This window comes from Streptomyces sp. NPDC052114, from assembly GCF_040680155.1.
In the GTDB taxonomy this organism is placed as follows: domain Bacteria; phylum Actinomycetota; class Actinomycetes; order Streptomycetales; family Streptomycetaceae; genus Streptomyces.
In genome coordinates this window covers 1-43,975 of record NZ_JBFAWC010000033.1, presented here as the reverse complement: position 1 = coordinate 43,975, position 43,975 = coordinate 1, and the positions used below count along the sequence as shown (strand labels likewise).

Annotated in this window: 37 protein-coding genes, 1 tRNA gene and 2 pseudogenes; 20 read left to right on the top strand and 20 right to left on the bottom strand. The window is 70.9% G+C overall.

Annotated features, from left to right (window positions below; all coding sequences use genetic code 11):
• Both AB0L89_RS39945 and AB0L89_RS39940 read right to left on the bottom strand, forming a co-directional pair.
• The coding region (locus AB0L89_RS39945) for an ATP-binding cassette domain-containing protein (protein ID WP_365152700.1) at positions 1-310 on the bottom strand (310 nt) is incomplete at its 3' end.
• A 59-nt stretch (positions 311-369) separates the two neighbouring features.
• Complete coding sequence (locus AB0L89_RS39940) at positions 370-1,038, bottom strand: DUF4097 family beta strand repeat-containing protein (protein WP_365152698.1); 669 nt, start codon at positions 1,036-1,038, stop codon at positions 370-372.
• A gap of 323 nt (positions 1,039-1,361) precedes the next feature.
• On the opposite strand from AB0L89_RS39940, the gene AB0L89_RS39935 reads away from it, so the two are divergent.
• A complete protein-coding gene (locus AB0L89_RS39935) occupies positions 1,362-2,117 on the top strand; it encodes a helix-turn-helix domain-containing protein (protein ID WP_365152696.1) in 756 nt (251 codons plus the stop codon).
• Positions 2,118-2,142: 25 nt separating this feature from the next.
• Here the strand turns inward: AB0L89_RS39935 and AB0L89_RS39930 are convergent, their stop codons facing one another.
• The gene (locus AB0L89_RS39930) at positions 2,143-2,715 is read right to left on the bottom strand and encodes a TetR family transcriptional regulator (protein WP_365152694.1); all 573 of its coding nucleotides are present in this window, start codon (positions 2,713-2,715) and stop codon (positions 2,143-2,145) included.
• A 96-nt stretch (positions 2,716-2,811) separates the two neighbouring features.
• On the opposite strand from AB0L89_RS39930, the gene AB0L89_RS39925 reads away from it, so the two are divergent.
• Positions 2,812-4,482 carry a carboxylesterase family protein gene (locus AB0L89_RS39925; protein ID WP_365152692.1) on the top strand — a complete coding sequence of 557 codons (1,671 nt, stop codon included), beginning with the start codon at positions 2,812-2,814 and terminating at the stop codon, positions 4,480-4,482.
• A gap of 150 nt (positions 4,483-4,632) precedes the next feature.
• Here AB0L89_RS39925 and AB0L89_RS39920 read toward each other — a convergent pair whose 3' ends face one another.
• Entirely contained in the window at positions 4,633-5,379 is a 747-nt protein-coding gene (locus tag AB0L89_RS39920; RefSeq protein ID WP_365152690.1) for a VCBS repeat-containing protein, read from the bottom strand.
• Between the two features lie 379 nt (positions 5,380-5,758).
• Between AB0L89_RS39920 and AB0L89_RS39915 the strand changes: the two genes are divergently transcribed.
• From AB0L89_RS39915 to AB0L89_RS39900, 4 genes are all read left to right on the top strand, one after another.
• A complete protein-coding gene (locus AB0L89_RS39915; protein WP_365152688.1) occupies positions 5,759-6,703 on the top strand; it encodes an RNA polymerase sigma-70 factor in 945 nt (314 codons plus the stop codon).
• A gap of 152 nt (positions 6,704-6,855) precedes the next feature.
• A complete protein-coding gene (locus AB0L89_RS39910) occupies positions 6,856-8,079 on the top strand; it encodes an FAD-dependent oxidoreductase (protein ID WP_365152686.1) in 1,224 nt (407 codons plus the stop codon).
• Between the two features lie 237 nt (positions 8,080-8,316).
• The gene (locus AB0L89_RS39905; RefSeq protein WP_365152684.1) at positions 8,317-8,757 is read left to right on the top strand and encodes a hypothetical protein; all 441 of its coding nucleotides are present in this window, start codon (positions 8,317-8,319) and stop codon (positions 8,755-8,757) included.
• Positions 8,758-8,832: 75 nt separating this feature from the next.
• Positions 8,833-9,528, top strand: a complete 696-nt coding sequence (locus tag AB0L89_RS39900; protein WP_365152682.1) for a hypothetical protein — start codon at positions 8,833-8,835, stop codon at positions 9,526-9,528.
• On the opposite strand, the gene AB0L89_RS39895 is transcribed toward AB0L89_RS39900, so the two are convergent.
• The gene (locus AB0L89_RS39895; protein ID WP_365152680.1) at positions 9,506-10,090 is read right to left on the bottom strand and encodes a hypothetical protein; all 585 of its coding nucleotides are present in this window, start codon (positions 10,088-10,090) and stop codon (positions 9,506-9,508) included. The two genes, AB0L89_RS39900 and AB0L89_RS39895, sit on opposite strands and share 23 nt — an antisense overlap.
• Positions 10,091-10,687: 597 nt before the next feature.
• Between AB0L89_RS39895 and AB0L89_RS39890 the strand changes: the two genes are divergently transcribed.
• Positions 10,688-11,065: a nuclear transport factor 2 family protein gene (locus AB0L89_RS39890; protein WP_007459852.1), complete on the top strand. Its 378-nt coding sequence runs from the start codon at positions 10,688-10,690 to the stop codon at positions 11,063-11,065.
• A 63-nt stretch (positions 11,066-11,128) separates the two neighbouring features.
• Here the strand turns inward: AB0L89_RS39890 and AB0L89_RS39885 are convergent, their stop codons facing one another.
• On the bottom strand, positions 11,129-11,470 hold the full coding sequence (locus AB0L89_RS39885; RefSeq protein WP_365152678.1) for a hypothetical protein: 342 nt from the start codon (positions 11,468-11,470) through the stop codon (positions 11,129-11,131).
• Positions 11,471-12,091: 621 nt separating this feature from the next.
• Positions 12,092-12,818: pseudogene (locus AB0L89_RS39880) on the bottom strand (IS5 family transposase).
• A gap of 400 nt (positions 12,819-13,218) precedes the next feature.
• On the opposite strand from AB0L89_RS39880, the pseudogene AB0L89_RS39875 reads away from it, so the two are divergent.
• The 3 genes and pseudogenes from AB0L89_RS39875 to AB0L89_RS39865 all read left to right on the top strand — a co-directional run.
• A pseudogene (locus AB0L89_RS39875) lies at positions 13,219-13,532 on the top strand (transposase); the annotation flags it as partial.
• Between the two features lie 436 nt (positions 13,533-13,968).
• Positions 13,969-14,565 carry a pentapeptide repeat-containing protein gene (locus tag AB0L89_RS39870; protein WP_365152676.1) on the top strand — a complete coding sequence of 199 codons (597 nt, stop codon included), beginning with the start codon at positions 13,969-13,971 and terminating at the stop codon, positions 14,563-14,565.
• Positions 14,566-15,082: 517 nt separating this feature from the next.
• Positions 15,083-15,685 carry a hypothetical protein gene (locus AB0L89_RS39865; protein ID WP_365152674.1) on the top strand — a complete coding sequence of 201 codons (603 nt, stop codon included), beginning with the start codon at positions 15,083-15,085 and terminating at the stop codon, positions 15,683-15,685.
• Positions 15,686-16,195: 510 nt separating this feature from the next.
• Here the strand turns inward: AB0L89_RS39865 and AB0L89_RS39860 are convergent.
• Positions 16,196-16,269: transfer RNA gene (locus AB0L89_RS39860), tRNA-Gly, on the bottom strand.
• 506 nt (positions 16,270-16,775) lie between these two features.
• On the opposite strand from AB0L89_RS39860, the gene dcd reads away from it, so the two are divergent.
• A complete protein-coding gene (gene dcd, locus AB0L89_RS39855; RefSeq protein WP_055701649.1) occupies positions 16,776-17,351 on the top strand; it encodes a dCTP deaminase in 576 nt (191 codons plus the stop codon).
• Positions 17,352-17,359: 8 nt separating this feature from the next.
• Positions 17,360-17,857, top strand: coding sequence for a phosphoribosyltransferase (locus AB0L89_RS39850; protein ID WP_365152672.1), 498 nt, complete (start codon positions 17,360-17,362; stop codon positions 17,855-17,857).
• Between the two features lie 121 nt (positions 17,858-17,978).
• Here AB0L89_RS39850 and AB0L89_RS39845 read toward each other — a convergent pair whose 3' ends face one another.
• The 8 genes from AB0L89_RS39845 to AB0L89_RS39810 all read right to left on the bottom strand — a co-directional run bounded on the left by AB0L89_RS39845 (position 17,979) and on the right by AB0L89_RS39810 (position 31,309).
• Complete coding sequence (locus AB0L89_RS39845; protein ID WP_365152670.1) at positions 17,979-18,992, bottom strand: Yip1 family protein; 1,014 nt, start codon at positions 18,990-18,992, stop codon at positions 17,979-17,981.
• A 133-nt stretch (positions 18,993-19,125) separates the two neighbouring features.
• Positions 19,126-20,640, bottom strand: a complete 1,515-nt coding sequence (locus tag AB0L89_RS39840) for an FG-GAP-like repeat-containing protein (protein WP_365152668.1) — start codon at positions 20,638-20,640, stop codon at positions 19,126-19,128.
• Between the two features lie 86 nt (positions 20,641-20,726).
• Positions 20,727-22,154: an FG-GAP repeat protein gene (locus AB0L89_RS39835; protein WP_365152666.1), complete on the bottom strand. Its 1,428-nt coding sequence runs from the start codon at positions 22,152-22,154 to the stop codon at positions 20,727-20,729.
• A gap of 79 nt (positions 22,155-22,233) precedes the next feature.
• A complete protein-coding gene (locus AB0L89_RS39830) occupies positions 22,234-23,718 on the bottom strand; it encodes an FG-GAP repeat protein (protein WP_365152664.1) in 1,485 nt (494 codons plus the stop codon).
• A 434-nt stretch (positions 23,719-24,152) separates the two neighbouring features.
• Complete coding sequence (locus AB0L89_RS39825) at positions 24,153-25,661, bottom strand: FG-GAP repeat protein (protein ID WP_365152662.1); 1,509 nt, start codon at positions 25,659-25,661, stop codon at positions 24,153-24,155.
• Between the two features lie 153 nt (positions 25,662-25,814).
• Complete coding sequence (locus AB0L89_RS39820) at positions 25,815-27,209, bottom strand: FG-GAP-like repeat-containing protein (protein ID WP_365152660.1); 1,395 nt, start codon at positions 27,207-27,209, stop codon at positions 25,815-25,817.
• A gap of 242 nt (positions 27,210-27,451) precedes the next feature.
• The gene (locus AB0L89_RS39815; protein ID WP_365152658.1) at positions 27,452-28,795 is read right to left on the bottom strand and encodes a VCBS repeat-containing protein; all 1,344 of its coding nucleotides are present in this window, start codon (positions 28,793-28,795) and stop codon (positions 27,452-27,454) included.
• 231 nt (positions 28,796-29,026) lie between these two features.
• Positions 29,027-31,309 carry a (Fe-S)-binding protein gene (locus tag AB0L89_RS39810; protein ID WP_365152656.1) on the bottom strand — a complete coding sequence of 761 codons (2,283 nt, stop codon included), beginning with the start codon at positions 31,307-31,309 and terminating at the stop codon, positions 29,027-29,029.
• Positions 31,310-31,671: 362 nt separating this feature from the next.
• On the opposite strand from AB0L89_RS39810, the gene dnaK reads away from it, so the two are divergent.
• The 5 genes from dnaK to AB0L89_RS39785 all read left to right on the top strand — a co-directional run bounded on the left by dnaK (position 31,672) and on the right by AB0L89_RS39785 (position 36,519).
• Entirely contained in the window at positions 31,672-33,543 is a 1,872-nt protein-coding gene (gene dnaK / locus AB0L89_RS39805) for a molecular chaperone DnaK (RefSeq protein WP_365152654.1), read from the top strand.
• Positions 33,543-34,223 (top strand): nucleotide exchange factor GrpE, encoded by a 681-nt coding sequence (grpE, locus tag AB0L89_RS39800; RefSeq protein ID WP_365152652.1) that lies wholly within the window; start codon positions 33,543-33,545, stop codon positions 34,221-34,223. Before dnaK ends, grpE begins: the two co-directional genes overlap by 1 nt.
• Positions 34,224-34,256: 33 nt before the next feature.
• On the top strand, positions 34,257-35,450 hold the full coding sequence (dnaJ, locus tag AB0L89_RS39795) for a molecular chaperone DnaJ (RefSeq protein WP_055698616.1): 1,194 nt from the start codon (positions 34,257-34,259) through the stop codon (positions 35,448-35,450).
• A 1-nt stretch (position 35,451) separates the two neighbouring features.
• On the top strand, positions 35,452-35,901 hold the full coding sequence (locus AB0L89_RS39790; protein ID WP_055698615.1) for a helix-turn-helix domain-containing protein: 450 nt from the start codon (positions 35,452-35,454) through the stop codon (positions 35,899-35,901).
• A 99-nt stretch (positions 35,902-36,000) separates the two neighbouring features.
• Positions 36,001-36,519: a hypothetical protein gene (locus AB0L89_RS39785; RefSeq protein WP_365152649.1), complete on the top strand. Its 519-nt coding sequence runs from the start codon at positions 36,001-36,003 to the stop codon at positions 36,517-36,519.
• A 22-nt stretch (positions 36,520-36,541) separates the two neighbouring features.
• Here AB0L89_RS39785 and AB0L89_RS39780 read toward each other — a convergent pair whose 3' ends face one another.
• The 3 genes from AB0L89_RS39780 to AB0L89_RS39770 form a co-directional block, all read right to left on the bottom strand.
• Positions 36,542-37,516 carry a helix-turn-helix transcriptional regulator gene (locus AB0L89_RS39780; protein ID WP_365152647.1) on the bottom strand — a complete coding sequence of 325 codons (975 nt, stop codon included), beginning with the start codon at positions 37,514-37,516 and terminating at the stop codon, positions 36,542-36,544.
• 271 nt (positions 37,517-37,787) lie between these two features.
• Positions 37,788-38,810, bottom strand: a complete 1,023-nt coding sequence (locus AB0L89_RS39775; protein ID WP_365152645.1) for a helix-turn-helix transcriptional regulator — start codon at positions 38,808-38,810, stop codon at positions 37,788-37,790.
• Entirely contained in the window at positions 38,807-39,796 is a 990-nt protein-coding gene (locus AB0L89_RS39770; protein ID WP_365152643.1) for a helix-turn-helix transcriptional regulator, read from the bottom strand. Before AB0L89_RS39770 ends, AB0L89_RS39775 begins: the two co-directional genes overlap by 4 nt.
• A gap of 131 nt (positions 39,797-39,927) precedes the next feature.
• On the opposite strand from AB0L89_RS39770, the gene AB0L89_RS39765 reads away from it, so the two are divergent.
• Both AB0L89_RS39765 and AB0L89_RS39760 read left to right on the top strand, forming a co-directional pair.
• On the top strand, positions 39,928-40,104 hold the full coding sequence (locus tag AB0L89_RS39765; RefSeq protein WP_365152641.1) for a hypothetical protein: 177 nt from the start codon (positions 39,928-39,930) through the stop codon (positions 40,102-40,104).
• Complete coding sequence (locus AB0L89_RS39760; RefSeq protein ID WP_365152639.1) at positions 40,101-40,457, top strand: hypothetical protein; 357 nt, start codon at positions 40,101-40,103, stop codon at positions 40,455-40,457. Before AB0L89_RS39765 ends, AB0L89_RS39760 begins: the two co-directional genes overlap by 4 nt.
• Before the next feature lie 129 nt (positions 40,458-40,586).
• On the opposite strand, the gene AB0L89_RS39755 is transcribed toward AB0L89_RS39760, so the two are convergent.
• Positions 40,587-41,024: a TIGR03618 family F420-dependent PPOX class oxidoreductase gene (locus tag AB0L89_RS39755; protein ID WP_365152637.1), complete on the bottom strand. Its 438-nt coding sequence runs from the start codon at positions 41,022-41,024 to the stop codon at positions 40,587-40,589.
• Between the two features lie 138 nt (positions 41,025-41,162).
• Here AB0L89_RS39755 and clpB point away from each other — a divergent pair, with 138 nt between their 5' ends.
• A complete protein-coding gene (gene clpB, locus AB0L89_RS39750) occupies positions 41,163-43,778 on the top strand; it encodes an ATP-dependent chaperone ClpB (RefSeq protein ID WP_365152635.1) in 2,616 nt (871 codons plus the stop codon).
• The last annotated feature ends 197 nt before the right edge of the window (positions 43,779-43,975 follow it).

Here is a 43,975-nt window from a genome sequence, read left to right as displayed (position 1 = left end):
CGGCCATCAGGAGCATGTTCTCCTCGCCGGTGATCAGACCGTCGACGGCGGAGAACTGCCCGGTGACGCCGATCGCGCGGCGGACCGCCTGCGGGTCGGCGGCCAGGTCGTGGCCGCCGACGCGCAGGTCACCGGCGTCGGCGGTGACGAGCGTGGAGAGGATCTTGACGGCGGTGGTCTTGCCGGCGCCGTTCGGGCCGAGCAGGGAGAAGATCGTTCCCCGCGGTACGGCCAGGTCCACGCCGTCGAGGACGGTCTTGTCGCCGTAGGACTTGCGCAGTCCGTGGGCGGCGATGGCCAGGTCGGTCATGAGGAGGGCTCCTTCGGAGGGGGAGAGGGGCGCCGAACGGGCCCGTCCGGCGCGGGACTTCAGAGGCTGCGGGCGGTGATGTCGCCCTGGGCGGTGGTCGCCTTGACGGTCAGACCGGGCGTGCCGCCGGTGTTCTTCAGGGCGTTGCTGATCCGGCCGTGGGAGGTGCCGGCGTCCAGGGCGGCGGAGACGCCGCGGGCGGCGACGACGGCGATGTCGCCCTGCTGGACGGTGAGCGTGAGCTGTCCGCCGACGGCCTCGGTGATGTTCACGTTGCCGCGCTGGGTGCTGATCTCGCCGCCGTCGTGCAGCCGGCCGACGGTGATGTGCGCGTCGTGGCCGGTGAGGCGGGCGCTGTCGGCCTCGTCGACCTTGACCGTGCCGTGGCCGCCGTCGAGGACGATGTCGCCGAGGCGTCCCACGCCCCGGAACTCCGCGGCGGCGGAGCTGGCCTCGACGCGGGAGCCGGTGGGCAGCTGGACGGTGACCTCGACGGAACCGGAGTTTCCGAGGAGCCGGTTCTTCGCCTCCGGGGCCTGGATCCGCAGGACGCCGTCGGCGCAGGTGACCTCGGTCGCCTCGGCGGCCTGCGCGTCACGGCTCTTGGCGGGGTCGGCGGGGCGGACCTCGACGGTGGTGTCGGTGCGGTCGGCGGCGATGAGGTGGATCCGGCCGGCGGGGATGTCGAGGACGGCGGTGACGGCGGCGGGGGTGGCGAACTTCTGCATCGTGGTCTCCTTCGTCGGTGGCGGGCCTTCCTGTCGGCCCGTCGTTTCTGACATTGGAAAAGCTACGTTGCGTTCGCAGGTGTGGCAACAACTTTGTTGCGTACGAAACTCATATGCGCAGGTGAGAGTGGCTATTTCATTGCAACGGTCTCGAAGGTAACGCAACGCCGAAGGTACGTTGCGTTGCAATGGAATGAAAGTGAACGCTATGCTGACGTCGTCACGCGCCCCGTGGACGACGGAACGCGACGACCGAACGACGTCTGGACGACGACCGCACGACGACTGGACACGGCCGAAGACCGTGGACGAAGGAGGCCGCGATGCCGGGAGGCAGGCTCACACAGCCCGAACGCCAGCAGATCGCGCTGGGACTGGCCGACGGCCTCGCCTACGCGGAGATCGCCAGGCGCCTCGACCGCCCGACCTCGACCATCACGCGCGAGGTCATGCGCAACGGCGGCCCCACCGGCTACCGCTCCGACCTCGCCCACCGCGCCACCGAGCAGCGCGCCCAGCGGCGCAAGCAGGCCGCGCCCCGGGACGCGCGGGCGCCCGCGCAGGAGCACGGGCGCGACGCGGCCGCGGTGCGCGCGTACGAGGAGACGCTCACGACCGTCTTCATGCAGTCGGGCATGCCGAAGATGATGGCCCGCGTGATGGCCTGCCTCTGCATCAGCGACTCGGGCAGCCTCACCGCCGCCGACCTCGTCCAGCGCCTGGAGGTCAGCCCGGCGTCCGTCTCCAAGGCGGTCGCGTTCCTGGAGAGCCAGGACCTGGTCCGCCGGGAGCGCGACGAGCGCCGCGAGCGCTACACCGTCGGCGAGGACGTCTGGTACCAGTCGATGATGGCCAGCGCCCGCTCCACCGCCGTGGTCGCCGAGACCGCGCGGCAGGGCGTCGACGTCCTCGTCCAGGGCACGCCGGCCGCCGCCCGCCTGGAGAACATCGCCCGCTTCCTCGACTACGTCTCCGAGAGCACGGCCCGCGCCGCGGACCAGGCCCGCGAGGTCCTCCACGTGAAGCCCGAGGGGCTGGGCGGGGACGGGGGCGAAAGCCGGGGCGGGCGCGGCGACTGAGGAGTCCCCGGCGGAGGGCGCCCCCTTACCGCGCCAGCTCCGCCAGCCTCCGTACCCCCTCCAGCACCTCCGCGGCCGACGGCGCGTTGGCCGGGTCGCCGAGGTGCTGGATCATCACGCCCGACATCAGGGCGAGTTGGACGCTGCCGAGCGTGCGTACGGAGGAGTCCCGCACCTCGTCCTCCGGCACCCCCTCCAGGAGCGCCGCCATCCCCCGCCGCCCCTGCGCCGTCCCGTCGGCGAGCACCGGGCGCAGCTCCGGCCGGCGCTGGGCCTGCATGAACAGCTCCATCGACGCCAGCCACAGGTCGGGATGGGCGGTGAACTCCGCGATGAGGCCCGCCCACAGCTCCTCGAAGTGCCGCAGGGCGGAGCCGTCCGCGTCCGGGGCGAGCGCCCGCCCCATGGAGTCGCCCCACTCGTCGAGGATCTCGAACAGCGCCTGGCTGAGCAGGCTTTCCCTGGATCCGTAGTGGTAGCCGATGGCGGCCATGCTGACGCCCGCCGCGGTGGCGATGTCGCGCACGCTCGTGCGGTCGTACCCCTTCTCCCGCAGGCACTCCTTCGCGCCCGCGAGCAGGGCTTCGCGATTCCCCATGGCAGGAGCCTAACAGCCGCCTTGCGCGATCGCCCAAGACGGCCGTTCTATACAAACGTATTGCGCGAACGCCCAACTCCTTCTACGGTCCTGGCCATGAGACACACCAGGAGCGTTTCCCAGTGGTTCGTCGCCGCGCTGACGCTGGGGGGCCTGGCACTGGGGCCGGTCGCGCGGGCCGGGGCGGAACCGGCCGATTCGCCGCGTGAGCGGGCCGGTTCCGGTGCGAGCGCGCGTGACGTGGGCGAGGTGGTCGTCACCGGGTCGGGCGCGGTGCGCGGCAGGACCGTCACCCCCACAGGCGGCCGCGGGACCGGCCCCCTGCGCAGCTTCCAGGGCATCCCCTACGCCGCCCCGCCCACCGGCGACCGCCGCTGGACCGCGCCCCGGCCGCCCGCGCCCTGGACCGGCGTACGCGAGGCGACGACCCCGGGCGCACCCTGCGCGCAGCCCGTCGGCCTGCCGGTCGGCAGGCCGAGCACGGCCGAGGACTGCCTCTACCTCAACGTCACCGCGCCCGCCGCGACCGACGGGAAGCGTCCCGTGATCGTGTGGATCCACGGCGGCAGCCTGATGTACGGCACCGGTGACCTGTACGGACCCGAGCGCCTCGCCGCGGGCGGCGCGGTCGTGGTGTCGATGAACTACCGCCTCGGCGTGCTCGGTTTCCTCGGCGACCCCGCCCTGCCGGGCGCCGACGGCCTCGGGCTGCAGGACCAGCAGGCGGCGCTGCGCTGGGTCCGTGCCAACGCCGCGGCCTTCGGCGGCGACGCCCGCAACGTCACGGTCATGGGCCAGTCGGGCGGCGGCTACAGCGTCTGCGACCACCTGGTCTCCCCCGCGTCGGCGGGCCTCTTCGACCGCGCCGTCGTGCAGAGCGCCCCGTGCGCCACCGGCGGCACGCGCTCCAGGGCGGAGGCGGCGGCCGACGCCCGCCGGGTCGTCAAGGCGGTGGGCTGCGAGCGCGACACGGCGGCCTGTCTGCGCCGCAGGCCCGTGGCCGAACTCCTGGACGCCTACGGCCCGTTCAACGAACCGCGGCCCGTGGCCGGCACGAAGCTGCTGCCGCGCACGCCCGAACAGGCCCTGCGCACCGGCCGGTTCCACCGGGTCCCGGTCCTGATCGGCGTCGGCCGCGACGAGGAGCGCGGCATGGTCCTCGGCGCGGAACTGGCGCCGGGCGGCGCCCCGATGAAGCCGGCGGAGTACGAGCCCGCCGTGCGCGAGCAGTTCGGCGCCCGGGCCGAGGAGGTGCTGCGGCGCTACCCGCTCTCCGCGTACCCCTCCGCGGGCGAGGCGCTGGCCGCGGCCGGCACGGACGCCCGGTGGGCGGTGCCGACCCTGGACACCGCGCGGCTGCTGGCGAAATGGACGCCCACGTCGATGTACGAGTTCGCCGAGCGGGACACCCCGTGGTTCACGGGCTACCCGGCGCCGAGCTTCGCGCCGCGCGCCCAGCACATGTCGGAGCTGGCCTACCTGTTCGACCTGGACCTCTTCCAGGACGTACGCCCCGGGCAGGAGCCCTTCCGCGCCCGGATGATCTCCACGTGGGTCGGCTTCGCGAGGAGCGGCCGCACGGACTGGCCGGCCTTCCGGAGCGGCGACGGTCACGTCCAGGCGCTCGCGTCGGACGGGAGCGGCCGCACGGACTTCGGGGCGGAGCACGCGTACGGGTTCTGGAAGCGGAACGGGACGGACCCGGGTGCGGGCACGTCCCGTCGAGCGGAAGCGGGGTTGGTGACGGGGACGGTCACGGGCGCCTGAGCCGCGTCACCGTCCCCGCCACGGGGGAACGGGGAACGGGACGGGCACCTGGGACCCGTCCCGTCCCCGTCACCGGGAACGGACGGCGGGGCGCCACCGGAAGTCAGCGTCGACCGGCGGTGCTCCGCGTCCGGGCAGGGGCAGGACCGCTCAGGAGCAGGCCTTGAAGAAGTGCTTCCACCCGTCGGTCGGCATCGACGGCGGCTCGGCCGGAGTGCCCCAGGCGCCGTACTTCTCGTACAGGTCCTGGTCGTACTTGCCCGGACCGGTGCCCGGCTTGGACGCGCGCACGTCCCGCTCCCACACGCCGTCACCGGCGTTGCTCAGCATCGCGAGGTCCGGCGACGCGTCGTCGCCGTAGTTGGCGACCCGGATCTGCTTGACCTCGCGGGAGTCGCCGATGTCGAGGCGCTTGGCCTGGGCGGAGCCGAGGTTCGCGCGCTTGAGCGGGCCGGGACGGAACTCCGCGATGCGGGCCGTCGCCGGGTCGTCGACGCCGGACGGCTTCACGACGTTGACGACGACGTCCAGCTTGCCGTCGTTCTGGAAGTCGGCGACCGCGGCGGTGGCGACCTCGCCGGTCCGCGCGCCCAGCAGCTTGCCCACGGACTGCGCGGTGCCGAACGTCCCGTCGGCCTTGCCCCACTGGACCGTCATCTTGGTGCCGGTGTGACCCGGGTTGGAGATCTTGTCCCGGATGCCGTCACCGTCGAGATCGCCGAGCAGCGTCGTGGCGCCGGACAGGCACGCGCCCGCCGCCCGCACGGCGCCACCGGCGCGCTGCGCGTCACCGGACGCCGACGTTCCGGCCGCGCTGGCCTGGTAACCGGCGACGGTCAGGGACAGGGCGACGGCCGCGGTCGACGCGGCGATCAGACGTGAGCGCTTGCGAAGCATCTACGTACTCCAATGTCGTTGCGGTGGAAACGTGCCGCTGGTCCGGGCTCCTCGCCACGCCGCGTGCAGTCGTTCGCGATGTGGGACGTGGGGAACTCTCGGACGAACACGGCCCAAGCCTGCGGTCGGACCCGCCAAGCCGCCAGGAAAATCCGGCATTTGGGGACGCTGGAACGGCAAAAAGGTCTCTGAACAGGGGAAACGCGGGGTGCCTGGAACGCGGAAGTGGGACGGGGGCGGTGCGGGAGCGGTACGAGGGCGCTGCGGGAGCGGTACGGGGGCGGTACGGGGAGCGAGTGAGCGGGCGGGTGGAGCGCCGACGGAATCCGGGTGGGGGCACTCGAACCGCCGTCCGAGCCCGGCGGCTAAAATCCACCCCATGGCACTGACCATGGACGAGGTGGACCTGTTCGAGGCCGCAAGGCCCCGGCTGGAGGCCATCGCGTACCGCCTGCTCGGCTCCTCCGCCGAGGCGGAGGACGCGGTACAGGAGACGTACCTGCGCTGGCAGGCCGCCGACGTCGACCGCGTCGAGGTCCCCCAGGCCTGGCTGACGAAGGTCCTCACGAACCTCTGCCTCAACCAGCTCACCTCGGCCCGCGTGCGCCGCGAGACGTACGTCGGCCAGTGGCTGCCCGAGCCGCTGCTCGACGGCGACCCCATGCTCGGCCCCGCCGACACCGCCGAACAGCGCGAGTCCGTCTCGTACGCGGTCCTCGTGGTCCTGGAACGCCTCTCGCCCAACGAGCGCGCGGTGTACGTGCTGCGGGAGGCCTTCGACTACCCGCACCGCGAGATCGCCGGGATCCTCGACATCACCGAGGCCGCCAGCCAGCAGATCTTCCACCGCGCGAAGAAGCACGTCGCGGACGGCCGGGCCCGCACCGAGATCGACGAGGCGGCGGCGCGGCGGATCATCGACGAGTTCCTCGCGGCCGCGACCAGCGGCCGGACCGAGCCGCTCGTGCGGCTGCTCACCCAGGACGCCGTCGCGATCGGCGACGGCGGCGGCAAGGTCCCGGCGCGTGCCAAGGCCTTCGAGGGCGCGGTGGCGGTCGCGAAGTTCATGCGGGGCCTGTTCAAGCCCAGTCAGGCCAAGCGCGCGCTGACGGGCGGTTCGCCCGAGGTGTACGTCGAGACGGCCAACGGCCGCCCCGCCGTCGTGGCGGTCGTCGACGGCCAGGTCGTCGGCGTCATGTGCCTGGAGATCACCGACGAGGGGATCGTCGCGTTCCGCAGCCAGGTCAACCCCGACAAGCTGGCACGCGCGACGCGCCACTGGGCGACGAGGGACCACGGGGAGCCCCTGCTGCACGCCTTCTGACGCCTGCGTACCGCACTTCTTCCGACGCCTGCGTACCGTGCTTCCACCGATGTGACTGGCGTCACATCGAACTCCTGTCAGGAAACGACGGGCCACCCGGTTCAAGGGGTGAATCCGATCCGCTGGAGAGCGTGGAAGACAGGAGCAGGGACATGCAGCAGCACCGCATCGTGGTCCTCGGAGCCGGCTACACCGGAGCGAGCGCGGCAGGCCGGCTGGCCAGGCGCCTGCGCAGGGAGGACGTCGCGATCACCCTCGTCAACGCCGAGCCCGACTTCGTCGAGCGCGTCCGGATGCACCAGCTGGCGGCGGGACAGGACCTCAAGCCCCGCCCGTTCGACGAGATGTTCGCGGGCACGGGGGTCGAGCTGAAGCTGGCGAGGGTCGTGGCCGTGGACGTGGAGGGCAGGACGGTCAGGGTGACGGGCACGGAACGGGCCGAGCCCGCCGGAGCGACCGAGGAGACCCTCCCGTACGACACCCTCGTCTATGCCCTCGGCAGCGGCTGGAACGACCACGGGGTGCCGGGCGCGGCCGAGCACGCGCACGACATCGCGAGCCGTCCGGGCGCGCTGCGGCTGCGCGAGCGCCTGGCCGGTCTGCGCGCCGGGGAGCCCGTCGTCGTGGTCGGCGGCGGCCTGACCGGCCTGGAGGCGGCGACGGAGATCGCCGAGACGCACCCGGAACTGCGCGTGGCGCTCGCGGTCCGCGGCGAACTGGGCGACTGGCTGTCGCCGAAGGGCCGCGGTCACCTGCGCAAGGTCGTGGACCGGCTGGGCATCACGGTCCACGAGAACGCGGACGTGACCGAGGTCGGGGCGGACCGCGTCACCACGGCGGACGGCACGGAGCTCCCGGCCGCGGCCACCGTGTGGACGACGGGCTTCGCGGTCCACCCGATCGCGCGGGCGACGGCGCTGGAGGTCACGGACACCGGCCAGATCGTGGTCGACGGGACGATGCGGTCGACGTCGCACCCGGACGTGTACGCGGTCGGCGACGCGGCGATGGCGATGGGCCCCGGCGACAAGCCGCTGCGCATGTCCTGCGCGACGGGCACGCCGATGGCGTGGCAGGCGGCGGACGCCGTCGCGGCCCGCCTGACCGGCGGCAAGCTGCCGAAGACGCCGATGCGGTACTTCAACCAGTGCATCTCGCTGGGCCGCAAGGACGGCCTGATCCAGTACGTCACGGCGGACGACCGCGCGGTCAACGCGGCCCTGACGGGCCGTCTGGCGGCCCGCTACAAGGAAGTGATCTGCAAGGCGGCGGCCTGGGCCGTGGCCAACCCCCTCCTGTCCCTCCCCACGCGCCCGCGTCCGCTGGTCGTACGCGAGGCAACGGAGGGGGACGTGGCGCTGAAGGCGGTGGCGTGAGCGGCCGGCAGCGGCGATGAGGACGAAGGGAAATGTCGGCGGCACCGGCTAACGTGCCGCCGACGCCACCCGCCCACCTCCGCGAGGAGCCCCGATGCAGCCCCCGTCCCCGTCTCCGTCCCCGAATCCGATACCGCCGCCCGCGCAGGACCTGCGCACCCTGATACCGGAGTACGAGGGCCTGGCCCGGCGCACCACTGGACGTTCGGCCCCGACCCGCGCAACCGCACCGAGATCGTGCCGGACGCGGTCCCGGTGGTGCCGAGGCTGTACTGGCGCAACGAGGCGGAGCTGCTGGCGGGAGACCTGCTGACGGATCCCCCGGTAGCGGGCGAAGGGGAGTACGACGAGGACAACGTCCCCACCCCCTCCACGCTGTCCCCCTCGCCGGCGGAGGACTACCCGAGGTGGCAGGACCTCCCCGAACCCCTCCGGACCACCTGGGAACCCCGCTTCGGCGTGCGGCCCCCCGACGCCAACGTCATCGCGACGAAGGCCGGCGGCTGGCCCTCCTGGATCCAGCCCGCGGACTGGCCGACCTGCGCCCGGTCCCACCGCATGGACCACCTCCTGACCATCACGGGCGACATCCAACTGGGCGACTGCGGCGGCATCTACGTCTTCCACTGCGTACGGTGCCCGGAGCGGCCCTGGGGCTGGCGCGGGGACGGGCACTGACCTGACGTCGGCCGGTGCTCCCGGCAGGTGGGCAACTCCCCTCTGCGCTGCCCGAAGGCGGGGCATACTTCCGGTATGGGCACGGATCCGCTGGACGGAGAGTCCGAGGACTTACACGGTCGAACCACCGATGCACGCGGACGGACGGCCGACGAGCGGGAGGCCCTCGCCGACAAGCGGGACGCGGCCGCCGACAGACGGGATGCCGCCGCCGACAAGCGGGAAGCCATCGCCGATGAGCGGGAGGCCCTCGCGGGTGCGTGGCAGGACCAGCTCGCCGCGTGGGAGAGGCGTCTGGACATACGGAGCCGTGGGGCAGGGGAGCCGACGCCGAGCGTGCGGGAGCGCTCGTACGAACAGGTCGTCCGGTCCCAGGGGCTGCTGGCGGCCAGTCAGGAGCGGCTGGAGCGCAGCGAAGCGGCACTGCGTCGCGCGAACGAGATGGACCTACGGGAGCAGGACGCGGTCAACCGGGACATCCGCGCCGCCCTGGCCCGGATGGCCGTGCGGGGCCCGGTGCCACTCCGGTCCCTGCACACGCGGGCCGACCGGCTTCGTGAGCAGGCCACGGCGGCGGTCGAGGCACTGGCGGATGCCGAGGACGTGGTGGCCCGCGAGCACGAACTCCGGGACCACGCCCGACAAGCCGCCGAACACCGCCGCCGTGCGGAACGGGCCCGCGCGGCGGCCGACGCACTACGCGCCGTCCCCGCACCCCACGAGGATGACGGGCACGGACGGTGCCGCCCTAGCCGATCGTCAGGCCCGTGAACTGGATCGTGACGCTCTGGGCGTTGCCGGTCTGGGGGTTGTCGACCCTGATGACCCTGGGCTCTTGCAGGTTGTACTGCTTCGTCGGGTTGCCCATGGCGTCCAACAGGCTGAGGGACGCCGTCGCGGGCCGGCTGCTGCCGTTGATCAGGTCGGTGAACTGTTGGGACTGCTCCGCGCCGCGGACCACGGTCACCGTGCCCGGCCTCGGCTCGCCCGGGATGAGCTTGTTGGAGGGGGTCTGCTCCGTGGGCTGGTCCACCGTCAGGTCGGAGACCTCGGCGAGGGACTCGGTGCCGCCGTCGACGTTCAACTGGATGCTGTGGGAGGCGAGGGCGTCGCCCCCCTGGAGGCCTTCGGCCCGGGTGGACAGCTCCGAGTGACCCTTCGCGCCGCTGTCGGACGGCTTGGCACGCGACTCGGCCTTCGGCGACGAACCGGCGCTGGACGCGTCGCTGCCCGAGGACTCGGAGCCGCACGCGGTCAACAGCCCCAGGGACAGTAAGGCGGCGGTCGCCACCCCGGCCATGCGGCGGCGCGAGCTGATGGTGGAACGGATCATGGAGAGACTCCCAGAACTGTCGGCGCGTGACCGCCGACGGCGGAACGGCGGCGTGTGTAGGACGACTTGAGTCTGCGAGCCGCCCGGCCCCAGCCACCACAAAAACCGGCCAGAACGGGAAGCCGGAACGCCCTGCCCCCCGCTGACCAGCCGAAACGAAGCACGCATGGAACGCTGGAACGGGATGCCCGCGGGACGACAGTGCCGCGGTCGTGATCCGTCGTGCCCCGTTCGCCCGTCCAGCGCGCCCGGGCAACAAAGAACCCCCGGTCGATGACCTGGGGGTTTCACATGGAGCGGGTGACGAGAATCGAACTCGCACTCTCAGCTTGGGTAGCTGCGATCATTTGGGGAGCCTCGCCTAGCTTGCCTGGGCGGGGGTCGTGCACGCTTTCCAACTATGCGTATGGCCGTACGGGACAGTTCACGACCGTTCGCACGGCAGCGGACATCATCGTCCCCGACTCGCGGTGGGAAGTCGCCTACGAGGTTCCACTCCCGCTGGGGCTCTAGTGCTGTGGCTGGGATGGTTCACCGTGGTCGGGCGTCGGCTCACGGGACGAGCACGGTCCGCGAGGCGGCTGGTATTACTGGTGCATGCAGGAAGAGACCGCGCGGTCCGCGATCGACACGTTCATCTCCGCGTTCAACGCCTCGGACGACAGCTATGTGACTGCGCTGCTCTCCCAGGCCCTGACCTCGGACGTGGTCTTCTGGGGGCCGTTGGGCCGAAGTGAGGGGATTGAGGCGGTCGAGCGGTTCGTGCTGGACATCCGGCGCCATCCCGCGGGTGCCGGCACGATGGTGCGCTGTTCGGCGGTGGACATGCCGGACGAATGGGCCCGGTACCAGTGGGTCTTCACGACGCCGGATGGAGGCCCCCGCCTGGCGGGAACGGACGTCGTCCATCTGCGGCGGAGCCTCATCGACCAGGTCATCGTCTTCGCGGGGGAGATCGAGCCGTCCGCCTCCTAAATCATTCTCCTCTGGCGCCGTCTGACTGAGCGTTTCGCCCTGTGAGGTGTGTTTGATCCCGGGTCAGGTTCCACGCCAGTTCAGGGTGGCTTCGCCCGTGAAGCCGTCGGCTTCCTCCAGCGCGGCACTCGGCATCGGATCGTCGGCGGCGTAACCGAGCGCACAGCGTCCGGCGAGGTGGAGGCACAAGGCGTCCAGGTGGTCGAGGAGCGCCGCCTGGCGCTCCTGCTCGGGGTCCAGTTCTCTCAGCCATACCCACCGGTCGTGCGCGGCCTGCGGGCGGGGAGGGAGCGTGCGGCGTAGCGCGTCGGCCCGCTCGCGGAGGGCGCTCCACACCGGCACCCGCAGCCTCTCGGTCAGAACAGTGATGTCCTGGGCGGGAAGGGCGGGGGGCGGTGCGCTCATGCCGTCACCATGGCATCCGCCACTGACATTCCTCGGGGAGCGGCGCGCGGCACGTCACTGGAATGGCGACCGGCGCGATTCCGGCAGGGATTCACAGGCCGGGCACCTTTTCGACGATCCTCGAAATGATGGAAGTTGTGAATCTGTGATGCCTACGATGCGGCAGCAAACAGTCAACCGCCGCAACAGCGTGAGCCAGCGACGGTTAAATCTCAGGGGGAAGAATGCGCAAAATCGGTCTTGTCTTCGCGACCGGCATCGCCGGTGCCGCTGTCTTCATAGGATCTGGCTCGGCCCAAGCCGTCATCTTCAACCCGGACCCCTGTCTCGACTTGTCGGAGGTACAGAGCTGCGAAAACCACACGCTCTATGGGTTCCGACAGCCTGCGGGCCCGACGACGAATCCCTGCGGCCTGCCGTGGCGGCCCGTGGTGATCGGCTCCTGCTGAGCCACGCCATCGGTTGCCGTTGACCTCACCGTTTCACTCAGGGTGAGACCGGTTGCTGGCTGCGAACGCGAAAGTGCCTTCTGATCTGGGGCGATGAACCTTGTCGAGGGGTTCTGCCGGTCCAGATGGAAGGCGCTTTCTGCGTTCCGCGAGCTCGGGTCGCTGCCCCGGGTCAGGTTCCGCGCCAGTTCGGGGTGGCTTCGCGGGTGAGGCGGCGGGCCATGAGGTCGATCATCGCGAGGTGGATCACGGCTTCGGACCGGTGCGGGTGTCGCTCGTAGTCACGGGCGAGGCGGCGCGCCGTGCTTGATGGCGGTGGTCCGGTAGCCGGCGTCCACCCAGGCTTTGGTCACCCGGGGGTAGGCGGCGGAGATGCGGGACAGCAGCGTGACGCCGGCCGCGGTGTCGGACACGCTCGCGGCGGTGACCAGCACGGTCAGCAGCAGGCCCAGGGTGTCGCAGCCGAGGTGGCGCTTGCGTCCGATGATCCGCTTGCCCGCGTCGGTGCCCTGGTCGGCCAGGTGCACGTTGGCGGAGGTCTTGATGGTCTGGGAGTCCGGCACGCAGGCGGACGGTTCGCCGTCGCGTCCTTCGGCCGCGCGGACCAGGTGCCGCAGCAGGCCGGTGAGCTGGGTGAAGATGCCGTCCTCCTGCCAGCAGGCGAAGTAGTGGTAGGTCGTGGGCCAGGGTGGGAAGTCGTGCGGCAGGTAGCGCCAGGGGACGCCGGTGCGGTCCACGTACAGGATCGCGTTCATCAGCGAGCGCAGGTCGTGTTCGGGTGGGCGGCCGATGTCCGGGCCGCGGCCGCGGCGCTCGGCGCGCCAGGCGGTGAGCACCGGCTCGATCAGCTGCCAGCGTTCGTCGGACAGGTCGCTGGGGTAGCCGCTGAGGGCGGTCATGTTTCAGATGTACTGCGAGGTGGCTGCCCCGACCAGCGGCCAAAGGCCACCGGGCGGGCCCGGGTTGGAATCAAACAGGAGGGGTTGGGATCAAACAGCCCTCTGGCGCCTCACAGTGACCTGGGGGCCCGCCTTTCACGTCAGTGCCGCCCCGCCAGCCTCCTCAAACCATCACGCAACGGCATCAGACCGGGCGAAACACTCAGTGACTAGGCGTTTCATGCTGTTTCATGGCATTGCATTGCGTCTTGGTGATCTAGCCGCGTTGGGGCTGATGGGCGCAGTGACGCGGCGGTAGAGGACTGTTTCGCTCCGGCATCTCCTTTTTCCTCCCAACTCGTCCCAGCCCGCTGGTCTTTGTCTGCTGGCCAGACCGCTCGCCGTGCGGTACATCCAGAACTTGACCCCGCACGACCGGTATCCCAGGGGCCTGTCCGACGAACGCTGGGAGCTGGTCGAATCGGTCCTCGCCGCCGGGACACCCTGGGTATCGGCCGGCCGGGCACGACCTGCGGCAGATCATGAACGCCATCCTGCCCGTGGATGGCACCGGGCTTCCCTGGCGTTGCCTGCCGCACGATTTCGCTCCTTGGGCCACGATGTGCGGCTACGTCGCCAAGTGGCAACAGGGCGGCGTATCGAACAGCTCACCGGCCTGCTTCGGCGCCTGGTCCGGGAGGCCGCGAGCCCGAGCTGTCGGCGTGCGTGCTGGACTACCTGCAGATGCTCTAGAGCCCGCCCCGCGGCAGCGGGCGGCTCCCTTCGGGGCCCTATTCCGTGTCCCGGCAGTGTGCTGGTGGACCCGGCAGGCGGTGGAGTCGACGTTGATGGCCCAGGTGATCAGGTCCTTCGCGTCTGCCTGGGCTTGCAACTCGGCGCAGACCGCTGGCGGGTACCGTTCCGCTGCCAGTGCCCGTTCACGGGGTTGAGCCCGGCGGCTGACTCATGACCGAAATTGCATCAGCGGTAAGGAAGTTCAGTGTCGAATGCAGGGATGCCCCCTACGCCTGCGCGTCGTTCACGGTTACGCCGTACCACCCGTCTCGCTGCCCGGGCCTCGGCCAGTTCGGGCAGGAATTCAGCCCGGCCGCCGCGGACTTCTCGTACTCCTGATGAACGTCCGGGTCTGGACTGGGCGCGCCGGATCGAGTTGTTCACCGTCGTCGTCGCCTCTGTCGTGGCGATGGTGGGTCTGTGGTATTCGAGCGTCCAGACCAGGCAGGCCAACGACCAGGCGCGGGAAGACCGAGCGCTGACCAAAGAGGGACAGATCACCGACCGGTACACCGCGGCGGTGGGCAACCTGGGCGAGGACAAAATCGACGTCCGGCTGGGCGGCATTTACGCCTTGCAGCGGATCATGCAGGACTCCCGCCGTGACCACCCCACGATCACCAACGTTCTGGCCACCTATGTCCGCACCCATACCGACAAACTCCCGGCGAAGAAGGGGGGCGTCCCGGCCGACGTTCAGGCCGCCGTCAGCGTGCTCGCCAGCGATACAGCCCGGGACGGCACCTTCCGTCTTGACCTGCGTGCCGTCAAGCTCCCCAGAATCGAACTAGACGGAACGGCGTCGGTGGTTTCTTTGAATTCCGCCTTCCTGAACAACGCAGACTTAAGTGGAGCATCCCTGAGTGGCGTGCACCTGAGCGGCGCGTACCTGCGCGGCGCTGACCTGAGCGGCGCGAACTTGCGCGGCCCGGATCTGACCGGCGCGTATGACCTGGAGAGGGATCAGTTATAAGGGGCCACCCTTGACGCTGATACGCAACTGTCCATCTCGCTCTCGTAAGCCTCCCAGAGCTTCTTGCCACCGCAGACTCACCAACTGAAATGGCGTCTTAATCCGAGGGAGCGGCCGACCCGGGGGAAGCGGCTGAAACGGGGAGTGGCATGTGTGTGCCGCCCGGCGTGGACGACGTCTTGGCGCAACTGCGCACCACGCGTCGCCTGCGTGCTCGGGGCCGCTCCGCCCTGCTGCGATCCGCACACGGGCTGTTCGCCAAGGCCCTTGTCGGGCCCGATCGCTGCCGCCAGGCGCCCGCCTCCTGCTTCCCCACGCTGCCTCGCCTGCGCAGGTCGCCCCTCGTGGCAGCTCGCTCGGAACCAACCGGCGAGGAAAGTGATCAATGCATGTGTAGGCACTGAATGGCCCGATGCAGTTCGAGAACGGGAGTCTTGAGTTGAGGTCCACGGTCCGTCCCCTGTTATCTGGCAGACCCGCTGTGGCTGTGTTGGCCGCGGTCGGTATCACCGCGGGTTTGCTGATCGGCCGGGAGGGGCTGCGCACTGTGGTGGGCTGCGGCGCGGCCGACGACCCCTACCCCTCCCAGACCGCGGCGGACTGGAAAGCGGGCGCGGACCACGTGGTGGTGGCGGTGCCGGCCTCCGAGCAGGAGAGCAACAGGCAGGACGTCGCCAAGGGGGCGGTGCGGTACACCGTCGACCGGGCGGTGACGTTACGGAAGGAGAAGGTGTTGTGGTCCGCTGCCGCCCCTCGGCATGAGCTGGGCACCGAGTTCGACATGACCGCCCCGGGCTGGTCGGTGTACCGCAACGGCAAACGGATCAAGGGCACCGCCCCGGAGGCATCCCGGCTGGAGACCGGTCACACCTACGTCCTCGCCCTGCGCTGGGACGCCGACCAGTGGATTGTCCTCGGCGAGGGCGCGGCCGTGCCGTTCGACGACCATGTGGCGGGGCGAGGGGAGTGGTGCGGCCAGGTGCTGAGCGAGGACGACTTCGCCAAGGGCGAGCGGTTCTCGCTGCGCGACGACCACAGTCTGGAGCAGGCCGTGCGCGGACAGGACGAACACGCCATCTCCCGCGAACTCGCGAAGGCGAGCAGCGGGAAGGGGCCGTAGCCCAGCTCGGCAAACGCACCGGGCCGGCCGTCAGCTCCCTCGCGGAGGGCCTCAGGCAGACGGTCCCGGAGTGACACCGGAGTGCGCCCCGGGCCGCCGCAGCGGTGTCCCGTCTATCTCATGGCGCCACATGATGTCGGTGACCCGGCTCCACCGCTCCGGCGAGATGGCGTCGGTACGTACTGAAGGGCAGCCCCAGCCGCCGGGCGGCGGCCTCCTGGGTGGACGCCCCGTCGACGAACGCGGCCAGGGCGGCGCGATGGCCGCACTTCGCCTCCCGGCCCCTACTGGGTGTCGCTTCCGCACCAGCCAGGAGACCTGTGTTCCCTCACGTCCGTGGCCGCGCTGGTCGCCCTCGGTCTCGCGCGGCTCGCGGAGGAACCGGGGTGAGGGTCCCGGCGCGACCGGACCGGCACGGTTCTGGCACGGACCCGGCACGCGACGGTTGCCCCGAGCGGTGAGTGCGCGCACAACAAGAAGGCCCAGGTCGTCCGACCTGGGCCTGAATCATGGAGCGGGTGACGAGAATCGAACTCGCACTCTCAGCTTGGGAAGCTGATGTTCTACCACTAAACTACACCCGCGAAACGTCCCGCCAGAAGGCGTGTCGTAACGTCGCACACTGTACCTCATACCGGGCCCCGGGCGCTCTCGCCGTGGGGCCCGAGTGCTGTCCGGGAGGTGGATGCGCCGTGCGGGACGAGGGAGTTGGGGCGTACCGTTGAAAGTGGTCGTGCCGCTTGGAGCGGCGTCCCTTTCATACCGTAATGTGGCCTTTCGTCGCCCGCTCGGAGAGCGGGTCAGGACGAGTCAGTACGAGCTCAACTACGGCTTTGGGGAAGGGACTCAGGACTTGATGGAGCGCACCGTCGTCCGATGTGCCGAAGGGCACGTGTTCAGCACCGCTTCGTTCCCGATGCAGCAGGCCGACCGGCTTGGTCCCGGCCGGCTCATCCGGTGTCCGCGGTGCGCCCGGCTGCGGCATGCGGTGCCTGTGGCGCTGCAGAAGCGGTAGCGGGCGCAGACCACGGAGGCGCGCGGGGTTCCGTCCGATTGGGGAGGGCCCGCGCGCTCTGCGTATCCTCGGTGCGTGCTTCTCTCAGACAAGGACATCCGGGCCGAGATCGACTCCGGACGGGTGCGGATCGACCCGTACGACGAATCCATGGTGCAGCCCTCGAGCATCGACGTGCGGCTGGACCGCTACTTCCGGGTGTTCGAGAATCACCGGTACCCCCACATCGACCCCTCCGTCGAGCAGGCCGACCTGACGCGGCTCGTGGAGCCCGAGGGGGACGAGCCGTTCATCCTGCACCCCGGTGAGTTCGTCCTCGCCTCGACGTACGAGGTCATCACGCTGCCCGACGATCTCGCGAGCCGTCTCGAGGGCAAGTCGAGCCTCGGGCGTCTCGGGCTCGTCACGCACTCCACCGCCGGGTTCATCGACCCCGGCTTCTCGGGTCACGTGACGCTTGAGCTGTCGAACCTCGCCACGCTGCCGATCAAGCTCTGGCCGGGCATGAAGATCGGGCAGCTGTGCATGTTCCGGCTCACCTCGCCCGCCGAGGCCCCCTACGGGTCGGAGCGGTACGGGTCTCGTTATCAGGGGCAGCGCGGGCCGACCGCCTCCCGGTCCTTCCTCAATTTCCATCGGACGCAGGTGTGACATCCAGCATGAGTGACGTGCGCGAGAACCTTACGTACGAGAAGTTCGGCGGCGCCGTGCGCGAGCTCGCGCAGGCCATCGCCGATGACGGGTACCAGCCGGACGTCGTGCTGTCGATCGCCCGCGGCGGGGTCTTCGTCGCCGGCGGGCTCGCCTACGCCCTGGACTGCAAGAACATCCACCTCGTGAACGTGGAGTTCTACACCGGGGTCGGCACCACGCTGGAAATGCCCGTCATGCTCGCGCCCGTGCCGAACGCGATCGACTTCACCGACAAGAAGGTGCTGATCGCCGACGACGTCGCCGACACCGGCAAGACGCTGAAGCTCGTCCACGACTTCTGCCTCGACCACGTGGCCGAGGTGCGGTCCGCGGTGATCTATGAGAAGTCGCACTCCCTCGTGAAGTGCGAGTACGTGTGGAAGCGCACCGATGAGTGGATTAACTTCCCGTGGAGTGTCGAGCCGCCCGTCGTGAAGCGCGACGGCCAGGTGCTCGACGCCTGAGGCGAGGCACGCAGAGGTGCACGCACGCGGTGCACTAGGTGTACGAGGTGCATGGGGAAGGCCCCGCAGGACCGAGTCCTGCGGGGCCTTTCCTGTGTTCAGGAGGTGCGTTCGCGAGGCGTCAGAACGTGCCCAGCTTCACGATCGCCAGGATCGCCAGGAGCTGGATCGCCGACGCGCCGAGCGCCTTCGGCCACGGCAGCTCGTGGGACTTGCTCACCATCATGGTGAGCAACGCGCCCGCCGCGATCCAGGTCGCCCAGCCGAGCAGCTGGACGAAGCCCTGGCCGCCGCCCAGGAACATCGCCACGATCACGCGGGGCGCGTCCGTCATCGACATGATCAGCATGGACAGGCCGACCGTCGGCTGCCAGGCGCCGTCGCCGCCGAGCTGGCGGGCGAGGGTGTGGGTGACCACGCCCAGGATGAAGGCGCTGATCGTGATCGCGACGCCGGTCGTGAGGACGTACGGGACCGCCGAGGACAGCGTCGCGTTGATCGCGTCCGAGCGGGCGTCGTCGAAGCCGAAGATCGCGAGCAGGCCGTAGAGGAACGTCACAATGACGGCCGGGGGCCACATCGCGTAGTCCCGCATCTGGAGGAAGGTCGGGCCCGGGCGCGTCACGATGCCGCGCAGCAGGTCCTTCCAGTGCAGGCGGGGGCCCACGGGCGGGGCGGGCGCCTGGCCGGCGCGGTACGTGTCGCCCTGGGTGTAGGGGTCCTCGCCGATGGAGAAGGCCTGGGTGTGTCCGGGGTTGTTGGCCGCGTACGGGTCGTAGCCGCCCTGGGGGGCGTTGCCGTGGGCGTCGGGGCCGAAGTACTCCGGCTCGCCGTGGTTGCCGCCACCGCCGGCCTGGGGCCACTGCTGGCCGCCGTTCCCGCCCCCGCCGTACTGGGGGCCACCACCACCGCCGCCGTACTGCGGGCCGCCCCCGCCGTACTGGGGTCCGTTGCCCCCGTACTGCGGGCCGCCTCCCCCGTACTGCTGCGGGTTCGGGGGCGCGGGTGGGTAGCCGTACGACGGGCCGCCTCCTTGGGGGGCCTGCTGTCCGTACGGCTGCTGCCGCTGCTGTTGTTGCGGTTGCGGTTGCGGGGCGCGGTTGTCCCGGCCGCGTCCGATCCTGAATCCAGCCACGAATCGAACGTACCTGGTCTTGGAGGGTGGGGGCGTCCCTCCTCGGGAGGAGACCGCCTTTGCGGCCGACCTGTGACAACCCTTAGGGGATCCCTGACGGGTTGGCCACAGGGTCGGTCGCGTACGGACACCGTCAGCGGCGGAGCACCGCCCCGTACGCCGGCGGGTTCGAAGAGGCGGGCAGGTCAAGGGAGTTGGGGGTGAGGGCGACCACGCCGCGCGCGGCGGCCGACGGGAGGTTCCAGACGCCGCCCGACGAGGCGTTCTCGCCGGGCGCGCCGACCGACAGGTCCGGGCGGCCGTCGCCGTCGTGGTCCGCGGTGGCGAGCGCCGCGCCGAAGCGGTCGCCCTTCTCGGCGACGCCCGGGATGCCGGGGGTGTCCTGCTGGTACGCGATCGCGGTGGCCGCGCCGTCGGTGTTCAGGATGCCGTTCGTGCCGCCCTTCAGGACGGTGACGGCGCCCGCGCCCGCCGCGCTGCCGATGGCCTCGCCGGGGGCGCCCGCGATCAGGTCGTCCTTGCCGTCGCCGTCGATGTCGGCGACCGCGAGGGCGTTGCCGAAGTCGTCACCCTTTTCGGCGACGCCCGGGACGCCGGGGGTGTCCTGGTTGAGGGTCTGGCCCTTCCAGATGGGCTCGTCGCCGCCCCCGTAGTGGATGTGGATGCCGCCGCCCTCGGCGGTCTTCTCGGGGCCGCACGGGTCGTCGATGTTCTCGTCGGCGATCTCGCGGCAGTTGCCGAGGGCCAGGTCGTCGAGGCCGTCGCCGTTGAAGTCGCCCACGGCCAGCGCGTTCGCGGCGCTGTTGTCGCTGCTCCAGGTCAGGCCGAACCGGTACTCGTCCTTCATGTAGCGGAAGAGCTGCACGTGGGACTGGGTGTAGGGCTGGTTCTGGGTGTAGAACGCGACGGCCAGCTCGGGGCGGCCGTCGGAGTCGAAGTCGCCGGTCGACAGGACGGGGGCGCGGCCGCCCATGCGGTCGCCCATGAGGATGTCGGTGCGGGCGACGAGCGGGTGGCTGTTGTAGACGACCTTGTCCTTGGCGCCGATCGCCAGGTCGACGTCCGTGTCGCCGGTGAAGTCGGCGGCGACGAGGGCGTTCCCGTAGGCGGCGCCCGCCGCGTCGCCGCGGGCGGCGGTGTTGGCCGTGGCGAAGCCGTCGCCGGTGCCGTAGAGGACGGTCACCGAGCCGGCGTCCTTCTTGGCGTCGATGTCCTCGCCCGGGGCGCCGATGACGAGGTCGGCGTACCGGTCGTCGTCGATGTACGCGGTGGTGACCGCGCCGCCGAAGCGGTCCCCGGCCTCCGGGGTGCCGGGGATCTCGACGGTGGCCTGCGTGATGCGGCGTACGCCGTTCGTGCCCGGACCGCCCTTCCCGCCGAAGACGACGCTCACGTAGCCGGCCTTCGCCTTGCCGTCGACGCTGCCGTCGGGCACGCCGACGGCGAGGTCGGCGTAGCCGTCACCGTTGAAGTCGCTCTTCAGCGGTACGGGTTCGGCGGGGTCGGCGGCACTCGCGCCGCCCGCGAGGGGCAGCACGAGACCGGTGGCGGCCAGGGCGGTGGCCGCGGCCAGGGCGAGGGTGCGGCGGCGCAGGGGGGTGCGGGTGTGCAGGGGGGTGCGGGTGCGCGCGGGGGTCTCGTGGGTCACGGGGGGCTCCAACTCTGCGGACGTCGTTGCGGGTTGCTGGGCTGTGCGGGTGGGGCGATGCCTGGCCGGGCCCGTCCGGGGCGTCCTCACTCGTTGAGCGCGTCGCCGAGGTGCGAGGAGGCCGACAGGCCGTAGTCCTGGGCGGTGAAGGAGTCCGCTCCGGTGGTCGTGAGGCCCGAACGCGCGCCGTGGAGCTGCCAGAGGGCGCCCGTCCTGGTGTTCTCGCCGGGAGCAGTGACGGCGAGGTCCGCCTCGCCGTCACGGTTGAAGTCGGCGAGGCGGACCCGGGTGCCGAACTCGTCGTTGAACTCGGCCGCGCCCGGCACCCCGGCCGTGTTCTGGGAGTACCGCTTCGCGCCCGTCGTGGTCAGGCCGGTGGCGGAGCCGCGCAGCAGGAGGACGTCGCCCGCCCTCGTGTGGCCGTCCAGGGACTCGTAGGAGACGCCGACGGCCAGTTCCGCGCGGCCGTCCCCGGTGACGTCGGCGATGGCGAGGTCCTCGCCGAACTGATCGAGGGCCTCGTTGTCACCGGGAATCCCCGCGGTGCCCTGGTGGTAGGTGTGGCGCGTGCGGTTCAGACCGCCCCCGTTCGCCGAGTCGGCGTCGCCGTAGAAGACCATCACGTAGCCGGCGCCGCCGCTGGGGTCGGTGAGACCGTTCTCGTACAGGTCCGGCTCGGCGAGAGCCACGGCGAGGTCGTCGCGGCCGTCACCGTCGAGGTCGCCCGCCGCGGACGTGGTCCCGCCCCGGACGGTCCCGCGGTCGAAGAAGTCGGACGCGTCGCCCGTGGCACCGCTGCCGTAGATCACGGTCGTTCCGGGGACCGTCACGGCGAGTTCGTCCTTGCCGCCGCCCGTGAAGTCGCCGACGGCCAACTGGCCGAAGCCGACGTCGTTGTCGTGGCCCCGGGGCCACACCTGGACCGGTACCGGCATGGAGGTCCGCCGGAAGCCCCCCTCGAACAGCCAGAGGCCGGACGCGTCGGCGACCACGGCATCGGGCGCGGCGTCACCGACGAAGTCGCCCACGGCCGTGTCGGATCCGAAGAACTGGTCGTAGGACGCTCCGGGGTCGGCGAGGTTCGTCCCACCGCGGAAGGGGTCCTTGCCTCCCCACAGGACGGTGACGCTGCCGCGTGCGCGGTGGTCGCCGACTTGCTCGGCCTCGCTGGTGACGAGCAGGTCGGCGTATCCGTCGCCGTCCAGGTCCCCGCTGGAGAGGTCCGTGCCGAAGAGGTCGTCCGTCTCGGTGGAGCCGGGGATTCCGGACGAGTTCTGGGTGACGTACACACGTTTGCCGGTGAGGCCGGACGCCGAGCCGAAGGTGACCAGGACCGCGCCGCCCCGCTTCTTGCCGGCGACGGTCTTGTCCGGCAGGCCCACGGCGAGGTCCCGGTACCCGTCGCCGTTGAAGTCGTCGGTGTACCGGGCGGGGGCGGCCGACGCGGTGACGGGCAGCGCGAGCAGCCCGACGGCCATCAGGGAAGTGGCCAGCAGGACCGGACGTATGCGCACGGGAACTCCAGGGAGTACGGGGACGGGAGAGGCCGGGCCCGAGGCGGGGCGACGGCGCGGTGGTGCGGTGTGCGGCGGATCAGTCCGCGAAGTTCGCCCCGAAGCGGGCCGAGCCCGTGGACGAGATGCCCACCGTCGACGTGTAGACGCCCGACGTGCCCGCCAGGGTGCCGTCCGCCTTGCTGGTCAGGGGGTATACGGCGCCGTTCGCGCCGTTCTCGCCGTACGCGCCGACGGTGATGTCACCGCGGCCGTCGCCGTTGAGGTCGTCGACGTGGACGTCCGAGCCGAAGAAGTCGTTCTTCTCGTTGGTGTTGGGGACGCCCGGGGTGTCCTGGCTGAGCAGCACCGCGCCCCGCGTGGACAGGCCGGAGCCGTCGGCCGCGCCGTAGATGACCGTGACCGCGCCCGCGTCCGTGACGCCGTCGAGGTCCTCGCCCGCGGAGCCCACGACCAGGTCGAGGTGGCCGTCGCCGTTGATGTCGCCTAGGTCGAGCTCGTTGCCGAACGAGTCGCCCTTCTCGCCCGCGCCGGGGACGCCCGCGCTGTCCTGCGTGAAGACCTGGGTGTCGCCGTAGGGGCCGGTGGCGGCGCCGTGCACCACGTACACCGAACCGCCCTTGTTCGCGCCGTCGATGCCCTCGTCCCAGTCGAGGCCGATGACGATGTCGCCGTACCCGTCGCCGTCGGTGTCGCCGACGTCGGTGATGATGCCGCCGGGCAGCCGCTGCTGGTTCGTGGTGCTCAGGCCGTCCGGGGTGCCGGGCACCCACAGGTTGGCGTTGTAGCCGTCGGCGGTGGAGTAGCCGTCGACGACCAGGTCGTCCCTGTCGTCGCCGTTCACGTCGCCGGAGTGCAGGTTGAGCGGGCCCGCGCCCTCGCCGCTCTCGACAGCGGGCTTGATCGTGTAGCGGCTGCTCCCCTTGCCGGTGGAGCGGGAGATGTCGCCGTTGAGGACGTCGATGGTGGCCGCGCCGGACCGGGCGCCGATGGCCAGGTCGGTGCCGCCGTCGCCGTCGAAGTCGCCGGCCTCGATGGGCGAGCCGAAGAAGTCGTGCTGGGTGGGGCGCGGGTCGGCCACCGTGGTGCCGCCGGACAGGCCGCTCGGCGAGCCCCACAGGACCTGCACGGTGCCGCCGTCCGCGTCGCTGCCGACGTCCTCGCCGGGCGCGGCGACCGCGAGGTCGTCGTAGCCGTCCCGGTCGAAGTCGCCGTACGCGGTGTCCGTGCCGAAGCCGTCGCCCTTCTCGGCGGTGCCGGGGACGCCCGTGCTGTTCTGGCTGAAGGTCTTGTGGCGCAGCGTGGCGCCGCCGTACGTGACGGTGACCTGGCCCGCCTGGTCCTTGCCGCCGACGTTGGCGGTGGGCGCGGAGGTGGCGAGGTCGGCGACGCCGTCGCCGTTGAAGTCGGCCTCGTGCGCGGGGAGCCGGTCCGCGGGCGCGGCGGTGGCCGCGCCGGCCGAGACGGTGAGCAGCCCGCCGGTGAGCGCGGCCGCGGCTGCGGTCGCCGCGGCGAGCCGCGTGCGTCTGGGGCTGGGGACGGAGGTGCGCCTGTGCTTGGCCATGCGGGACTCCTGCGGCATGCGCGGATGCCTGGCGGACATCCGCGGACGGTGGGCAACGGGGTGCGTTCCGGGTGCGTTCACCGTGAGTTGGCCGGGGAGTCGCGCCGCGGTTGGCGCAAGGGAGACCGCTGGTGCGGGCGGAGGGTTGTATGGGGGAGCGGGGGACTTCCGGGGGTGGCGTGAAGGTGGCGCTAGAAAGGTGGCGCTATATCGGAACTCGTGCTGAGTGCATGCTTGTTGGGCGATTTGTGAGGTGGAGGGAGGCGCCGGACAGGGTGGAGGGAAGCGCCGGACAGGGCAGAGGAAAGCGCCGGACGGGCTGAGGGAATCAGCCCGTCCGGCGCTTGAGGACGAACTCGGCGGAGCCGGTGATCGGGCGGCACCGGATCCGACGGGACCCGACATCCGCCCCGGCGGAGCCGACGGTGCCGTTCCTACCGCCCCAGCACGCCCCCGTACCCCCGCGCCCCCGCGAGCCCCAGCTTGCCCGGCGTCACCGAGGTGACCGGCGGGTTCGGGCCGTCCTTCGGGGTCGCGGCGTACCAGACGCCGCCCTTGCCCTCGTCCTCGCCGGGCGCGCCCACCGCGACGTCCGGGTAGGTGTCGCCGTTGTAGTCGCCGGTGGCGACGGCCGCGCCGAAGCGGTCGCCGGCCTCGGCCGTGCCCGCGACGCCCGCGGAGTTCTGGCTGAACGCGGGGCCCGTGAAGGCCTCGCCCGTGCCGAGGGAGGCGAGGACCCAGTAGGTGCCGGCGTCCTTCGCGGTGCCGACGGCCTCCGTGTCGGCGCCGGCGATCAGCTCGTCGATGCCGTCCCGGTCGACGTCGGCGGCGGCGAGGTGCGCGCCGAAGTTGTCCTCGGCCTCGGGCGTCCCGCCGACCTGGGGGCTGCCCTGCGTGGTGCAGGAGTGCCCGCCCTCGCCGAGCTTGCCGCCCTTCTTGCCGTAGACGGTGAGGACGGCGCCGCCGAGGCGGTCCTCGCAATTGGTCGACTCGGTCTCGGGGTTGGCCTGGACGTCGCCGATGGCGAGGTCGTCGCTGCCGTCGCCGTCGAAGTCACCCGTGGCGAGGGCGCTCCGGCTGCTGTCGGGCGTGGACCACACCGTCTGCCACTCGCCGGACGCGGCACGGCTCCTGACCGTCGTACCGCTGATCTCCATGCCCTTGTACGAGATCGCGAGGTCGTCGCCGCCGTCGCCGTCGAAGTCGCCGCTCGCCAGGACGGACGGGCCGCCGAAGTGCCAGCCGTCGACCCGGGCGAGCTTCGCGGAGGAGCCCTCGGTGAAGGGGCCGGAGCGCACGACGACGGAGCTGCTCTCGTCGAAGTGGGAGTTGAAGGCGATGTCCTTGTCGCCGTCCTTGTCGAAGTCGCCGGTGGCGAGCAGCGCGCCGTAGTGGGCGTCGCCGATGTCTCCGTTGGCGGCGGTGAAGCCGCCCTTGAAGCCGCCCGCGGAACCCCAGACGACGGTGACGGTGCCCGCGGACAGGCCCGTGTCGTTGTCCTCGCCGGGCGTACCGACGACGAGGTCGGAGTAGCCGTCGCCGTTCATGTCGTCGGAGGCGACGGCCGTGCCGAAGCCGTCACCCGCCTCGACGGTGCCGGGCACGCCGGACGTGGCCTGGCTGACGGTCGTCGAGCCGTGCTGTCCGAGGCCGTTCGCGCCGCCCCAGACCACGTTCACGTAACCGGCCTTGGCCTTGCCGGAGACGGTCGCGTCGGGCACGCCGACCGCGAGGTCCACATAGCCGTCGCCGTTGTAGTCGGCGCGGAGCTTCGAGGGCTGCGGGGCGGCGGACGCGCCGCCCGCGGTCAGGCCCGTGACGCCGAGCGCGGTGGCGGCGCAGAGGGCGGCCGCGGTGAGGATCTTGTTCCGTGCGGTGCGTTCGTTGCGTGCGTCGCGTGCGTTCCGTGCGGTCTTCCGCACGTGCTGGGGCGCTGAGGCCACTGGGGTGTCTCCAACTCGCTCAGGAATGGGGGGTGTTGTCGCAGAGGACTTGATCGGCGGCAGATGTGCGTGACATCGGAGGAGCCGCGCTGCAGAGGGTCCTGCTCACGGAGTGCATGGGCGCCGCTAGCCTCACGGAGTACTTGGGCGCCGCTAGCGCAGCGTTCGCCCGAAGCCCGCGTCCGCGCCGTCGAGCCCGAAGTCCGTGCCGTTGAAGGAGGCCGCGTACGACGAGGTCAGCCCGGTCGTCGTGCCCCGCAGGACCCACACGGCGCCGACGTCCCGCGTCGTGCCGATGTCCTCGCCGGTCGCGCCGGTGGCCAGGTCGGGCCTGCCGTTCTTGTTGATGTCCTTCAGGCGCACGGACGCGCCGAAGTGGTCGCCCGCCTCGGCGACGCCGGGCACGCCGGCGGTCTCCTGGTGCCAGGCCTTGCCCGAAGTGAACGTGCCCGCGGTGGACTTGAGGTAGGTGACGCTGCCCGCGCCCTCGACCGTGCCGACGGTCTCGCCGGGCGCGCCCACCGCGAGGTCGGCGAGCCCGTCGCCGTTCACGTCGCCCGCCGCGACGGAGCCGCCGAAGCCGTCGCCGGCCTCGTCGGCGCCGGGCACGCCGGGGCTGTCCTGGTGGTACGTCACCGGGGCGCCGAACCTGCCGTCGCCGCCGCGCCGCACGGTCACCGAACCGCCCTTGGCGAGAGCGGACGTGAGGCGGTTTCCGGTGATCAGGTCGGCGTATCCGTCGCCGTCGACGTCACCGACGGTGGCGGCGTCGCCGGTCGCGGTCGGGTCGTCGCCCTCGGCGAGCACCTCGGCCTGGTAGCCGTAGTCGCCGACGCCACCGTTCATGTGCGCGGTGTAGAGGCCGCCGTCGGCGCGCTCGCCGTACAGGACGAAGCCGACGCCGTCCTTGTACTTGAAGTTGCCGGAGACCATGCCGTCCAGGCGGACGCCCTCGGGCAGGAAGTCGACCTCCAGGCCGTGCGTACGGCCGTCCTCGCCCGCGCCGGAGTAGAAGTACCAGTTGTCGGCGCTGATCACGGCGAGCTGGGGCGAGCCGTCGTAGTCGAGGTCGGTCCAGACGGCGGCCTCGCCGAAGCGGCCGGTCGTGTCGGCGGGCGAGTTGAGGACCCGGCCGCCGGAGGTGAAGCCGTTCCTGCCGCCCTTGATGACGGTGACGGAGCCGGAGGGCCTGCCCGTCACCTGCTCGCCGGGGGCGCCGACGATCAGGTCGGCGTAGCCGTCGCGGTTCACGTCGCCGCTGGTGACGTTCTCGCCGAACTCGTCCTCGGGCTCCAGGACGCCGGGCACGCCGGGCGTGTCCTGGGTGACGGTCACCGAGCGGCCCTCCGAGACGCCGGAGGCCGAACCGAAGGTGACCGTCACCGAGTTGGAGTTCGGCGAGCCGACCGCGAGGTCGCGGTAGCCGTCGCCGTTGAAGTCGTCCTTCAGGGTGGAGGCGGCGCTCGCCGAACCGGCCAGGGGCAGCGTCAGCCCGGCCGCGGCGAGGGCCGCGACGGTGGCGGTGACGGCCAGGTTTCTTACGCGCACGTGGGACTCCCGGTGGGGCAGGCTTTGGGTAAGGCTTCCGGGAGTGTGACTCGTGCGGCGTACGAAGGGTTGTGCGACAGAGGCGGCGGGGTGGCCGGAAGGTGAACGGCCGGGAGGGGTAAAACACCTCATTGTGGGGGCAGTTCGGACCTGATCCGTACGCACTCGTACGACCTCCACCACGCGCATGGCCCGGACTGCCCCGGACTACCCCCGCCGCCCGCGCAGCCTGCCCCGGCGCGTCACGAACCGTCGCCCAGCGCCAGGAACTCCGCCGTGGAGAAGGTCAGTCCCGGCTTGCGCGAGACCAACTCGCCGTTCTTCAGGCCCGGATAGACGCCCACCGTGTCCTCGCCCTCCCCGCGATACGTCCGGAGGACCAGGTCGGCCCGCTTGTCGCCGTCGAAGTCCGCGACCTGGAGGACCTGCGTGGTGCCCTTCGCGGAGGGGACGACGATCGCCGAGGCGTTGGCGTCGAGCCCCGTCGTACGCCCCCGGAAGACCCGCACATCCCCGGCGCCGCCGCCGCTCCCGCTGCCCCCGCCGCTGAGGACCAGCTCGCTCAGACCGTCGCCGTCGAGGTCGCCCGCGTCGACGGCCACGTCCTTGGCCTCCAGGGAGCCGCGCAGGGTGCCCGGCACGTCGTAGCGCAGCGCGACACCGCGCGGCGAGGCGATCGCCGCGTCCATGCCCTTGCCCTTGCCGAAGCGGCCGAAGGCGATGTCCTTGCCCGCGGGGAACAGCACCCCGGTCTCGGCGGGGCCTTTGGGGCCGCCCAGGACGACGGCGCTCGCGGCGCCGGACGCGCCCGCGGCCTTGCGGACCAGCACGTCGTCGTAGCCGTCGCCGTCGACGTCGGTGGCGCGGCCCGTCACGAGGCCGTTGCCCGGCGCGGTGACCGGCTTGCCCGCGGCACGCGGCGCACCGCTCCGCTTGAACGGGCCCCGCAGGAACGTCATCCGCGCCCCGCTCGCGTGCAGCACGAGGTCGCTCGCGCCGTCCCCGTCGAAGTCCCCGCACACGGGCTGGTCGGGCCAGTCGTTGCCGAAGCGCGCCTGGTCGGGCACCTTCAGGCGCACGGCCTTGCCGACGAGCCCCTTGGGCGAGCCGAAGAGGATCTGCAGCGGTACGGGCGGCTGCCCCTGTCCGTCGTAGGGCGGATCGGTCGAGACGAGCAGGTCGGTGAAGCCGTCCGCGTCGAGGTCGCAGGAGGCCTCGGCGTCGAAGGCGGCGGGCAGCTCGCCCTTGGTGCGCGCCCCGTTGGCGTGCGCGCTCAGGAGCTGCCGGGCGCCGGGCCGCAGCCCGCCCTTGGAGCCGTAGACGATGCCGATGCCCGCGTCGTCGCCGTGGTCGCGGTGCACGAGGTCGTCGAGCACGAGGTCTCGGGCGCCGTCGCCGTTGAAGTCGTCGTCGGCCCTGCTGCCCTTGCCGCGTGGGACGGGCTGCTGGGCCGCGCCCTTGCCCGCCATGTTCACGGGCCGCCCGTCGCCGTTCTTCCCGGCGGTGCCGTCGCCTCCGTCGTGGCCGCCGCAGCCCGCGAGCAGCAGCGCGCAGCCGAGCGTGCCCGCGGCCAGGCGTACCGGCATGCCGCGCCGTCGGTCTCTCCGCGTGCCCGCTCTCCGTATGCCCGCTCTCCGTATGCCCGTCATCAACCCCGACCCGACCGCCCCATGAGACAACAACCAGTTACAACCAGCACATGATGCTCCCGCTTCGCGTAGGCGGTAAGCCCGTCCGGATGCCACTTTGGTCACTTCCACGCAACAGGCCGGTCCCGCCCGAGGGCGGAACCGGCCTGAAGGGCTGGTGCTGCGCGGCTACTTGACCGGCTCGGGCTCCGGCGCGTCCGCCGACTCCTCCTCGCCCGCCGGGTCGACCGGCGTCTTCACCGAGTCGAGCAGCAGCTGGGCGACGTCGACGACCTGGATGGACTCCTTGGCCTTGCCGTCGTTCTTCTTGCCGTTGACCGAGTCGGTGAGCATGACGAGGCAGAAGGGGCAGGCCGTCGACACGATGTCGGGGTTGAGGCTGAGCGCCTCGTCGACCCGCTCCGTGTTGATGCGCTTGCCGATGCGCTCCTCCATCCACATGCGGGCGCCGCCGGCGCCGCAGCAGAAGCCGCGCTCCTTGTGCCGGTGCATCTCCTCGTTGCGCAGGCCCGGGACCTTGCCGATGATCTCGCGCGGCGGCGTGTAGATCTTGTTGTGGCGGCCCAGGTAGCACGGGTCGTGGTAGGTGATGATGCCCTCGACGGGGGTCACCGGGAGCAGCTTGCCCTCGTCGACCAGGTGCTGGAGCAGCTGCGTGTGGTGGACGACCTCGTAGTCGCCGCCGATCTGCGGGTACTCGTTGCCGATCGTGTTGAGGCAGTGCGGGCAGGTCGCGACGATCTTCTTGGCGGTACGGGGCTTCTTCGACTCCTCCGTGACCTTGCCGTCGTCGTCGTACTCCTCGCCGAACGCCATGTTCAGCGCCATGACGTTCTCCTGGCCGAGCTGCTGGAACAGCGGCTCGTTGCCCAGGCGGCGGGCGGAGTCACCGGTGCACTTCTCGTCGCCGCCCATGATCGCGAACTTGACGCCCGCGATGTGGAGCAGCTCCGCGAAGGCCTTGGTGGTCTTCTTGGCGCGGTCCTCCAGGGCGCCGGCGCAGCCCACCCAGTACAGGTACTCGACCTCGGTGAGGTCCTCGATGTCCTTGCCGACGACCGGCACCTCGAAGTCGAGCTCCTTGAGCCACTCCAGGCGCTGCTTCTTGGCCAGGCCCCAGGGGTTGCCCTTCTTCTCCAGGTTCTTGAGCATCGTGCCCGCCTCGGACGGGAACGCGGACTCGATCATCACCTGATAGCGGCGCATGTCGACGATGTGGTCGATGTGCTCGATGTCGACCGGGCACTGCTCGACGCAGGCGCCGCAGGTGGTGCAGGACCACAGGACGTCCGGGTCGATGACGCCGTTCTCCTCGTGCGTCCCGATCAGCGGGCGCTCGGCCTCCGCGAGGGCGGCGGCGGGCACGTCCTTGAGCTGCTCCTCGGTCGCCTTCTCCTCGCCCTCCATGGACTTGCCGCCACCGGCGAGCAGGTAGGGGGCCTTGGCGTGCGCGTGGTCGCGCAGCGACATGATCAGGAGCTTCGGCGAGAGCGGCTTGCCGGTGTTCCAGGCGGGGCACTGCGACTGGCAGCGGCCGCACTCGGTGCAGGTGGAGAAGTCCAGCAGGCCCTTCCACGAGAACTGCTCGACCTGGGAGACGCCGAAGACGGCGTCCTCGGCCGGGTCCTCCCAGTCGATCGGCTGGCCGCCGGAGGTCATCGGCTGCAGCTCGCCGAGCGCGGTCCCGCCCTTCGCGTCCCGCTTGAACCAGATGTTCGGGAAGGCGAGGAAGCGGTGCCAGGCGACACCCATGTTGATGTTGACCGAGACCGTGATCATCCAGATGAAGGAGGTCGCGATCTTCAGGCCGGCGAAGAAGTACGTGAGGTTCTGGAGGGTGGAGACGTCCATGCCCTCGAACCAGGAGACCACCGGGTACGAGATGAAGAACGACGCCTCGTAGCCGTCCACGTGGTGCTGGGCGCCTTCGAGGGCGTGCAGCAGGAAGATGCAGACGCCGACGACGAGGATGACGGTCTCGACGAAGTACGCCTGGCCGGTCTTGGAGCCCGCGAAGCGGGACTTGCGCCCCGGCTTGCCGGGCTTGCTCAGCTGGCGTACGACGATCAGGACCAGGATGCCGAGCACGGTCATCGTGCCCATGAACTCGACGTACATGTTGTACGGAGCCCAGTCGCCGATGATCGGCAGGATCCAGTCGGCCTTGAAGAGCTGACCGATGGCGTTGACGATGGTCAGCAGCAGCGTGAGGAAGCCCACCGCCACGAACCAGTGCGCGAAGCCGACGATGCCCCACCGGTTCATGCGGGTGTGGCCCAGGAACTCCCGGACCACGGTGAGCGTGCGCTGGAGGGGGAGGTCGGTCCTGGTGCCGGCGGGTACGGACTGGCCGAGTCGCATCAGCTGGACGATCTGCAGGACGGCACGGCCGAACAGCGCGACGCCGACTGCGATGAGGACCAGCGACACGATGATCGCGGCGAGTTGCATTTCGGGGCTCCTCGGGCCTGCGAGGCGGGACTTCGTAGCGGACTACGACTGATTACTAAGCGGTAACTTATGCAGTCCGTCTGAGACTACCCACTTACTGCGCCGCACTGTAGCCAGCAAGGCGGTGATCTGCGTCGCTCAGGCAACCCTTCCCGTGTCCGTGCCCCGCAAGGGGTGCACGGGGACCGCACGACCGGCCCCATGAGCCCCTCGGGTGGACCCCGACCTCCTGCGTAGAGCCTAGTTGCGCGTAAGTGCGAGATAAGAGTTGAGTCGACCTGACTCAGCTCTGTTGACTCCAGCGGGGCGCTCATGCATTCTTGAGTCAGATCCACTCAAGATGTACCTCTGGAGGAATCGAAATGGCACGTGCGGTCGGCATCGACCTGGGCACGACTAACTCCGTCGTCAGCGTTCTCGAAGGCGGCGAGCCCACCGTCATCACCAACGCCGAAGGCGCCAGGACCACGCCGTCCGTCGTCGCCTTCGCGAAGAACGGCGAGGTGCTCGTCGGCGAGGTGGCCAAGCGCCAGGCGGTCACCAACGTCGACAGGACCATCCGGTCGGTCAAGCGCCACATGGGCACCGACTGGAAGGTGGACATCGACGACAAGGGGTTCAACCCCCAGCAGATCTCCGCGTTCATCCTCCAGAAGCTGAAGCGTGACGCCGAGGCCTACCTGGGCGAGAAGGTCGCCGACGCGGTCATCACCGTCCCGGCGTACTTCAACGACTCGGAGCGCCAGGCCACCAAGGAGGCCGGCGAGATCGCGGGCCTGAACGTCCTGCGCATCGTCAACGAGCCCACCGCCGCCGCCCTGGCCTACGGCCTCGACAAGGACGACCAGACCATTCTGGTCTTCGACCTCGGTGGCGGCACCTTCGACGTCTCGCTCCTGGAGATCGGCGACGGCGTCGTCGAGGTGAAGGCCACGAACGGCGACAACCACCTCGGTGGTGACGACTGGGACCAGCGCGTCGTCGACTACCTGGTCAAGCAGTTCAACAACGGCCACGGCGTGGACCTCTCCAAGGACAAGATGGCGCTCCAGCGCCTGCGCGAGGCGGCCGAGAAGGCCAAGATCGAGCTGTCCTCCTCCACGGAGACCACGATCAACCTGCCCTACATCACGGCCTCCGCCGAGGGCCCGCTGCACCTGGACGAGAAGCTCACGCGCGCCCAGTTCCAGCAGCTCACGTCCGACCTCCTGGAGCGCTGCAAGACGCCGTTCCACAACGTCATCAAGGACGCGGGCATCCAGCTCTCCGAGATCGACCACGTCGTTCTCGTCGGTGGCTCCACCCGCATGCCGGCCGTCGCCGACCTGGTCAAGGAACTGACCGGTGGCAACGAGGCCAACAAGGGCGTGAACCCGGACGAGGTCGTCGCCATCGGCGCCGCCCTGCAGGCCGGTGTCCTCAAGGGTGAGGTCAAGGACGTCCTGCTCCTCGACGTGACCCCGCTGTCGCTTGGTATCGAGACCAAGGGCGGCATCATGACGAAGCTCATCGAGCGCAACACGACCATCCCGACCAAGCGGTCGGAGATCTTCACGACGGCCGAGGACAACCAGCCGTCCGTCCAGATCCAGGTCTACCAGGGCGAGCGCGAGATCGCGGCGTACAACAAGAAGCTCGGGATGTTCGAGCTGACCGGTCTGCCGCCGGCCCCGCGCGGTGTCCCGCAGATCGAGGTCGCCTTCGACATCGACGCCAACGGCATCATGCACGTGACCGCGAAGGACCTCGGCACGGGCAAGGAGCAGAAGATGACCGTCACCGGTGGCTCCTCGCTGCCGAAGGACGAGGTCAACCGGATGCGCGAAGAGGCCGAGAAGTACGCGGAGGAGGACCACGCCCGCCGCGAGGCCGCCGAGTCCCGCAACCAGGGCGAGCAGCTCGTCTACCAGACCGAGAAGTTCCTCAAGGACAACGAGGACAAGGTCCCCGGTGACGTGAAGACCGAGGTCGAGGAAGCCGTCACCGAGCTGAAGGAGAAGCTCAAGGGCGAGGACTCCGCCGAGATCCGCACCGCCACCGAGAAGGTCGCCGCCGTCTCGCAGAAGCTGGGCCAGGCCATGTACGCCGACGCCCAGGGCGCGCAGGCCGCGGGCGGTCCCGAGGGTGCCGCCCCGGGCGGCGACGCGCCGAACATGTCGAAGGACGACGACGTGGTCGACGCCGAGATCGTCGACGACGAGAAGCCCGGTGACGCGAAGGGCGGCGCCGCCTGATGACCGAGGAGACCCCGGGCCCCGGCGAGAACGCCGAGAACCCCGACGTCCCCTCCGGCGCCACCCCTGATGACGCCGCGCCGAAGGCCGCCGAGCCCTCCTCCGAGGAGGGTCCGGCGGCCCCGGCCGGGGACGCAAGCCGAGACGTGGGCCTGACCGCCCAGCTGGACCAGGTGCAGAAGGCGCTCAGCGAGCGCACCGCCGACCTCCAGCGGCTCCAGGCCGAGTACCAGAACTACCGCCGTCGGGTGGAGCGGGACAAGGTCGCGGTGAAGGAGATCGCCTCGGCGAACCTCCTCTCCGAGCTGCTCCCGACCCTCGACGACGTCGGCCGCGCGCGCGAGCACGGCGAGCTGGTGGGCGGCTTCAAGTCGGTGGCCGAATCCCTGGAGACGGTCGTCGCGAAGCTGGGCCTCCAGCAGTTCGGCAAGGAGGGCGAGCCCTTCGACCCGACGATCCACGAAGCCCTGATGCACAGCTACGCACCGGACGTCACCGAGACGACGTGCGTCGCGATCCTGCAGCCGGGGTATCGGATCGGCGAGCGCACCATCCGCCCCGCGCGGGTGGCCGTGGCCGAGCCGCAGCCGGGCGCGCAGACCGTCAAGGGCGAGGAGTCCGCCGAGACCTCGGCGGACGCGGCCGACGAGAAGGAGACCGGTGGCCCGGACGAGGGCTGACGGCAACGACATGAGTGAGGAGGGACGTCGGGGATGAGCACCAAGGACTTCATCGAGAAGGACTACTACAAGGTCCTCGGCGTCCCCAAGGACGCCACCGAGGCCGAGATCAAGAAGGCGTACCGGAAGCTCGCGCGCGAGAACCACCCGGACGCCAACAAGGGCAACGCCAAGGCGGAGGAGCGCTTCAAGGAGATCTCCGAGGCGAACGACGTCCTCGGCGACCCCAAGAAGCGCAAGGAGTACGACGAGGCGCGTGCTCTCTTCGGCAACGGCGGATTCCGGCCGGGCCCCGGAGGCGGCGGCGGTTCGTTCAACTTCGACCTGGGCGACCTCTTCGGAGGCGGCGCCCCGGGTGGCGGTGGAGCGGCCGGCGGCGGCTTCGGGGGCGGTCTCGGTGACGTCTTCGGGGGCCTGTTCAACCGCGGCGGCGCGGGTGCCGGAACGGGCACGCGTACGCAGCCGAGGCGCGGCCAGGACATCGAGTCCGAGGTCACGCTGAGCTTCACGGAGGCGGTGGACGGCGCGACGGTGCCGCTGCGCATGTCCTCCCAGGCGCCCTGCAAGACCTGCTCCGGCACCGGCGACAAGAACGGCACGCCGCGCGTGTGCCCGACCTGCGTCGGCACGGGCCAGGTCTCGCGGGGCGGCGGCGGAGGGTTCTCCCTCACCGACCCGTGCGTGGACTGCAAAGGCCGTGGGCTCATCGCCCAGGACCCCTGCGAGGTCTGCGGCGGCTCGGGCCGCGCGAAGTCCTCGCGCACCATGCAGGTGCGCATCCCGGCGGGCGTCAGCGACGGCCAGCGGATCAGGCTCCGCGGCAAGGGCGCGCCCGGCGAGCGGGGCGGCCCGGCCGGCGATCTGTACGTGGTCGTGCACGTGGACGCCCACCCGGTCTTCGGCCGCAAGGGCGACAACCTCACGGTCACGGTGCCGGTCACGTACCCCGAGGCGGCACTCGGCGGCGAGGTCAAGGTCCCGACCCTGGGCGGACCCGCCGTCACCCTGAAGCTGCCGCCCGGCACGCCGAACGGCCGCACCATGCGGGCCCGCGGCAAGGGCGCGGTCCGCAAGGACGGCACCCGCGGCGACCTGCTGGTGACGGTGGAGGTGTCGGTCCCGACATCGCTGTCCGACTCGGCGAAGGAAGCCCTGGAGTCCTACCGCGAGGCGACTGCGGGCGACGACCCGCGGGCAGAACTGTTCCAGGCCGCGAAGGGAGCATGAGATGGACGGCCGTCGTCGCAATCCGTATCAACTCACCGACGAGACGCCGGTGTACGTCATCTCGGTGGCCGCCCAGCTGAGCGGCCTCCACCCCCAGACCCTGCGGCAGTACGACCGCCTGGGCCTGGTCTCCCCGGACCGCACCGCGGGCCGCGGCCGACGCTACTCCGCCCGCGACATCGAGCTGCTGCGCACGGTGCAGCAGCTGTCGCAGGAGGAGGGCATCAACCTCGCCGGCATCAAGCGCATCATCGAGCTGGAGAACCAGGTCGCGGCGCTTCAGTCGCGTGTCGCGGAGCTCTCCGCGGCCGTGGAGGGAGCCGCCGCCGCCATGCAGCAACGTGAAGCGGCGGTGCACGCCTCGTACCGCCGCGACCTCGTCCCCTACCAGGACGTGCAGCAGGCGAGCGCGCTGGTGGTGTGGCGGCCCAAGAGGTCGCCCGAGCAGTAGGTTCCGCAGTCTGAGTAGGCTGATGCAGGGCCGGGAGGCGACCACCTCCCGGCCCTGCGTCGATATATGGGGCATGGGGCACGGGGAGTTGAGCTGACCATGGCGATGGTGGGGCTGTTCTGGATCGCCGAGGGCGATGTGTACGTGGGCGCGAAGCCGTCGGGGCTGGCGCCCGGGGTGCGGCTGACGACGGAGGGCGTGGTGGCCCTCGGCGACCGCCAGTCGGGCATGTGGTCGTGGGAGGACGTGCGCGAACTGGCCGTCGAGGACGTCCCGGTGAAGTCGCTGAAGCGGCACGTGGGCGTGGCGGTCGACCTGGTCCTCACGGTGGGCCTCGGCGGCGACGACGAGGCGCCGAGGATGACGGTGCGCGTCGTGGACACCGAGGGCGGGGAGTCGGAGCTGAAGGCGTACACGGCCGCGGCGGTCGGCTACTCCCAGAAGGAGTGCGACCTCTCCCGCGCCCTGCTCGCCCGCCTGACGGAGGGCGCGGGCACGCTCCTCGCCACCCTGACCGCGATGTCGGACTGGGGCCGCCGCCACGAGGGCGGCACGCCGCGGACGGCGGAGCGGGAGGCGTTGCTGCGGGAGTGGGCGGGCGCGGCCGAGGTGGTCTGAGCGGGCCCCGGCCGGGCGTCGCTCACTGGCCGCGTTCGATGATCCCGGACTGGCTGATGAGGTAGCCGAGCTGGGCACGGCTCTCGCTGCCGAGGGTGGCGGCGAGCTTGGCGATGTGGACGCGGGCCGTGCGGATGTTCATGCCGAGGCGGTCGGCTATCTCGGCGTCGGTGAGGCCTTCGACGAGGAGGCCCGCGATGGCGCGCTGGCGGGGCGTGATGCCGCCCTCCGAGGGCTGGGGGGCGGCCAGCGGCCACATGGGCGTGGCCAGGCGCCACAGCCGCCAGAAGGTGGTCGCGAAGTACTCGACGAGGGCCGGGTGGCGCAGCTCCAGGGCTATCGTGCGGTCCTTGCTCGCCGGGATGAAGGCGACGGTCCGGTCGAAGACGAAGAGGCGCTCGGTGACCTCGTCGAGGGTGCGGGCCTCGGCGTCGCCGTCCAGCTGCTCGAAGTAGGCGAGCACGGGCAGAGAATGGCGCGTTGTGTGCTGGTAGAGGGTCCGCATCCGGCAGCCCCGGGTGAGGATCGCCTGGTCCCGGGGAAAAGCTTCGGCCAACGTTTCGGGCGGTCGGGTGCCGCCCGGCTGGATGGCCAGGAACTCCTCGGTGACGTCGTGCATGGCACGGTCGATGGCCGAGTTGATGCGCTCCAGGCCGTCCAGGACCGTGATGGTCGGGGTGTCGGTGACGGACGACAGCTGCGCGTCGAGGGCGATGAGCGGCTCGAACGCGGCGGTGAGCCGCTCCTCGCGGCGGCGCTGGGCGACGATCCGGTCCTCGATGGTGCGGAGCAGGAGGGGAAGGGCGGCGGCGGGGGCGGTGGGAAGCAGCCACCGCATGTCGTCGATGTCGGGGTGGAGCAGGCCGAAGTCGATCAGGCAGGGGGCGTGTTCGGCGTCCTTGCCGTGGATCCGGCCTTCGCGGAGGGCCCGGGCGTATACGGCGGAACCCTCGTCGCAGAGTTCCTCCACTCCATGTGGCGCATGCTCCTTGACCATGTGCGCTCCCTCCCGCTCGGTTGAAGCGCGGCGATTCTATGCAGGGGGCACTTAGGCGGGGGTACGGGCTCTTATTGAAGTGTCCACTTCTCGTGGGCGCGATTTCACCGTGTCTGGACGGGAATGCCGGAGTGCCCCGGCGGCCGGGCGGGCGGTGAGAAGCGTCCCTTTCCGGGCCGGGTGGCGCATTCCGCATCCCGCGCTCTCGCACGTCCCGGGCCCGGACGTCCGCCGCGCTTTGGCCGAAGGACCACGATCATGGCCATCGCCGTCAGGCCCCCGACGGAACCGAGGGATCCAGGATCCCGGACTGCCCGATGAGGTAGCCGAGCTGGGCGCGGCTCTCGCTGCCGAGGGTGGAGGCGAGTTTGGCGATGTGCACGCGGGCCGTACGGACGTTCATGCCCAGGCGGTCGGCCACCTCGGTGTCGGTGAGGCCCTCGACGAGGAGGCCCGCGATGGCGTGCTGGCGGGCGGTGATGCCGTTCGCCGAGGGCAGTTGCACGGCGCGCGGGAACATCGGGACCGCGAGGCGCCACAGCCGCTCGAAGGTCGTGACGAAGTATTCGATGAGGGCGGGGTGGCGTATTTCGAGGGCGAGGGTGCGGTCCTTGTTCGCCGGGATGACGGCGACGGTCCGGTCGAACACGAAGAGGCGCTCGGGGACGTCGTCGAGCGTGCGGACCTCGGCGTTGCCGTCGTGCTGTTCGTAGTGGGCGAGGGTGGGCAGCGAGTGGCGTGACGTGTGCTGGCACAGGGTCCGCAGGCTGCCGCCCCGGGCGAGGAAGTCGCGTGCGTCGTCGAGGGACTGGGCGAGCAGCGGGGTGGGCCGCACGCCGCCCGGCTGGATCGAGAGCACTTCGTCGCCGGTTTCGGCCAGCGCACGGCTCAGGACCTCCTGGATCTGCGGAAGTCCCTCCAGCAGCCTGATGGCCGAGGACTCCTCGGCGGCCAGGGAGACGAAGGCGGCCGCGGAGGCCGGCGCGGGGGCGAGCGCCATGAGTGGCTCGAACGCCTCGGTCAGCAGGGTCTCGCGCCGGAGTTCGCGCGCGATGTCCTCCTGGATGGCCTCGCGCAGCCGGGGCAGGGCGATGGAGGGGGCGGTGGGGCGCAGCCAGTGCGGGTCCTCCGCGTCCGGCCGAAGCAGTGCGAAGTCGACGAGGCAGGGCGCCTGTTCGGCGTCCGCGCGCGGCACGCGGCTCTCCCGGAGCGCCCGGCCGTAGAGCGCCGAACCCTCCTCGCACAGCTCGTCGGGTCCGTGGGGGTGGTGGGGGTGGCGGAGCTCTGTGGTCATGGGGCACGGTCCTGGTCGAGGATCCCCGACTGGGCTATCAGATAGCCGAGTTGGGCGCGGCTGCCGCTGCCGAGGGCGGCGGCGATCTTGGCGATGTGGGCGCGGCAGGTGCGGACGTTCATCCCGAGCCGACGGGCGATCGCCTCGTCGACGTGACCTTCGATGAGGAGGCGGGCGATGGAGCGTTGGACGCCGGTGATGCCGTCCGTGGAGGGGGCGTACGGCACCTCGTCGAGCAGCGGTGTCGCCTTGCTCCACTGGTGCTCGAAGACCTTGGCGAGGTACTCGACGATCCCCGGATGGCGCAGTTCCAGGGCGACTTGGCGGTCCTCGCGCGCGGGGATGAGCGCGACCGTGCGGTCGAAGACCATCAGGCGGTCGATCAGCTCTTCCAGGGTTCTGATCTGTACGTTGCCCTTGGCCATGCGCGCGGCGTAGGCGAGCGTTCCCTGGCTGTGTCTGACGGTGTGCTGGTAGAGCGTGCGCATGGTGATGCCGCGGTCGAGGACGGTCTGCCCGCGCTGCATGGCCACGGTGAGGGAGTCCTCGCTGCGACCGCCGCCCGGCTGGGCGGTGAGTATCTCGTAGCGGCATTCGGCCGTGGCGCGCTCGATGGCGGCGTCGATGTGCCCGTCGTTCTCCAGCACGGTGATGGAATGGCCCGTCGGCTCCACGCGGGCCGTGATCGCCATGAATGGCTCGAAAATGTCGGTGAGCTGTACGGCGAGTCTGCGCCGGTCCTGAATTTCCCGTTCAAGGGGATTGAGGCGCTGGGCGAGCGCGGCGGACGGCGGAATCGGGCGCAACCAGTCACCGTCGTCCGGGTCGGGGTTCAGAAGCCCGGATTCCACGAGGCAGGGCGCTTTCTCGGCCTCGGAACGGGCAACCCTCCCATGGGTCAACGCATGGGCGTAAAGCCTCGAACCCTCACCACACAGTGGCGTCGAGGGGTGAGGATGTGTCGGTTTAGTGCCTGTTGTAAGCAAATCTCCACCCCCCAGGGTCCTGAACGTGCAGGAACATGATGCATCGACCCTGTGGCTTTGACGTGCTCGATTGAGACATCGTCTTCTTGTGCCGGGGGAGACGAACCTACCAAGTGAGGACGAAGCCGATCATGTTTAAGCGCATGCTTCGCTCGGTGCTTGTCACCACCTTCTCCGTCGGGCTGGGCCTGGGTGCGGTGACCACTCTCGATCTCTCCTGGAACAGCCAGCCTGCCGGTGGATCGTCGGTGGCTGCGCCGAAGCCGGACCTGTCGTGGGACGTGGCGGCGAGGGGTGGCCAGGCATGAGCACCCCTCCCGATGACCGCACCTTCCGCCGGGAAATGGCCACCGCCTACCGCTCCGGTTGGCACTTCATCGATCTGGTCACCGCGATCCCCCACCGCGGCGACTCGTTGATGGTGACCCTCCTCGGCGAGCCGATCGTCGTCACCCGTGACGACGAGGAGGAGATCCGTGCGTACCGGTGCCTGCGCAGGCCCCGCGGCGCGCCGCAGCCCGTGCGGTGTGCCATCCGGTACGGGATGGTCTTCGTCAACCTGGACCGGCGCGACCACCAGATGGTCGGGCAGCGGCAGGAGCAGGACCCGGGTGCCATGAGCGCCCAGGACAACATCACAGCCACCCCCCGCAGTGCCTGACGCGATTCCCCCGTCGTTGTAAATCGCGCAGGCGCTTCCCCCAGCAGCGGCGCCACCGTGGACCTGAACACGGTGGCGCCGCTGTGGTGTGTGCGGGACCCGCGGCAGCGGGAAGGGCCCGCCCGCGCCTTACGGCTTGCCCATCGCCCGCGTCACCGCTATCTCGATCAGCACCCGGTCCGGGTTCGGCGAGGGCCGCCGTTCGTAGCGCTCCTCGTAGCGCCGCTCCGCCTCCGCTATCTCCGCCGGGTCCGTCCTGATCGTCGCCCGGCCCTCCAGCGTCGCCCAGCGCCGGCCCGCGAACTGGCACACCGCGACCCGCGCCCCCGGCCCGTCCGTGCCCGCCGCCGCGAGGACGTGGACGACCTTCCGGCTCGTCTTGCGCGCGAGGACCCGGGCGACCCCGGCCTCCGGGTCGTACGTCACGCCGACCGGCACCACGTGCGGGGTGCCGTCGGGGCGCAGCGTCGTCAGGGTGCACACGTGCCGTTCGCGCCAGAAGCTGAGGTAGGGCTCGGGCGGGTCGAGGGGATCGATCCGTGCCCTGCGGGAACTCGTGCTCGTCATGCCCCGGAACATAAGCCACAGGGGAGCTCCGGCCTTCCTCCGCCTCCTTGAGTGGAATAGACTCAACTTTGTGTACGTTGGGTAAGTCAGGACGCCGTGGGTGGACCAGGCGGGACACCGTAAGGAGGACAAGCGCACGTGGACGCCGAGCTGACCAACAGGAGCCGGGACGCGATCAACGCGGCCAGCAGCAGGGCCGTCAAGGACGGGCACGCCGATCTGACGCCCGCGCACCTGCTGCTCGCACTGCTCGAAGGGCAGGACAACGAGAACATCACCGACCTGCTCGCCGCGGTCGACGCCGACCAGGCGGCCGTGCGCGCGGACACCGAGCGGGCCCTGGCGGCGCTGCCGAGCGTGACCGGTTCCACGGTCGCGCCGCCGCAGCCGGGCCGCGAGCTGCTGGCCGTCATCTCGGACGCCGCCCAGCGCGCGAAGGAGCTCGGGGACGACTACCTCTCCACCGAGCACCTGCTCATCGGCATCGCCGCCAAGGGCGGCCGGGCCGGGGACGTACTCACCGAACACGGAGCAGGCAGCAAGAAGCTGCTGGACGCATTCGAGAAGGCAAGGGGAGGGCGCCGGGTGACCACACCCGACCCTGAGGGTCAGTACAAGGCCCTGGAGAAGTTCGGCACCGATTTCACCGCCGCCGCCCGCGAGGGCAGGCTCGACCCCGTCATCGGACGGGACCAGGAGATCCGGCGGGTCGTCCAGGTGCTGTCACGGCGTACGAAGAACAATCCCGTCCTCATCGGCGAGCCCGGCGTCGGCAAGACCGCCGTCGTGGAGGGCCTCGCGCAGCGGATCGTGAAGGGGGACGTCCCCGAGTCGCTGAAGAACAAGCGGCTCGTCTCCCTCGACCTCGGCGCGATGGTCGCCGGCGCGAAGTACCGCGGCGAGTTCGAGGAGCGGCTCAAGACCGTCCTCTCCGAGATCAAGGAGAGCGACGGGCAGATCATCACGTTCATCGACGAGCTGCACACCGTCGTGGGCGCCGGGGCCGGCGGCGATTCGGCCATGGACGCGGGCAACATGCTCAAGCCGATGCTCGCGCGCGGCGAGCTGCGCATGGTCGGCGCCACCACCCTCGACGAGTACCGCGAGCGGATCGAGAAGGACCCCGCCCTGGAGCGGCGCTTCCAGCAGGTGCTGGTCGCCGAGCCCTCCGTCGAGGACTCGATCGCGATCCTGCGCGGGCTCAAGGGGCGGTACGAGGCGCACCACAAGGTCCAGATCGCCGACAGCGCGCTCGTCGCCGCCGCCACGCTCTCCGACCGGTACATCACCTCCCGCTTCCTGCCCGACAAGGCCATCGACCTCGTCGACGAGGCCGCGTCCCGGCTGCGCATGGAGATCGACTCCTCGCCCGTCGAGATCGACGAGCTCCAGCGCGCCGTCGACCGGCTGCGCATGGAGGAGCTGGCGCTCGCCAAGGAGACCGACCCGGCGAGCAGGCAGCGCCTGGAGAAGCTCCGCCGCGACCTCGCCGACAAGGAGGAGGAGCTGCGCGGCCTCAACGCCCGCTGGGAGAAGGAGAAGCAGTCCCTCAACCGCGTCGGCGAGCTGAAGGAGCGGCTCGACGAGCTGCGCGGCCAGGCCGAACGCGCGCAGCGCGACGGCGACTTCGACAGCGCCAGCAAGCTGCTGTACGGCGAGATCCCGGGCGTGGAGCGGGAGCTGGCGGAGGCCAGCGAGGCCGAGGCCCAGCAGGAGGCCGCCAAGGACACCATGGTCAAGGAGGAGGTCGGCCCCGACGACATCGCCGACGTCGTCGGATCCTGGACCGGCATCCCCGCCGGGCGGCTCCTGGAGGGCGAGACGCAGAAGCTGCTGCGCATGGAGGACGAGCTCGGCAAGCGGCTCATCGGGCAGTCCGAGGCCGTGCGGGCCGTCTCCGACGCGGTGCGGCGCACCCGCGCCGGGATCGCCGACCCGGACCGGCCCACCGGCTCCTTCCTCTTCCTCGGCCCCACCGGCGTCGGCAAGACCGAGCTGGCCAAGGCGCTCGCGGACTTCCTCTTCGACGACGAGCGGGCCATGGTCCGCATCGACATGAGCGAGTACGGCGAGAAGCACAGCGTCGCGCGGCTCGTCGGCGCTCCGCCCGGCTACGTCGGGTACGAGGAGGGCGGCCAGCTCACCGAGGCGGTGCGGCGGCGTCCGTACAGCGTCGTCCTGCTCGACGAGGTGGAGAAGGCGCACCCCGAGGTCTTCGACGTCCTGCTCCAGGTCCTCGACGACGGGCGGCTCACCGACGGACAGGGGCGGACGGTCGACTTCCGCAACACCATCCTGATCCTCACGTCCAACCTGGGGAGCCAGTACCTGGTCGAGCCGCTCACCTCCGAGGAGGAGAAGAAGCAGCAGGTCCTGGAGGTCGTGCGGGCCTCCTTCAAGCCCGAGTTCCTCAACCGCCTCGACGACCTGGTGGTCTTCTCGGCGCTCACGAGGGACGAGCTGGCGCACATCGCCGAGCTGCAGATCAACCGCCTCGCCAAGCGGCTCGCGGACCGGCGCCTGACCCTGGACGTCACGCCCGAGGCGCTGGCCTGGCTGGCGGACGAGGGCAACGACCCGGCGTACGGGGCGCGCCCGCTGCGCCGCCTCATCCAGACCTCCATCGGCGACCGCCTCGCCAAGGAGATCCTCGCGGGCGAGGTCAAGGACGGCGACACGGTGCGCGTCGACCGTTTCGAGGAGGGGCTCATCGTGGGGCCGGCGTCCGGTTCCCCTGCGGGCAAGTCGCTGTAACGGCATCCCGTCTGCCCGGGGCGCAAGGTGCCCGTCCGCGGGCAGTGGTCCGTCCTCGCGCAGTTCCCCGCGCCCCTTCGAGGGCGCTGCGCGCCCGTCAGGGGCGCGGCGCAGCGCCCGCAGCAACGGGTGGCCGGACCGGCCGTCGCCGAAGACCCTGCCGAGGTCGGCCTCGACCGCGTCGAGCAGCTTCAGCG

What these genes read in the sequence shown, in the direction of transcription:
- AB0L89_RS39760 (WP_365152639.1), top strand. Translation starts at nt 40,101, where the DNA reads ATGAGCACCCCTCCCGATGACCGCACCTTCCGCCGGGAAATGGCCACC.
- AB0L89_RS39755 (WP_365152637.1), bottom strand. Translation starts at nt 41,024, where the DNA reads ATGACGAGCACGAGTTCCCGCAGGGCACGGATCGATCCCCTCGACCCG.
- AB0L89_RS39850 (WP_365152672.1), top strand. Translation starts at nt 17,360, where the DNA reads ATGAGTGACGTGCGCGAGAACCTTACGTACGAGAAGTTCGGCGGCGCC.
- AB0L89_RS39920 (WP_365152690.1), bottom strand. Translation starts at nt 5,379, where the DNA reads ATGCTTCGCAAGCGCTCACGTCTGATCGCCGCGTCGACCGCGGCCGTC.
- AB0L89_RS39815 (WP_365152658.1), bottom strand. Translation starts at nt 28,795, where the DNA reads ATGCCGGTACGCCTGGCCGCGGGCACGCTCGGCTGCGCGCTGCTGCTC.
- AB0L89_RS39830 (WP_365152664.1), bottom strand. Translation starts at nt 23,718, where the DNA reads ATGGCCAAGCACAGGCGCACCTCCGTCCCCAGCCCCAGACGCACGCGG.
- dnaJ (WP_055698616.1), top strand. Translation starts at nt 34,257, where the DNA reads ATGAGCACCAAGGACTTCATCGAGAAGGACTACTACAAGGTCCTCGGC.
- grpE (WP_365152652.1), top strand. Translation starts at nt 33,543, where the DNA reads ATGACCGAGGAGACCCCGGGCCCCGGCGAGAACGCCGAGAACCCCGAC.
- AB0L89_RS39925 (WP_365152692.1), top strand. Translation starts at nt 2,812, where the DNA reads ATGAGACACACCAGGAGCGTTTCCCAGTGGTTCGTCGCCGCGCTGACG.
- AB0L89_RS39935 (WP_365152696.1), top strand. Translation starts at nt 1,362, where the DNA reads ATGCCGGGAGGCAGGCTCACACAGCCCGAACGCCAGCAGATCGCGCTG.
- AB0L89_RS39790 (WP_055698615.1), top strand. Translation starts at nt 35,452, where the DNA reads ATGGACGGCCGTCGTCGCAATCCGTATCAACTCACCGACGAGACGCCG.
- AB0L89_RS39890 (WP_007459852.1), top strand. Translation starts at nt 10,688, where the DNA reads ATGCAGGAAGAGACCGCGCGGTCCGCGATCGACACGTTCATCTCCGCG.
- dnaK (WP_365152654.1), top strand. Translation starts at nt 31,672, where the DNA reads ATGGCACGTGCGGTCGGCATCGACCTGGGCACGACTAACTCCGTCGTC.
- AB0L89_RS39765 (WP_365152641.1), top strand. Translation starts at nt 39,928, where the DNA reads ATGTTTAAGCGCATGCTTCGCTCGGTGCTTGTCACCACCTTCTCCGTC.
- AB0L89_RS39810 (WP_365152656.1), bottom strand. Translation starts at nt 31,309, where the DNA reads ATGCAACTCGCCGCGATCATCGTGTCGCTGGTCCTCATCGCAGTCGGC.
- AB0L89_RS39930 (WP_365152694.1), bottom strand. Translation starts at nt 2,715, where the DNA reads ATGGGGAATCGCGAAGCCCTGCTCGCGGGCGCGAAGGAGTGCCTGCGG.
- AB0L89_RS39915 (WP_365152688.1), top strand. Translation starts at nt 5,759, where the DNA reads ATGGCACTGACCATGGACGAGGTGGACCTGTTCGAGGCCGCAAGGCCC.
- AB0L89_RS39885 (WP_365152678.1), bottom strand. Translation starts at nt 11,470, where the DNA reads ATGAGCGCACCGCCCCCCGCCCTTCCCGCCCAGGACATCACTGTTCTG.
- AB0L89_RS39910 (WP_365152686.1), top strand. Translation starts at nt 6,856, where the DNA reads ATGCAGCAGCACCGCATCGTGGTCCTCGGAGCCGGCTACACCGGAGCG.
- AB0L89_RS39900 (WP_365152682.1), top strand. Translation starts at nt 8,833, where the DNA reads ATGGGCACGGATCCGCTGGACGGAGAGTCCGAGGACTTACACGGTCGA.
- AB0L89_RS39780 (WP_365152647.1), bottom strand. Translation starts at nt 37,516, where the DNA reads ATGGTCAAGGAGCATGCGCCACATGGAGTGGAGGAACTCTGCGACGAG.
- AB0L89_RS39785 (WP_365152649.1), top strand. Translation starts at nt 36,001, where the DNA reads ATGGCGATGGTGGGGCTGTTCTGGATCGCCGAGGGCGATGTGTACGTG.
- AB0L89_RS39895 (WP_365152680.1), bottom strand. Translation starts at nt 10,090, where the DNA reads ATGATCCGTTCCACCATCAGCTCGCGCCGCCGCATGGCCGGGGTGGCG.
- AB0L89_RS39775 (WP_365152645.1), bottom strand. Translation starts at nt 38,810, where the DNA reads ATGACCACAGAGCTCCGCCACCCCCACCACCCCCACGGACCCGACGAG.
- AB0L89_RS39940 (WP_365152698.1), bottom strand. Translation starts at nt 1,038, where the DNA reads ATGCAGAAGTTCGCCACCCCCGCCGCCGTCACCGCCGTCCTCGACATC.